Origin of the sequence: Cloacibacterium sp. Arc13 (assembly GCF_041431305.1) — a bacterium.
In the GTDB taxonomy this organism is placed as follows: Bacteria; Bacteroidota; Bacteroidia; order Flavobacteriales; family Weeksellaceae; genus Cloacibacterium; species Cloacibacterium caeni_B.
Window position 1 is genome coordinate 230,686 of record NZ_JASMRM010000002.1, and the last position, 57,671, is coordinate 288,356.

The window sequence follows — 57,671 nt, forward strand, 5'->3', positions numbered from 1 at the left end:
TCGGGAAAAATTCTATTTTTTGAACGAAAAAAAATAGATGAATGGTTGCTAAAAAACAGCCATAAATCCAATGATGAAATTCAACAAGAAGCATTAGAATTTTCTTTACGCAAAAAATAAAGCCTAACTGTGACGACAGTTAGGCTTAAAAGTTTGTTTTACTTGGAAATAAAGTACAAACATTAAAAAAATTGGTTTCCTTCCATAATTTAAAAAACGTATGAACGAAGAAAAATTCTTGTATCAATCTGATACACCTTCTAAAACCATTTATGATCGAGCGATGAAATATTTAGACGAAAAATACAACATTCGTTTCAATACCATTGCTTTGGAGTTGGAGATTCAGTTGAAAGAAAATATGGGAAATTGGTTTGTTCTTAACATCAATTCTTTATTGATAGAATTGGCACAATCTGGTATTGATATTAATATGAATAAATTGGAGATTCTGGTTAGAAGCCATTTGATTCAGCAATACAATCCAATTCGTGAATATTTTGAAAATTTAGAAACTTGGGATGGAGAAAATTACATCAAAAATCTCTGTCAATACCTTAAAACTAATGATGATGAGGCATTTTATTATCATTTTGAAAAATGGCTTACAAGAGCTGTTTTGTGTTCATTAACCAAAGGATATGTCAATAAACAATCATTGGTTTTGGCATCGCATCAAAACTCGGGAAAATCCTCTTTTTTACGGTTTTTAATTCCACCAAAATTAGAAAATTATTACACTGAAAATATCTCCATCGACAAAGATGGAATTATTTCCATTTGTAAAAATTTGATTTGCAACCTTGATGAATTGGCGGTTTTATCTAAATCTGATGTCAATACGTTGAAATCTTTCATTTCAAAAAGCAGTGCCAATATTAGACTTCCTTATGCAAGAAAAGCCGAGTTTTTAGAACGGATTTGCTCATTTGTAGGTTCTACCAATCGGACTGATTTTCTTACCGATGAAACTGGAAGTATAAGGTGGTTGATTTTTGAGGTTTATTCTTTTGATTTTGAATATTCCAAAGAAGTTGATATGGATAAAGTCTGGTCTCAAGCTTATTTCAATGCTTTTGAAAGAAAAAATTACAATCCCGAATTAACCGCAGCAGACATCGCTGAAAACGAAAAACGAAACGAGAAATATGCACAGGTTTCAATGGAGCAAGAACTTATTTCTGCACATTTTGAAAAATCAGAGAAAATGGAAGAATTTCTTACAGCAACCGATATTATGTTGGCGATGAACAATGCTTTAGGATTGCGATTGAATAATGTAAAAATCGGAAAAGCACTCACCAGTTTAAAATATCAAAGGATAAAACATCCCAAACTTCAAGTGTACGGATATCTCATCAAAAGAAAAACAGAGTAAAACCTACTTACCAAAGTTACCAAGTTACCTTAAAGGATTTAAACAATTATCAATCAATGATTTATTAAGGTAATTAAATTTTAAAAATAGTTACCTAAAGTTACCTTAATTAAAAATTTATGGTAAGTAGGTAAAAACAGGTAATTGAAAAAATTTGCCTTAAAGTATTGTTAATCAATGAAAAGGTAATTAGGTAAGAGGAATTAAAAAAACATAGAAAACAAATAGAAAAAAATGAACTGCAAACAATTTAACAGCATATCGTTGGAAGAAGTCCTCGTTTCTCTTGGACACCTTCCAACCAAACAAAATGAAAAAGAAGCGTGGTTTCTCAATCCTTTTTCCACAGAAAACCACGCCTCTTTTAAGCTAGATAAAAGAAATAATATTTGGTATCTCCATTCCGAAGGAATTGGAGGAAAAAATACTGATTTTATGATGAAATACCTGAAAGCTTCCGTAAAAGAAGTTTTAGAATGGGCGGAAAAACAGAATTTTTCTTCTTTTCAATATCAAAATAATTCTAATACGAAGCAAAAAGCCCTAGCTAATAATTATACAATAATTGAAGTCAAAGACATTCAGCATCAAGCTTTATTGGAATATTTAAAAAGCCGAAAAGTAGAAAACCAACTAGAATTTTTAAAAGAAATTCATTATCGAATGAATGACAAAAATTATTTCGGAATTGGTTTTAAAAACGATTCTGGAGGTTACGAAATTCGCAATAAATATTCCAAAATTTGTTTAGGAAAAAAAGATGTTTCAATGATTAAAAATGGTTCTGAAAATTTGAAAATCTTTGAAGGTTTTTTTGATTTTCTCTCCTTTAAAAATATAGAAAAATCTTTGAGCGATGAAAAGTCTGATTACATCATTTTAAATTCCGTTTCGATGATTTCAAAAATTAAAAACTTACTCAAAAATTATAAAAAAATAGAACTTTATTTTGACAATGATGAAGCAGGGAATAGAGCTGTAGAAACTCTTAAGAAGGAATTTGAAAATGTGGAAGATGACAGGATTTTGTACAAAGATTTCAAGGATTTGAATGATTGGGCAATATCTTCTCCAAACTTGGAAGAAAAACTCGGCGGTTCTTTAGTGCAAAAAGTACCCAAAGTTTACAATAAGCGTGGTCGCTGATTGTAAAATTGGGATTTTTGATTTCTTCCTATCGTCAGAAATATTTTTAAAAACACTTAATTACAAACAATGAAAAACGACTTTTTACAAGAATTTATCAACCAAGCTACCCAAGAAAACGAAGCCAAAATTGCTCAGGAAAAAAGAAAAAGACACTTCCGAGAATTGGGCAGAAAAGGAGGTTTGAAAACCAAAGAAAATAAAAAATTAGATAAAGTGATTTCGATAAGAATGACCCATTCTGAATATGAAACACTCATTCAAAAACAAGAAAAATATTCGCTAAAACTATCAACCTATATCCGCAATGTCTTGTTTGAAAAAGAGTTAAAAATCAATGAATTTCAAACCGATGATATTTTACTTCAATTTGGAAATAACTTCAAAAAAATAACCAATCTTTTGCGAAATCGAGAATGGACTGTTTTTGAAAATAAGAAAGAAATCATAGCAAAAATTGAAATAACGGTCGATTTGATCCATCAATATTTATACACGAAAGTTCATAAAAATGAATAATTCTGCAACCACAAGAACCATCACTAAAATAGCTTTAGAATACAACGGAAACGACAAAGGAACCGCCGAAATGGTAGCGTCGAATTATCTTTTAAGTTCAACAGCTGAAGGTCAATTTCAGGAAATGAAAACCGTCGCAGATAGAAATTCGAACGTGAAAAAATGGGCTTTAACGGGCTATATTTCTCAGCCAGACGAAATCGGAAGAAAATTGACAGATCAAGAATTTGTAGAAATTGCCACTAAAGCTTTAGAAAAAATTGGAGTAACAGATAAAAATCAATACCGACTAGATATTCATAACAGTACGAAGCAAAAACATATTCATTTTATCGTGAACAGGGTTGATATTTCAGGGAAATGTACGGTAAAATCACACGATATTGGACGAAGATTTGGAGAAGCAGTTCGAGCAGTTTGCAAAGAAAAAGGGTTGTTAACCGATGTAGAAATCGGAATTCAGAAAAAAGCTGAAAAGCTAAAAAACTTAAAAGAAACCCTAAAAAAAGTAAAAAACTTTGATGAACTTATTTTGAAAATGAAAGCAAAAGGTTTTGAGGTTCAATTATCTACGAATGTAAAAGACGGAGTTTCAGGAATGCGAATTGTGATGGAAAAAGATAAAAATCTCAACACAGAAAGGATTTATAAAGCAGGTTACAAACTTTCTGAAATTACCAGCAAATTGAAAATTGCAGACATCAAGGCGATTCTCAATGAAAATAAAGAGAAAAAATTGGATGATGAAACTATTTTTTCTGAAAACTCAAACCAAGTAAATAATGGGAATGAGCTAAAAAGCAATTCCGTAATCAGCGAAGTTGGAAAAGCAATTGAGCAATTTTTACAACCAACTTATGTCTTCAATTCAGACGACGAATTATTAAGGAAAAAGAAGAGAAAATCAAGATAACAATTAAAAAATCAAAAAATGGAAAATCAACAACAAAAAGATGAAACGAAAATCAATGGAATGGAACTGCTGGAAAATGTCATAAAATCGAATGAAAAAACGGTTGCTTCTAACATCGAAAATATAGAATCTAAAGCGAAATTGAGTGCAGATATTGAAGATTTAGTTTTGGCGATTGGTCAAAAACAATTAGATTTTGAAGTAGTGAAAGAAATTCATAAGGAAACATTAAGTTTTTATGAGCAGGAACAAATAAAAAGAGTTGAATTTCTTGCCAATATTCCTACCAAAACAGAAACAGTACTCTCTCAGGAAACCATTGATTTTTATGGCAACCTGGAAAGGAAAATAAAAAGGAATGGGAAATTTATTTGGGGAGGATTTGGAACTTTTATTTTGGGGATTTTCACTTTGATTTTTTCCATCTTTTTTGCAACTAATTGGTACAAAGAAAGCATCAAATCAAAAAGTGAACTTCGCCAAGATATTTTAAATGAAATTGCTGGTGAAGGAAAAAGAATAATTGATGAAAAAGAAATAAAAATCCTAAAAGAAAACACTGAAATTATGCAACTTTGGATGAAGAATAATCCTAAAAAAGCAGAAGATTTTTTGAGATTTAAAGAGGGTTTCGAAGCGAGTAAGAAATCAAGATAAATATCTTTTTGTCTTTAAATGTTTGTTATTTCATTCAAATGGAATGTATTTGTTTAAAATATCAAACAATTTTAATTTAAAATAATTTCCTAAAATAAGATGATGAAGTGTTTGGCAGAAAGTTACAGGACTTGGAATTGCTCTGCAAACAATTGCGACATCATCATTTATACTAATTACATTTTGGTAAGAATTTTTTGCCAAATTTTTTAATTTTTTGGATAAAAATAGTCAATTTACGTTTTCCCGTAATTTTCTTTCATTTGCTTTTTGTAATTTTGAAAGGAAACAAAAAAACAAATGGCAACCAATAAAAATGCACAACTTCGATATAAAGCTTTAGACCAATGTTTTTCCAATTTTTACAAGAAATTTTATATAGATAATTTAATAGAATTTTGCTCTAATGTACTTTCTGAACATTACGCAAAATCAATGTCCGTTTCTCGCCGACAGATTTTTGACGATATAGATTTTATGAAAAGTGAAGCTGGTTTTGATGCTCCTATAGAATCTTATAAAGACGGACGAAAAGTCTATTACCGTTATGAAAATCCCGAATTTTCTATTCTCAAAAAACCATTAACCTCTACAGAATTAAATACGTTAAACGAGGCATTAGAAACTTTGAATAGAATGAATTCTCTCCCTGGTTTTGATTGGGTAAACTCTATTCAAACCAAATTGAAATCAGGACTGGATTTGGATAAAACCAATCAACAAATCATCAGTTTTGAGGAAAACGAATTTTTAAAAGGAATTGAGTTTTTAAATTCCTTATATCAGTATATTATTCAAAAACAATGTATAGAAGTTTATTATAAAAGTTTTAAATCAGAGTCAGAAAGTACATTTGTTATTTCACCTTATTATTTAAAGCAATACAATAATCGTTGGTTTTTATTTGGTTGGAATCACCAGTTTGAAAATATTCAAAATTTAGCATTAGATCGAATTTTGAAAATAGAATATTCAATTGAAAAATACATCGTTAACGAAACTGATTTTAATGAATATTTTGAAGATATAATTGGGGTTACGAATGATAAATCTGCAGAAGTTCAAAATATTAAAATTCAACTTTCTGACAATATCATTCCCTATATCATTTCTAAACCGATACACGGCTCTCAAAAAATTTCAGGTAATATTTTGACTTTAGAACTTAAAATCAATTACGAGTTAGAAACCTTAATACTCTCTTATGGAGAAAATATGAAGGTAATAGAGCCTCCGATTTTGGTTGATAAAATCAAAAACAGGATAAACAAAACATCTAATTTTTATTAATGCACTTCTACTGCATTAATAAACTACATTTTTGAAAAAAAAATAAAAACATAACCATGGGATATTTTACAACTTTTCAAAGCAATTACACAGTAAACAAACATGATGTTAAATTATGGAAACATCCACTTTCTGATATTGAGTTCAAATCTTTAGTAGAAACTTTAAAATTTTCTAATGAATTAAATCTCGATCCAAGAGACGCTACACTATTCTATGCGGAATGGTGGAGAAGAAACTATAATGGAGGCAAACCAAGTAAAGAATTTATATTCAAATCAATTGGTGGTAACATACAGTTTAATCTTGATGCACAACGATTTTACAAAATTGCGAAAAAAGGTGCAGAAATGCTTGGCATAAATTGGATTTCTAAACAAAACACGTTGTATTTCCGCACACTTTTATTGCAGGGAGGGCTTCCTTTGAATCATATTTCTGCAAATAAAAGTAATTACAAAAATTTTTTGATTGCTGTTTTAGAAGAACAACCAGAAAAGATAGAAGATTTTATCTTCCAATCTAGTATTATTAATCTTTTACCACCATCAAGTCGGAATGAAATAATATTTGAAAATTGCTTTGAAATCGTTCAATCCATTTTGAAAGATGATAATTTTTATGATGAATTATTCAAATCAAATGAAACAATAAAAGAAATTACTGATGCTTTAAAGATTAAGAAAAAGGCATTAGAAAAAAAGGTAAGATTTTTCAAACCTGAAAATTTTTGGAAACTAAACACCGAAAAAAATAAAATTAGTTTACGATTAATATTTAATGAAAAATATAATTCTGACTCTTTATCACAAATTTTGGGTTTTGCTACAGTAAATAAAACTTATCAGTTTTATTTGAATGATAAACTAATTTGTACTTTTATAAAAATGCTAAATGGTGATTATAAAACAGATTGGCACAATCAATCGGAAGAAATTTGGAATGGTGAACCGATTCTTCCATTGGCTTATGTGATGACTAATGACGAAAAGATTGAAGTAAAAGATTTTATTCAAACGATACCTAATTTAGAAGCACCTACATTATGGTTCCCAATTTCTGATAATAACTGGAAATTAGTAAAAAGTAATGGCGTTTCATCTGAAAAAGCACTTCTTCTACATCCTGAAATTTGGATATCTGAAAAAGATTTCAAAACTTTAAAAATTAATAACAACAATATAAACTACAGCATTTTTGAAGGAGAAATTGAAATTGTAAATTGTAAAAATCACAAAAAAAGAATATACAAAACCAATGTTTCTTCTTTTGATTGGACTATAATTAGTCAAAAACCAAATTGGATATTGAATTCAAATATGCCAATAGTAAGAAATAAACCTGAAATTTTGTTGTACAATGAGAAAAATGAGAAAATTTCATCTAGTAATTATAAAGTTTTTGCAAAATATCATGATCCATTTCAAGAATGGCAAGACTTATCAAAAATGAACAATTTTCCTGTAGGATGTGTTGATTTAAAAATTGAAAAAGACGGAATTATTTCTTATGATTTTTGTTACAATATTGGTAAACTTGACGTTATTTTTGCCAATCAAACAATAAATTTTGCAAATGTAAATATTAGAAATAATCAGTTTAATTTCAGGTTAGAAGAAACTCCACTTCTAAATATTGAAAAGAATGAAAATGATTTTTCGCTCCAATTAAATCAAGAATTTTTCAAAATACCAAAAAGTATAAAAGCTAGCTTAAAAATTGGAACTTCAAAAAGTTTAGTTTTTGATTTAGAATCTCCTTTCAAAGGCATTGAACTACTGGATAATGAGGGGAAAATAATAAATGAAGATGAAAAGATAACTTTTAAAAACCTCCATGGAATTAGAATTTTAACTCCAACAAATGCAAAAGCATTAATCAAAATGCAAAATGAATTAAGAAGTGAAGTGGTGATAATAAAGGAATCTGAAATTAGTTTGCTCCCATTAATTTCCTTTAAAGATGAATTATTAAGGTTGTATTATTTGGCGGACGCAATGGATTATAAAAATAGAGTAAAAATAGAATTGTTATCAGGAAATAAAAGTAAAACTTACTATATTTCTAGGTTTACGCATACTTTAGATGTGGAAGAACAAATAGAAAAAAAAGTGAAACTTTACGATTCTATAGATGAATTGGAACTTTTTGCCGTTCCTTTAAATTGTAAACCAGAACAAATCAATTTGATTCCTTTATCTATTCTTGAGAATGGTTATAAAATCCCTGAATGCAATTTTACTAGCCAATTCATTATTATTTCTTCAAAAAACAATAAAATACAACTCATGCCTCGTTTTGTAAATACTAATAATGACTTTATTGGAGAAGACAAAAATGAAAGAATTGAAAATTATCATAAAAAATTAGAAAATTCGGACTTTCAATCAGATTTATGGAAAGAACTTTTAGCCTATTTTAATATTTGTATCAATCACAATTTACCTTTCTCTACTTTTGACCAAATAAGGGCAATTTCTAGAAGCTCAAAAGTTTTAGCAAAAGCATTTTTCTTTTTAGGAATTAATCAGTTGGACATCGATGATTATATGCAGAAAATAATTCCTGAATTAGAAAAAGATTTAGGAATTTGTTTCCATTGGATAAAAAAGGAAGATTGGAAACTTGCCCTTAATGAAATTTGCGAATTAATAAGATGGGATAATTTCCCATTAGTTTTTGACACTTTATCAAAATATTTTGCTAATAATAATTTGGAACAAATTCCACATTTTCTTAATGATACAAAACCAAATGTTTCACCTGTACTTAATCCTAATATTATTGAAGTAAGGTCTAAATTAAACTCCAAGGTTTTGAATGGATTGCCCAGAAGTATTCCAAGAGTAAATGATTATTACAAAATCCCAAAAGATGGCCATCAAAACATCTTTTTATTAATTAATTCACCAATTGCTGTTGCAGAATCAATACTCGGCATTAATACAAATTATCCAATTTGGGGCGGAGATGATTTCAGAGAGAAAATTAGAAGAAATATACAGTATTCACAATATTTAACGCCAGATTTCTACAATCACATTATTTTACACACCTTAAAAACACAAAACTAATACTTATGAATTTCGAAAAATTTTATACGAAAACCGAAAACCGATTAAAAGATGCAATCCTTTCACTTTGGGCAACTGGTGATAAAGAAATGCAAGACTATTTCAAATATCTCTTATCTGAACAGCCCATCATTGCTGATGCAGTTTTTCAGGGAACTTTCCCTTGGGAACAAGCCGATGTAAATTTTGAAAATACTAATTCGGTTTTCAACAAAGATTTTATTAATGCTTTGGATAAAATTAAGGATACTGAATTTCAATTTCCTAAATCTAGGCATCCTTATAAACATCAATTAAAAAGTTGGATAGCATTACTTAACGAAAAAAAATCAATTGCGGTAACTACAGGAACTGGCTCTGGAAAAACAGAATGTTTCATGCTTCCTGTTTTACATGATATTTATGAAAATTGTAATAATCAAGAAGGTGTAAATGCTATTTTTCTGTATCCATTAAACGCGCTTATTGCAAGTCAACAAAAAAGAATGGATGCTTGGTGCAAAGCATTAGGAGGAATTAATTATGCACTTCTAACAGGTTCTACTGAAAATTCCGCAAAAAATCCAGAAAAGATAAAAGCAATTCCTCAATTAATTTCTAGAGAACAAATAAGAGAAAACCCTCCGCAAATTTTATTTACCAATCCTACCATGTTGGAATATATGTTGGTAAGAAATGCCGATGTTCCTATTATTCAAAAATCTCAAGGGAAACTTCGATGGATTTTGTTAGATGAGGCTCATACACTTACTGGTTCTAAAGCCGCAGAAATGGCACTGTTGATTAGAAGAGTTATTTCTTCCTTTGGAGTAGAAATTAAAAATGTAAGATTTGCCATCACTTCTGCAACTGTAGGAAACGGTAATACAGATGTTCTTAAAAAATTTATGTCAAATTTGTGTGGAATTTCTACTGACCAAATTGAAGTGATACAAGGTAAAAGAGTTAATAATGCAATTGACAATAAGGATATTCCTGATTTTTCAACTACACTAACTTCAAAAAAAATAATTTCGCTTCGTAATAAATTATTAGAAAATACAGGATTTACACAAAAGGAAATTGGTGATATTTTAGGAATTAAGGATAAATATGAACAGTTAAAAGCTATTGATTTTATTGCAAATCAAAAAATAGGTAATGAAAATCTTTTACCAGTAAGAGGGCATTTTTTTACAAGAGGAATTGGTGGCGTTTATGTGTGCGCAAACCCAAATTGTGCAAAACATGAACATCATAAACCAACTAAAGCTCTTGGAACGATGACTACAATTGCAGAAAAAAACTGCGAATGCGGTTTTCCGATGATTGAATTGGTATCATGTAGAAGCTGTGGAAATATGATGTTAGAAGGAGAAAATGATCAAGGCAAGATTACACAAAAAGCGACTAAAGGATATGAAGCATTTCAAGTAGATTCTGATGATGAGAATGAAATTGAAAACAACCAACAAACTTCAGTTGTGCGATTTATTAAAAATAAACCTTATCAAAGACTTACAAATAAACAATATTACACTTGTTCTATAGAGCAAAACGGTACAATTGACAAGAATAAAGGTGAACATTTTATTATGATTGATGATGGTAAATGTCCATTTTGTGGAAGTGGAAATGATAATCCTATTCATTTCAGGATTTCATCTGCTTTTACCAACCGTATTTTATCTGATATTATTTTAGAACAAACGCAAGAAAAAAAAGAAAAATCTGCTCTTACTTTATTTGATGGTAAAAAATACATCTCGTTTACAGACAGCAGACAAGGAACAGCAAAAATTGCTGCTCAAATAAACATAGACGCAGAAAATGATTGGACTAGATTTCAGGTTTATCATTTTTTAATCAAAAAATATAAAGACAATAAACCAGATGCAACTATTGAGGAATTGCATGAAGCCAGAGTTCAGTTGCTTGAACAAATTGACAAAGCTTTACCTTTTATGAAAAAAGGTTACGAAACGCAGTTAGAAGAAATTGAAAGACAAATTGCTAATAACGGGATTTCAGATTTTTCCACTTTCAGAGTTACTTGGAAAGATGTAATAAATCATATAAAAACAAAACAAGACTTTAAAACCCTATTTCTAAAAGCAGCAAAAGGTAGAGATTTTGCCACACAGCAAGATTCTTATGCAAAAAGTTTGTTATATGACCAGTTTGCGAGAAGATTAAAAAGAGAACGTTCTTTGGAAAATTTAGGGTTAGTAAACCTTGTGTATCCATCTTTTGATACTTTAACATTACCAGATGAAGCCAAAGAATTAGGAATTAATTTAATGGAATGGAAAGATCTACTTAAAATTTCTGCAGATTATATTTTACGAGATCAATTTCATTTTGATTTTGATGAATCGCTGTATCTTTTTTCAACCAATTTTTATAGGCCACAACTCATTTATCCACACAATTCAGATATTGTAAACGCAGAAAAATGGACTCTATTCAATTCTAATTCTAAAACACAAAGCAGATTAATATTGCTTATATGTGCTGGTTTAGGTAAAGAATGGCATGATAAAGAAAATATTGACGCAAAAAAACAAGATCAATTAAATGATTTATTGCTGAAAATTTGGAATACTTTAAAATCTACCATTCTGAAAGAAGATAATGGTGGCTATAAAATAGATTTTATTGAAAAAACTTGTTTTGAATTGGCTGGTAAAGAATTTCTATGCCCTGTTTCTAAACGTTTGCTTGACAAAAATTTTAGAGGTTATACTCCATGGATAAAAGGAAATTTAACTTTTGAAAATCTTGAAAATTATTACATCAATCAAAATATTGAAATTCAATTTCCAGTATTTCCATATCCAGAACAATTAAATGAAAAGAATGACAAAGTGCCTCGTAATGTTATAGAAAATTGGTTAGATGAAAATAGTATCGAAGCAAGAGAAAAAGGATTATGGAACAATTTACATGAAAGAGTATTTGGTTATGAAAAACTATTTTTAGCGGGCGAACATTCTGCTCAACAAAAAAAAGGAAGACTTAAAGATTTAGAAAAACAATTTGAGGATGGTGAAATAAATATATTAAGCTGTTCTACCACAATGGAAATGGGAGTTGATATCGGCGGAATTTCTGCAGTAGTAATGAGCAATGTTCCACCAATGCCTGCAAACTATCTACAAAGAGCTGGTAGAGCGGGAAGGCGTAGCGAAAATAAATCTTTGGCATTAACTTTCTGCGCTCCAAATCCCATAGGATTGCGTACTATGAATAATCCAAAGTGGGCTCTAGAACACAAAATTGCACCTCCTATTTTAAAATTTGATAGCAATAATATTGTAGAAAGACATATCAATTCTTTGCTTTTCGGACTTTTTATTCAATCTAATCAAAATGCAGGATTGAATATCAAAGAAAAAATTCAAAATTTCTTTTTTGACGATGCTCCAAATATTGGCGAAAATTTCATGAATTGGATTTATAACGTAGATGTTAGATTATACCACCAACAAATAAAAGATTTGGTAAAAGGTACTGAATTTGAAAATACAGACCATTCCCAACTCAAAATGAAAGTATATGATAACTTTATGAAAGTAAAAAATAATGTTCAAAAACAAATGGAAGGTTTTGATAAAAAATTACTTGAAATAAAAGAAACGATGGGCGAAAATAGCCCAGCCTATAAAGCTGTTGCCTACAGAAAAAAGAACTTTTTAGAAAAATTTATTCTTAACTATTTAGCAGAGATTAATTTTCTTCCTAATGCCGGTTTACCTACAGGAATTGTAGAATTTGATCATACCAATTTTGAGGACATCAAAAGAAGATTGAAAAGTAATCTTTTTTTTGAAAATCCTTCTTACCCAATTACCAGTGCATTAACTGAATTTGCTCCTGGAAATTCAATTTTGATTGATGGTTTAAATTATAAATCTGCAGGTATCATTATGAAAAATGACTGGGGAGAAACTGGTGAAAAAAATATAGTACAAGGTTGTAATTCTTGTGGTTATCAATTTATACCACCTGTTGAAAACAATATAAATGATAGTTGCCCTCATTGTCATGAACAAGGTACACTAAAAGGAATAGATTTAGGTGATTATAGAGGTAGTTTTACCGAACTTATTGAACCTGTTGGTTTTGCAGTAGATTTATCTACCTCTCCGAAAAGAGTAATTTCCGAAAAATCTAAACCACAATATTTAGAACCACTATTGTTAGGTGTAAAACCTTGGGAGAAAAAGCAAAATACCATTTTAGATATTAGATCAAGTGGAGAAAATAGAGAGTCTGAAGTACTTTTTTACAATACAGGAGATGGCAAAGGTTATAGTGTTTGTTCGGATTGCGGAAGAGTGGAAACTTATCATGAAAAATTAGCATCTCATAAAAGATTGCGAGGTGGAAAAACTGAAAATGGCGAAAATATTTGTACCGGTTATCCAAATCATATAAAAAGCAATGTTATTTTAGGAGCAAGATTCAAAACTGATTTTACAGAATTACGAATTTTGAATATAGATGGAAATCCTATCAATGATAAAGTTTTAATGTATTCTTTAGGCGTGATTTTTTCAAAATCTTTAGCAGAATATTTAGCCATTGAAGAAGCTGAATTAGGTTTTGGTGTGAAACAATACAAAAATTATCAGACCATATTTATCTATGATACAGCAAAAGGTGGTGCTGGTTACTCTTCGCAATTTGGTTTGTATATTAACGAAATTTTGGAAAAATCCTATCAAATTTTACATCATTGTGATTGCGAAGTGGCTTGTACTAAATGCTTGATTGATAGAAATACACAATGGCATTTAGAAAATTTGGATAGAAATATTGCTTTAGATTGGCTATTGTTTGCAAAAACAAACCAACTGCCAGAAAATTTAAGTCATACAAATCATGATATCCATCCATTACTTGCCAATATTTCAAATGACATAAGAAGTTTGCAATATCATTCTGGTATTAAATCATTAAATATTCATATCAACAGCAAAATTTCAGATTGGGACATTGATGAATTGCAGTGGCTAGAGAATTTAAAACGTGAACTAATTGAAATAAATCTTATAATTGAAGGTAATCCTGAATTCAAAAATTTCAATGAAAAACTTAGTTTATATAAGTTAAACTTCAATTATAATTTAAAACAAGGAAATTCACAAAAAATTGATGATTATTTGGTTCATGTAAGTGCAATTCTAAATAATGGGAAAGTATATTCGTATATATCAAATCATTCATATCATAGTTTAAACGCAAATATCTTAACTAATTCTGAAGAAAAGTATTATAAAGTTAACATACATCAAATAGAAGATTATCCAGATTTTAACTTACCACAGTTAAATTCAACAATCGAAGAAGTAAAAATCACGAATTTGCCTTACGGTTTTTATAGTCATCAATTAGCAGAAACTGTATTGGAAAATCTAGAAAATAAAATAGAATTTATTAACCAAGTAAAAGAAAAATCTTTTAAAGTCAACTATTTTGACAAATACAACCTATCAGAATTTTCAATGAGGTTATTGCTTCAATTTGTAGACACATTTCAAAAATTATCAGAAGTAAATATTAATGAATTTAATATTCACTTAGCCGAAAATAATTTTAAACAATCAAATAATACTCCTTATTACATCATACATGAATATAAAAACATTGGAGATTATGAAGAAGATTTATCCAAAATTTCTAAAGATTTAGACTTTGAAGTAAATCTTATAAAAGAAAACCAATTGCCACATTACAGATATTTTGAATTTATTTCAGATTCTTTATCGTTTACCATTAGAATTGATGGAGGAATTGCCCATGGAATAAAGCCTGTAGAAAGACTAAAATCTACAGAAATGAGTTTTGAGAATGTAGAATTTAAAATTAGAAAAGACGTACTTCATGATATTATTTATACGATTAGTAAAAGTTAAATCTGATTAATGCGCTTCTACTGCATTAATCTATACTACTTTTCCAAAAAATAACTTAATTACAATGAATAAAAAGTCCCAATTATACCTCGTTCTTACCAAACAATGGTTCACGGAAATTTTAGAAGGCAGAAAAACTGAAGAATACAGAGATTTTACGGATTTTTATATTAATCGTTTATGTGAATTAAATGAAGAAGGAGAAATTATAGACACTAAAAAATATGATACAGTGAAATTTCAAATGGGTTATTCTAAAAACGCACCACAAATGATAGTAGAAATAAAAGATATTATTATAGAAACTGATGAAAATGTGGATTTAGAAAACGGAGATTTACTCACTACCGAAAACTGTAACTTCACAATTTTGCTGGGAAAAATTTTAGAAAAAAAATATGTTTGATTTTATTGGAGATATTCACGGATATGCTGATAGTTTAGAACTGCTTTTGCAAAAATTAGGATACATAAAAACAGAACAAGGATATAAGCATTCTCACCGAAAAGTTTTTTTTCTGGGCGATTTTATAGATAGAGGCCCGAAAATTAGAGAAACTTTGCACATTGTAAAAACTATGATTGACAACGGAAATGCATTAGCAATTATGGGAAACCACGAATACAATGCTATTGCTTATAATACTTTAGACCAAAATGGAGATTTTCTTCGGAAGCATTCTGCAAAAAATAGGGCGCAACACAGCGAAACCATCAATCAGTTTAAAGGATATGAAAATGAATACAATAGGTATATAGAATGGTTCAAAAGCCTTCCTTTATTTTTTGAAAACGAAAATTTCAGAGTGGTTCATGCATGTTGGGATCAAGAGAATATCAACTTTCTGAAAAAGAAACTGAAAGGAAATTGTTTGAAAGAAAACAATTTGAAGGATTTCTATAATCCCAATACAGAAGAGTACAACACGATTGAAGAAACATTAAAAGGCAAAGAATTAAAACTGCCAGATGAAATATTTTTTTTAGACAAAGACGGGCATCAAAGAAAAGAAATTAGAGTAAAATGGTGGGAAGATTCATCAAATCATAATTATAGAACTTTTGATGTTCATTTTGATGAAAACATTCCTGATCTACCTATTTCTACTGATTACAATTTCTATTCAGAAAAAGAAAAGCCTGTCTTTTTTGGACATTATTGGTTGCAAGGATTGCCAACCATATTAAAGGAAAACGTCTGTTGCCTAGACTACAGTGTTGCAAAGGGCGGAAAATTAGTAGCTTATAGATTTAATAATGAAAAAAAACTTTCTAATAATCAACTGGTTTATGTATAAATAAATGGCAAAACTTTAATGGATGCACTTCTACTGCACAGCTTTTATCCAATTTTGGCCTATTAATCATTTAGAAATCCAAACAGTATGAACACACTAAGAGAACATCTTGCCAATTTTCACATTGCAGGTTTCACGTATTATGATGCGCCAATTTGCTTTAGCAAACTGAAAATAGGTACGCATCTTCGCTTAAAACTAGAAAAAGATAATAAGTTTGATGCAAGAGCAGTTGCCATTTATTACAAAGATTTCAAATTAGGTTTTGTACCAAGAGCCGAAAACAGAATTTTCTACAAATTGCTTATTACTGGTCATAAAAAAAGCATAGATTGTATAATTCAGCAAGTAGATGCAACAGCACATCCCGAAAACCAAGTGAGAGCAATCGCGTATCTCAAAAATCTTGATTAATTTTTAAAAATGGACTACACAATCTATTTTTTGAAACTCAGTTTTATTTTACCATCTTAAAACCTTATTTTTGAACATAAATTTTTTTAAAATAATGTCTTTACAAGAACTTAAACCAAAAATAGACCAAGTCTGGAACGCTTTCTGGAGCGGCGGAATTTCTAATCCTCTTTCTGTAATAGAGCAAATTACCTATCTGCTTTTCATCAAAAGATTAGATGATTTACAAGATTTGCAAGAACAGCAAGCCCTACTTACAGGTAAGCCCGTAAACAACCCTATTTACACCACAGAAGAACAGCAACTAAGATGGAGTAATTTTAAAAACCTAGAAAGCGAAACCATGTTCCGATTATTCCAAAAAGAAAACGGAATTTTTGATTTTATGAAAAACTACGGCGGAAAAAGCGCTTCTTTTTCTAAATTTATGAAAAACGCTGCGTTTATGATTCCTACTCCCAGATTATTGGTGCAAGTAGTAGACATGCTCGATAAAATAGACATGAATGATACCGATACCAAAGGTGATGTCTATGAATACATGCTGAGTAAAATTGCAACTGCGGGAACTAACGGACAGTTCCGTACACCAAGACACATTATCAAAATGATGGTAGAATTGGTACAGCCCACACCAGAAGATATCATCTGTGATCCTTCTTCTGGAACTTGCGGATTTCTGGTGGCTAGTGCAGAATATATCAAGGAGAATTACGCTAAAGAACTGCTAAAACCACAAGCCCAAACCCATTTCCAAAACCAAATGTTTATGGGAATGGAGTTCGATCCTACCATGATTAGAATTGGTGCCATGAATCTTATTTTGCACGGTATAGAAAATCCACAGCTCAAAGATGTAGATTCTCTTTCCCAAGCCAATGCAGATTTTCAGGAAAAAGCCACGCTGATCTTGGCAAATCCACCTTTTAAAGGCAGTTTAGATAATGATTCTGTAGACGAAAAAGTTCTGGCAATGGTAGATTCTAAAAAAACAGAATTGCTATTTCTAGGATTAATGATTAAAGGAATGAAAATAGGCGGAAGATGTGCCGTAATTATTCCAGATGGTGTACTGTTTGGCAGCAGTAAAGCACACAAAAAAATCCGAAAAGAAATCGTAGAAAACCAAACCCTAGAAGCCGTGATTTCTATGCCTAGTGGAGTTTTTAAACCGTATGCTGGGGTAAGTACCGCTATTCTAATTTTTACAAAAACCAATGCAGGAGGTACAGAAAAGGTCTGGTTTTATGATATGAAAGCAGATGGTCTAAGTCTAGATGATAAACGCCAACCGGTAAAAGAAAATGATATCCCAGATATTATAGCAAAATTCCATAACCGTAAAAAAGGGGTTTCGGTAACTTCGACAGGCTCAGTTACCCAAACTACCGCTTCAGTTACCAGAAGCGCGGAGGCTGAGCTTGTCGAAGCCAGCAGCAGAACCGAGCAATCTTTCTTCGTTCCCAAAACCGAAATTGCAGAAAATGACTACGACCTAAGCATCAATCGCTACAAAGAAGTGGTCTATGAAGAAGTTCAATACGAAAAACCAATCACTTTAATTCAAGACATTAAAAATTTGCAAGCAGATAATGCCAAAAAGTTGTTGGACTTAGAAAAAATGTTAGGATAATGGAGAAAGTGAAATTGAAAGATATAGCTGAATTTATTAAAACAGGAAAAACTCCTCCAACGAGTCAAAGTCAATATTTTGATGGTCCAATTAATTGGTATACTCCAGGCGACTTTAATAATGGAAAAAAATTAAAAACTTCAAAAAGAACTTTATCACAAAAAGCTTTAGATGAAAAAAAAGCAATTACTTTTCCTAAAGACACTTTACTAATAACTTGTATTGGAGATATTGGGAAAACTGGAATTAGTCAAGAATATTGTTCCTCAAATCAACAAATCACAGCTATAAAGCCGAAAGATATAATTGATGTGAATTATTTATATTATTGGTTTTTGACTAATAAAAATGTTTTAGCGAATATTGCGAACAATGCTGTTGTTCCTATACTAAACAATAAAACTTTACAGGAAATTGATTTTAATTATCCACCGCTTGCCACCCAACAACGCATCGCCGCTATTCTAGACCAAGCCGATGCCATCATCCAAAACAACCGTGCCATTGTACAAAAATACGATGCGCTAACACAAAGTTTGTTTTTGGATATGTTTGGTGATCCTGTGAAGAATGAGAAGGGGTGGGAGAAAAGAAAATTGAATGATTTCTTAGAAGTATTAGTTGATGTAGGTTCTAATGGTGGGAATGATTGGGTTTCAGCCAATATTAAAATGAAAGATGAAGAAGATTATGCTTTAATGATTAGAACTGTCAACTTAAATAAAAATGACTTTGAAAATAATTTAAAATATGTTTCTGAAGAAACATACAATTTATTTAAAAAAACCAAAGTATATGGCGGTGAAATAATAATGAATAAAATTGGAAGCGCTGGTGAATTTTGGTTAATGCCATATTTAAATAGACCTGTTTCATTAGGATTAAATCAATTAATGATGACATTTAAAAATTTAGATAAATTTTATTTCTATTTCTATTTTTCAACAAATTATGGAAAAAAATTAATTAACTCTAAACTAAATGGTGCGACAACAAAATCTATTACTAAAACAGCATTAAGAGATTTAGATATTTTATACCCTCCAATGGAACTCCAAAACCAATTCGCAGAACGTGTAGCAATGATAGAAGCCCAAAAACAACAAGCCCAGTTAGAGTTGGCAAAAAGTGAGGAGTTGTTTGCTAGTTTGTTGCAAAGAGCGTTTAATGGGGAGCTGAATTAATGTGTAAATGAGAAAACTTACCAATGAGTCTATCAACATTTTGCCGTGAAATAACATAGTAAATGTTGATATAAATGTTGATATGTTAAAAGCTTAAAGGTGTAAATAAACTTAAAAATACATAAAATAAAGCTTATTTAATTATATTTTTACCAAATAAGCAGATTATAATCTATCTATTTTATTTATATTTGCATAAATAAGCAAAAAAATGAAAGCAAAAGCATTTATTCCGTCAGATAAAATTATCGAACGCTTGCAGTACGAAAACCCTTGGTGGAACACAAAAGAAATTCCATCAGGTTATAAAAACATGTCGAAACGCTTGTATTTTAACTTGTTTTATCCTTACGTGCAAGATACAGAGATTAAAAGAGCTTTGGTATTAATGGGGCCGCGTCGTGTGGGTAAAACCGTAATGATGTTTCATGCCATAGACCAATTGATTCAAGAAAATGTAGATCCACAAAAAATATTTTTTGTAGGTATAGATAATCCTATTTATATCAACCTGAGTTTAGAAGATTTGCTAAACCTTTGTAAAGAGGCCATAAAAGCAGCTTCATTAGAAGGCTGTTATGTGTTTTTTGATGAAATTCAGTACCTCAAAGATTGGGAAAGGCATTTAAAAGTATTGGTAGATTCGTTTCCCAATACAAAATTTATCGTTTCAGGTTCGGCTGCAGCGGCTTTAAAATGGCACAGCACCGAAAGTGGCGCAGGCAGATTCACCGATTTTATGTTGCCTCCGCTTACTTTTCAGGAGTTTATTCATCTGAAAGGAAAAACCCATATTATGTATGAAGGCACGATAACGTATGACAATAAGTTAATTCCCTATCATTTAGCAAAAGATATGGAAGAATTGAATAGAGAGTTTATTAATTATCTCAATTTTGGAGGATATCCCGAAGTAGTTTTATCAGAACGTATTCAGAGTGATATGGGCAGATATGTTAAAAATGATATTGTTGATAAAGTTTTACTTCGCGATTTACCCAGTTTATATGGCATTAAAGATGTTCAAGAGTTGAATCGTTTTTTTAGTTACATCGCTTATAATACGGGAAATGAATTCTCCTATGAAACGATGAGTAGAGACAGTGGTATTCAAAAAGATACCTTAAAAAAATATTTGGAATACTTAGAAGCAGCTTTTTTAATCAAGGTATTAAACAAATTAGACAGCAAAGCCAAACAACTAAAACGGATAACCAGTTTTAAAGTATATCTTACCAATTCATCATTGCGAACGGCTTTGTTTTCTCCGGTTTCAGAACTAGATAGCGACATGGGAAATATTGTAGAAACGGCTATTTTATCACAATGGATGCACAGAGAAAACCTTAATTTACATTATGCAAGATGGAAAGATAAAAAAGAAGGCGAAGTGGATTTAGTGCTTTTAGACGAAAAATTTTTTAAACCAGCATGGGCTGTAGAAATAAAATGGAGCAATCGTTATTTTGAAAAACCTAACGAATTACAAAGTCTTTTGCATTTTTGCGATAATAATAAACTATCAACAGCATTGGTTACAAGTATTAATAAAACAGGAAATGTAACGATGCAAAATATTGATTTGTGCTTTATTCCTGCAGCAATTTATGCGTACAATATTGGAGTAGGCACATTAAGAAGAAAAGGTGTTGAATAAAAAATCACAACTAAAAAAAAAATAAAAACCATGAACGAAATCATTTGTCCACATTGTCACAAAGCATTTAAAGTAGATGAAGCCGGTTATGCCGATATTCTAAAACAAGTTCGCGACCATCAGTTTGAAGAAGAACTGCAAAATAGATTAGCTTTAGCAGAAAAAGACAAGCAAAGTGCTATACAAATTGCAGAAGCTAAAGTCCGTGAAGCTTTACAAGAACAGTTAGCACAAAAGGAAACGGCATTAATCCAATTAAAATCTGAAAAAGAAGCAGAACTAGCGCAAAAGTTAGCACAGAAAGAAACAGAAGTAGCCAACTTAAAAGCAGAGAAAACCAACGAACTCACGCAATTAAAAGCACAGTTAGACAATGCAGAAGTAGCTAAAAAATTAGCCATTACAGAAGCCGTTCAAAAAATTGAAAAAGAACGAGATAACTTGTTGAATGAAGTAAAAACCAAAGAACTAGAAAAACAAAATCTAGAAAGTACATTGGTGCAAGAATACACCGCCAAGTTACAGAGCAAAGAAGAAATCATAAAATATAAAGAAGAAGAAATCGCTCGTGTAAAAGACATGAAGGCGAAATTGTCTACCAAAATGATTGGCGAAACCTTAGAGCAACACTGCGAAACGGAGTTCAATAAATTAAGAGCTACCGCTTTCCAAAATGCCTATTTCGAAAAAGACAACGATGCACGTTCTGGTAGTAAAGGAGATTTCATTTACAAAGAAACAGACGAAGCAGGAAACGAGATTATTTCCATCATGTTTGAAATGAAAAACGAAGGCGATGAAACCGCAACCAAAAAGAAAAACGAAGATTTCTTTAAAGAACTAGATAAAGATCGTAACGAGAAAAAGTGCGAATATGCCGTTCTCGTAACCATGTTAGAAGCAGATAGCGAGTATTACAATACTGGTATTGTAGATGTGTCTCACAAGTATCCAAAAATGTATGTGGTGCGTCCACAGTTTTTTATTCCAATTATTACCTTATTGCGAAACGCAGCCATGAACTCGTTAAAATACAAAGCAGAACTCGCTTTGGTAAGAAATCAAAACATCGATATTACCAACTTTGAAGAGAAAATCAATCAATTCAAAGAAGGTTTTGCCAGAAATTACGATTTAGCCAGCAGAAAATTCCAAACGGCCATTGATGAAATAGATAAAACAATCATCCATTTACAAAAAACGAAAGAAGCATTATTATCATCAGACAATAACCTTCGTTTAGCCAATCAAAAAGCAGAAGATTTAACCATTAAAAAGTTAACACATGGTAATCCAACGATGAAAGCTAAGTTTGATGAGTTGAAATAATAAGAATCTAATGCAATAATTAGAAGACACTATCCCACGAAGTGTGTAAGTTAAAAAGTTAAGGCTTGGATTTATAATCTGAGCCTTTTTTCAAAAAAATACGTAAATTAGTCCAGCAAAAACAAAATCCATGAGTAACTTTACTTCTGTACCTTATCCATTTATAGAAATAGTAAAACCAGCTATAGAAGCAGAAAATTTTGTGTATGATAATACAGAGGTGGCTGGTCTATTCTTAAGAAAAGGTCTAGAAGCATGGGTGCATTTTATCTACCAAAATGAACCAGAGCTTACCTTACCGTATGATACCACCATTTCATCACTTATAAAGGAACCCACTTTTATAGAAATTGTGAATAATGCAGGTGTTTTACAACAGATGAACGCCATCAGATTATTAGGAAATAAAGCTGTACATAATTCTGGTAATAAATTAAAAATCAGCACTCAAGAAATTATTCATCACCTGCATTTATTGCATGGTATTTCTTATTATTTCATTAATCTCTATGGAGAAGAATACATAAAACCACCCCAATTTTCTGATGAAAACATTCCATTGGCTCAGAAAATTCAACAAAATATTCTGAACCAAGAGATTCTAAAACTGAAAGAACAACTCACCCAAAAAGCTGAATTAGAAAAAGAAAACGCCCAACTACAAGCGCAAATGCTGGCCAATCGTTTGGCGACACAGGCTACAGTTCTCCCACCTAAAGATCCAAATGAAGCACTCACCAGAACTTATCTGATTGATAATCTTTTGCAAGAAGCAGGCTGGGATTTGTCTCTTCCTAACGTTAAAGAATTTCGAATAGAAGGCATGCCTAATAATAATGAAGAAGGTTTTGCAGATTATGTTCTCTGGGGAAAAAATGGAAAACCTCTTGCTGTAGTTGAAGCCAAGCGTACCAGTAGAGATCCGCAAGTAGGAAGACATCAGGCAGAATTATACGCCAAAAATTTGGAGATTAAGTATGGCCAAAAACCAAACATTTTCTTAACCAATGGTTACGAAATTCATTTCTATGACTGGAATTATCCTATTCGTCAATTACAAGGTTTTTATACCCAAGACGAACTAGAACTCAATATACAGCGTAGAAATTCTAAAATACCACTGCATCAAATAGATGTTAATGCCAATATTACAGATAGATATTACCAGATAGAAGCCATAAAAGCAGTGGCCAATCGTATGGAAGCCCATTTTAGAGGAGCACTTTTGGTAATGGCTACTGGAACAGGTAAAACCAGAACTGCAGCATCTTTAGTAGATGTTTTTACCAAAGCTAATTGGGCAAAAAGAATATTATTTTTGGCAGATAGAACAGCACTCGTAAAACAAGCCAAAGACAATTTAAATGATTATCTACCACATATTCCTTCTGTAAATCTCCTACAAGAAAAAGAAGACCAAACCAGCAGATTGGTGTTTTCTACATATCAAACCATGATTAACTTAATTGATAAAGAAGTAGATGGAAACCAAAGAAAATATGGAGTTGGTCATTTTGATGTAGTGATTTTTGATGAAATTCACCGTTCGGTTTACAACAAATATAAGGCGGTTTTTAATTACTTTGATGCTTATAAAATTGGGCTTACTGCTACTCCTAAAGATACTACAGATAAGAATACCTACGAACTTTTTGACTTATCCGAAGGAAATCCTACCTACAACTATGATCTAGATAAAGCCGTAGAAGACGGTTATTTGGTTCCTTATAAATCTTACAGTGTGAGTACACACTTCCAAAGAAATGGAATAAAATACCACGAACTTTCAGACGAAGAAAAAAGAGAATACGAAGAAAAATTTGGCGACTCAGAAACTGGTGAAATTCTAGATGAAATAGATGCATCTGCATTAGACTCTTGGATTTACAATACCGATACGGCAGATAAAATCTTAGATACCTTACTAAAATACGGGATTCGTATAGAAAATGGAGAAAAATTAGGAAAAACCATCATTTTTGCGAAGAAACATGATCACGCAGAATTCATCAGAAAAAGATTCAATGCAAATTATCCACATTATAAAGACCAGTTCCTGAAGGTAATAGATTATCAGGCAGAATATAAACACGACTTGTTGAGTGATTTTAAATTACCCAATAAAATGCCTCAGATTGCATGTTCTGTTGACATGTTAGATACTGGGATAGATGTTCCCGAAGTAGTGAATTTAGTCTTTCTAAGACCTGTAAAATCGAATGTGAAATTTTGGCAAATGATCGGTAGAGGAACCCGATTATGTAAAAATTTGTTTGGTTATCAAGACCACAAAAAAGAATTTTTAATTTTAGATTTTTGTCAGAATTTTGAGTTTTTTAGCGAAAATCCTAAAGGAACAGAAACAGAAAGACCTCAAACGCTCAATGAAAAATTATTTAATTTTAAGTTGAGGTTGAGCCAGATTCTTTTAGAACAAAAAGAGGAGGAAGAAAAAAAATTAGGAATAGAGTTTTTAGACCAATTGCATCAGCAAGTTGTTTTGTTATATACACAAGAAAAGAATAGTTTCATCGTTCGCCAACATTTAAAACTCATAGAGAAATTTCAAGATAAAAACGCTTGGAATAACCTCTCTCAATCAGAAAAACATGAACTTATTACCTATATTGCTCCTTTAGTTTTTGATACGGATACGGATAGTGCTGCCAAATCATTTGACTTACTCATGTTTGATCTTATTCTGAGTAGATTAACAGGAACCAGCAGACAAAAAAACCTAACAGAAAAAGTTGTTAAAACGGGTAAAAATCTTAGCAAACAAACCAGAATTCCTCAAGTAGCCGCAAAAATTCAAGTGGTTTCTAAAATGTACGATAATCTATTTTGGCAAGATATTACTTCAAAAAAAATAGACCATCTGAGATTAGAAGTAAGAGAATTAATTAAATTCTTAGAAACGGATAAAAGAGAATTTGCAGTAACACATTTCGAAGACCAAATTACCAAAGTAGAAGAGTCTCCAGCTATATACGAAGCCCTATCTTTTGATAAAGAAGCTTATAAAGAGAAAATTCAACAGTATGTGATGGAGCATAAAACAGATTTAACTATTGATAAAATAAGAAAAAATATAAAAGTTACTCCTGCTGATATCCAATACTTGGAAAAAATGCTTTTTGAACAGGGAGAATTTGGCAATAAAGAGACTTTTACAAAAGCCTTTGAAAAATATGATGAAGATGGTAATAAAATTCAAGCACCAAGTCTAGGGGAGTTTATCCGTTCTGTAGTAGGATTAGACAAAACGGAAGCAAAAAATGCTTTTGCCAAAATTGCAGATGAAGCCAACTTCAATCATAAACAAATGCAATTCGTAAACCTAATCATAGATTATTTCTCAGAAAATGGTGTGGTAGAAATTAAACAATTAATGGAATACCCTTTTAAAGATATTGATACTCGTGGTATTATTCATCTTTTTGGAAATGAAAAAGCCCAACAAATAGTTGATATAGTAAACGAAATCAACCGAAACTGTAGAGTAGAGGTGATGTAAAAAACTAATAACTTATGAAGAGTGCAGATACGCTGCATAGATACGTATTTATTTTGCTCTTGTAAACTAATAAAAGTTCTTTGATAAGCCTGTTTTTAAGATTTTGATTTTGCCTGCTGTTGGATCTTTCCAAAAATCGGCAGGTGTTCTGAAAGGTAGCTTTCAGAATAAAGGTTATGGATTTATTGAGTTATATTTAATTTATTATAATTTTAATATTATTTTAATTTATAATGATCAACTCATCTCCTTAATAACCCTCACTTTTGTTGAATTTTATAATTGAATAGATAAAGAAAACAAAAAAACAGGCATCAAAGAATGTTTAATAAAAGAAACATGAGAATCCAAGAAATAACTCAAGAACAAAAACAAACAATAGAGAAAGCATTTTCTTTATTGCGTGATACAAAAGACTTTTGTATCCTTTTGAATTATTGTCAAGGGTTAATATATTCTGAAATTCATGTAAATTTTAATGAGTATCGTTTAAGAACTTTGGCACACCCAAATTCTATTAATCGTTATAAAACATTTAAAGTAAGAAAGAAAAAAGGAGGTTTCAGAACAATACACGCTCCAAAACCAGAACTGAAAATTCTTTTAAGATGTATTAATCTTATTTTACAAGCCATTTATCCTGTTCATGAAAACGCATATGGATTTGTAGAAGGGAAATCTGTAGTAGATAATGCTCAGCTGCATTGCAACCAGAATTACGTATTCAATATAGATTTGAAAGATTTTTTTCCTAGTATAGAAATAGGAAGAATATTAAATAGATTAAGTTTTCCACCCTTTAACCTTAATAAAGGAAATAGAAGAGAAGAAATTGGCAATTATATTGCTTGGTTGGCTTGCGAAAATATTTTAGTAGAAAGAGAAATTGATGGGAAACTTATAAAAACGGTAAGAAGAGTTCTTCCTCAAGGTTCACCAGTTTCACCTATATTAACTAATATTATTTGTGAGAGATTAGATCGCAGATTAACTGGGCTTGCAAAACGATTTGGGGTCAGATACAGCCGTTATGCGGATGATATTACCTTTAGTTCCATGCATAATGTCTATCAAAAAAATGGAGAGTTTCGTATTGAAATGGAGCGTATAATTACAGAGCAAAATTTCTCGATAAACCAAAATAAAGTGCGCTTACAAAAAAACAATGTAAGGCAAGAGGTTACGGGAATCACGGTTAATAAAAAGACTAATGTTTCTCAAAAATACATTAAACAATTAAGAATGTGGCTCTATTATTGGGAAACGTATGGGGTTAATAAAGCATTGTCTTTGTTTTTACAATCTTATATCAAAGATAAATCGCATGTAAAGAATGCAATCCCTTCTCCTGAATTTATGGAAGCTGTAATCCGTGGGAAACTCAATTATCTTTCTATGGTAAAAGGAAGAGAGAATACTACATATCTAAAATTGAAAGATAGATTTGAAAAACTATCTACTCAATACTTGGATATTGAAAAAATACTTAATGTTTGGGAAACAGAAGGAATAGAAAATGCTATAAATATTTACGAAAAAATTGTATAAAATGGCAAAAGATAAATACGATTTTATTCAGGAATTATTGGAAAATAAAAAACTGCAACCCACTCAAAAAGAGCGGGTATTATTGCTTGCCAAAGAGGAGATAAAGAAAGATGGTGCTTTGGGAAAAGAATTGGAAGAAAGAGTGAAAAAGTTGGAGGAGATGATGAACAATTCAAATGATGACTTGCCTAGTACTACTTTAAAACCAATTGAAGAAGCATCAACAGAAGAACAGTCATTAGTTTTACCTAAATACATTCCTTCTAAAAATTTATGGAAGTTTTTAAAAGATTATAATCAAGATTTGATTCTAAAAACTACTTGCCACGAAATTGATAGTGATGAATTAAAAAATATTTTAACGTTTTGTGAAATTGAAGAATATGATTTTCTAAAACATAAAGAAAAAGTTCAGGAACAATATAAATCACTTTTTTTTAATAATAAAAGGTATTTTGTTGACCATAAAATAAAGAATTTGATTCTATTTTATCTAACAGGAAAATCATTTTCAGGGAAAAGTGAAGGTTGGACAGATGAAAACATAAAATATAATTGGGAATCAGAAGAACTGAAAAACTGGTATAAAAACAACGCCAACAAAATTCCTCATCCTAACGAAGGTTTAGCCGGTGTTCAAAAAAATGATGGGTTAGAATTAGAAAATCCTATTAAATTAAATTTAATCAAAAATAACCAGCAAATAAGATATTTTTCTGAACTGGTTTTACATTTTAAACATCTATTCCACGTGAGAAGTGATAATTCATTAAAAAATATTATTGAAAATTGCAACAATTCAGAGGATTGGGAAAATAAAGTAGATTTTAAAATAAGTAAAAATTTCCCCTCAACTATTGAATTTTTTACGAATGTAGAAAAATTAGTGCAGGCATATAGAATTTTAATCAATCTAATAATTGAGGTTACACATAATAATCATTTAGAAAATCCAATTGTTGAATTAAAATTAAAAGAAACTGAAAATGGTGTTGAATTTTCAATTCATCACATAAATACTGTGTTTCAAAAAACCATACAAAACACTAAAGATAGAAAAGGTTCAACATTTACAAATCTTATTAGGAATCAACTTAATGGTATGTGTGATTTTTATGTAAAAGCATGTTTTGAAGATGGGAAATATGCCCTAATTAATATTTGGGATGGAAAAAATTCAGATGTAATTCCCTCAGATCCAGATTTTTTTGAAGGGTTTGAAGGCGTTGAATATATTTTAAAATTTAATAAAAAGTAAAATGATATTTTTAATAGATGATAAAAAAGACAGACAATCAAAAGATTATGATTGGACATTAAGAAGGTTAGATTGTTTTAAAGATCATATAAAACCTATTTATTCTTTGAAACAGATTAATGAAGAAAATCTAAGGAATGATATTTTTAAAGAGGGAAGTATAGTTTTACTACATGAGTCATTTTTTGATAATGTTGTAAATAGACAAGATAATGATTCTCTTAAAATCCGTAGTGAATTGGATAAATATATCTTAAGTAAAAATGGTTATGTAGTTTATTTTAGCGGTAGCAAGAGTTCAAGAACCAATTCAGGGAGAATTGCACACATCCCTGTATCAATTTTATATCAAAATTTAGAAGTCTTTATTAAAAAAAAATCAGAAGGTGAAATTAATTTAGATTATATTTTGTTTGGTGAAAACCCTAAGATTGAAGAAGAATTAATCACCAAGTTAGTACAAGCAAATAATGATTTTGATGCAAATGTAATCACTGCTAATTCTTCTAATGTTGTTTTTGAAACAGAAGGACGACAAAATGTTCCAGTGAAGGTTTTAAATTCTAATAAGAAGAAACTGTTTATTGTTGACGGATATGAAAATCAAGTTTCTGATTCCTTTTTAAATTTTATCATTTCTGCAAATTTATCTGAAACTAAATACGACAATATATTTATACCCCTTTGTTTTGGTCCAACACTTTCAGATTATAATGGGTTACGTTTGGCTACATTGATTCGTTGTACTAATACTATCAATCAACTAAGTAATATTTTCATATACGGTTTTGTTGGTGTGGACTATTTTTATGATAATAAGTATTTTAATATTCTAAAAACAAAAAACATTCAATTAATAGACTACAAAAGACAGGCATTTAAAGAAGCTTTAGAAAAAGAAATAGAACTACTCACAATTGAAGAATTGCCAAGAGAAATAAGTAAATTAACATTTGAAGTGCCAGATAATTATGAAGATAACCATTCAATTGCAAACGAATTTGGAATTTACCAATTAGCATATAATGCTGGAATTAATATCAATGAAATTACAGATTTCGATAAGGAAAAATTAAATTCAATTTATTTTAAATGGCTCATTGCTAAGAATGGACTTTATGAAGATTTACCGGAAAAAGATTACAAAGAGAATGAAATATTTAGAACCGAAAGTCAGAACATAGGATTGAATATTGTTGGAAAAATTGATTTATCTAAAATTCCTAAAAAATGAAAATTTTAATAATTGATGATAAGGCAAATTATGGTTGGAAACAATTAATCACAAAAATGTTTCCATTCCAAGGAATATCCATTGATACGGCTTTAGATTATGATTCAGCTTTGAATCAAATTGAAAACAAATATGATATAATTTTCTTAGATGTAAGACTATCTGCTGAAGATCATGATAATAAAAATGTCGTTGAGTTTTCAGGTTTTAAAATTTTAAAAGTAATTAGAAAAGAGTTTACTGCTATTAATTTTTCAACCCCCATTATTTTACTAACGGCTACCAATAAAATTTGGAACATAGATGCTTTTCGAAATTATGGAGTAGATGCTTATTATATAAAAGAACATCCAAATTATATTTTTGATAAAGAAACGTCGAAACAGAATTATCTTAACTTAAAAGAAAATTTTAATAGACTTTTAGAGGAGGGAAATAGAAGAAATGAAATATGGTATTTATCCAAAAATATCATTAATAAAGTCTCGTCGCATTATTATTTTAAGGGAGATAAAAAATATGAAAATGTAAAAAATAGAATAATTGATAAAATTAAATTGGGCTTTGTTTATTTATTCAAAGAACAAACACAAATAGAAAAAGACTTACTTAAGACGAATAATGAGGCTTTGGCATTTATTATTTATTGGTCAATTTTAGAAGAGATTATAAAAGGATATACTGAATACAATACTTGGGATAATATGGGTAATTTCTTAGGTTCTTGGAAATTTAGAAATAAAGAGTATTTTGTTGAAAAATTAAATAACGGAAATTTAAAAGTAAACATTTCAAAAAATGAAGGGAAACATTTTGTTAAGAATTATATTGAATATAAGCAAAATGATAACAATTTTAAAAAGTACGAAGATGGTTATATTAATTTGAGCGAGCAAGTTTATTCTTTGTTAGCAGCATATTCTAAAAATATTCAAGATTTTAATCAAAAGTCTAGAGAGTTTGGAGAAATTAATTCATTTAGAAATAATGTTGATTTTATTCATAGCAACATAAGAAACATTTATGAAAAAGAATTAATAAACGCTCAAGATCTTAAAGAGCATTATGATTACTGTAAAAAAAATCTAAAATTTATTAAAAGTATTTTAGATTTAATTTAATTAATGCACATATATTGCATACCAATTTTTCATCTTTGCTCAAAGCAATATAGATAAACATTTGAATACTAAAAAACAGAAATATATGTCTTACTTTGAACTTAACATTATTCGTCCATTATATGGGCAAAGGAAAAAGATATCTGCTTCAACTCTTAAATTTGGAGACCGCTTTTTTTTAGAAGATGATAAGTCTCTTTGGTTTAAATTAGATGTGGAGCCAACTAATAATCAGTATTTATGCTCAAACGATAGAGGAGAAACTAAATTACTAGATGGCAATATTAAAGTAACAAGAATAAATGGAATTAGAGATTCTCTTTATTCACAAGCAAAACAGATTGTTGAAAAATATCTAGAAAATTAATTTTAAAAAAATGAACATTAAGTCCTTTTTTCAAATCACCCTAAACCCAGACCAGGAAAAAGTTATTCTAAACTTAGAAAGTTTTTTGGAGAGTAAGGATTCTGTTTTTATTTTAAAAGGTTATGCAGGAACGGGTAAAACAACACTTATAAAAGGACTGGTAGAAGCTTTGGATAATGAAAAAAAGAATTTTTTAGTATGTGCACCAACAGGTAGAGCATCGAAAATATTAAGAAATAAGACGGGATATGGAAAAACAATTCATTCTACAATATATGATTTTGATAATCTTATAACAATCAATTCAGAAAATGAAGATTTTGCTGAACATTCTTTTCAATTTTCTTTTCCTATTATTAAGCTTCAAGAAAATACAATCATTATTGTAGATGAAGCCTCTATGATCTCTTCTAAAGAAAGTAAAAATGAACTTTTCAATTTTGGAACCAACATTTTACTCAATGATTTGCTCACTTTTGCTCAGCTTCATAACAGTCATAATAAAATGATTATTATTGGAGATCCCGCACAGTTGCCTCCAGTTGGAGATAACAATTCTTGGGCATTAGAAAAATCATTTTTTGATGATAAAAAGATTTTGGCGAGAGAGGTTTTTCTTACTCAAGTGATGAGGCAAAATAATAATTTGATTTTAGAAAATGCAATGTCAATAAGAAAATGTATAGAGAATCCAAATCATAAAGAACTAAAATTTCAATTTGATGAAGATTCTTGTATTAATTTCAACAATAAAAATGTTGTTACTAAATATTGTGAACTATTTCCTTATCCTGATTTTGAAAACGGCATCATTATTAATTTTTCTAATGCTCAAAATTATTGGTATAACAAAGAAATTAGAGAAAATTATTTTCCAAACTCATCGAATATCGCTGTTGGTGATATTGTACAGATCATAAGTAATAACTACCATAAGTATAAAACAGAAATTTATAACGGAGAGTTTGCCAAAGTTTTGGCTGTTGGAGAAACGATTTCTCAATCTGCTCCAGTCTATGTAGAGGTTAATGGAGAAAGAAAAAAGAAAACTATTACCCTGCTTTACAGAAAAGTCACTTTAAGATTGCCTGATTTTGATGATGATATTGAAGCTTATATTAATGATTCATTACTAGAGTCTACGGCAAGAGATTTAACGATTGATGAGATGAAAGCGGTATACATCAATACCGTAATGCGTTTCAAAGAAAGTCATCCCCATTCTAAAATAAAGTCAGAAGAATTTAAAAATTTTTTAAAATCTGACGATTTTTATAATGCAATTAGAGTTAAATACGGCTATTCTATAACTGGACATAAATCACAAGGCGGGGAGTGGAAAAGTGTTTTTGTAGATTACTTTGGTAGAGTAAGTTTAAGAAAAGATCCTTTAAGATGGGCTTATACTGTTACAACTCGTGCCTCAGAAAATTTGTATGCAATAAATTTTCCTGAATTTGGACAATTCTATAAATTAAAATTTTCAAATATTGGAAATATTGCTCATTTACCAAATGATGCTTTTAATTTTGATAAAGTTCCAACATCTCCTCTGCATAAAAATAACGAGCACAAATGCAAGAGTTGGCTGTTCTGGAATATATTAAGTAAAATAGAAGATTCTGAATTTAACATAGAGTACATTAAATCAGAAGAGTATCTAGAAAAATATACTTTTAGATATTTTGACGAATTAATTATAGTTCATTTTCATCATAAACAGTCTGGATTTTTCGAAAAAGATTTTGAAATTACTTCTAATAAAACTTCAGCAACTGAAAGATTAGAAACGCTATTATCAAAAAGAAATGAGGTAATATTTCCTTTTGAATATAAAGCTACATTGCCTTTTTTAGAAGGTTTATATAATATCGTTTCGGCTTCTTGTAATGACTTAGATATTAGAATTTTTAATATTTCTGAAAATATTGATAAGTATTATATAAACTATTATTTTGAAACGAGCAATAAGATTTCTTACATACAATTCTTTTTTAATAAAAATGGAGAATTTTCTACCGCAATGCCAAAAACATTTGGCGATATAAATGATGAAAAACTATTTAATCTAATCGAAAAAATTAAGGAATATGCTACAATCCCAACAAATTAAAGAACTTCGCCAATCGGGCAAATTAGATGAAGCATTAAATCTTGCTTGGAAAGATCTAGAACAAAATATTGATAATGTTTTTGCTAAAAGAAATTTAAGTTGGGTTTATTTTGAGTATATTAAAAAATATACTACTGAAAGTAACATCAGTGGCTTTAGTGAATACTTGGAAAAAATACAAGGGTTAGAATTACCAGAAGATGAAACAATGTTAAATGATTCTATCGCTTGGAAAGTTGGAGTTTTATTTTTTCATTTAATGAAGATGCCTAATTTTCCTTATTCAGAAGTTTACAAAATAATAGACATAATTAGAAATTTTCAGTATACAAAGCCTTCAGAATCTTATAGTTTTTTACTTAAAGCCATACATAAAGTACTTAAGCCTAATAAAGAAAAGTATATTTCATTTATAGATTGGTGGAACTTGGATAATTTAAGAAAAGAAGATTTTGAGAAAGAACTTTTGCCTAATGGTAAATCTGTAATGTCTATTGCAGAACAAGTATTTACGGCATATTACAAGTCATTAATTCCTTCAGTTGAAAATCCTATAGAAAGAGAGGTTGTTTTTGAAAACGTGAAAAAAATAGATGAAATTCTTAAAAAACATCCAGATTTTGTTTATTTGGTTTATTTTAAAGTTCAGATGTTATTGGCAATTGGAGAAAAGGAAGAGTTGAAAAAAAGTTATTTGCCTTTTGCTCAAAAAAAATTCTCTGAATTTTGGGTTTGGGATTTAATGAGCCAAATCGTTGAAACAGATGAAGAAAAGTTGACTTGTTTATGTCAAGCTTGTAAATCTGGAAAAGGAGTAGAACAAATGAAAACTGGAGTCTATTTAAAAATGGCAAAGTATTTTTTATCGAATGGAATGTTATCAGAAGCCAAATCTGAACTCTTGAAAATAAAAAAAATTAAAGAAAAATTCCTGCAAAAAATCCCTTCTGAAGTCATTAATTTATTGTCATCTGAAAAAATAGAAAATACAAAAGAAACTTTATCTAATAATGAATTTTATAATAACAATACACAGAATGTAGATGCAATATTATTTTCAAACTTTCCTGCTCAAAATATTTTTGTTAATAATGTGAATCAAGAGAAAAAGATGATTAGCTTCATTACAGATGATGAAAAAATAGGTTATTTTAAACATGATAGAGTTAATCCAAACCTTAAAATTTATGTTGGAGATGTTTTAAGTGTGAGGTTTAAACAGATTTCAGAAGAATTTCCTTCAAAATTATTGACATTAAAAAAAACAGAAGACATAAGTTTGAGAAATAGAAATATAAAAGAAGTTTTTGGGAAACTAAAAATATCTCAGAAAGGGTTTGGTTTTGTAGATGATGTTTTTATTCCGAGTTCAATTATAGAAAAAAATAAATTCATTGATTTCGAATCGTTAAAAGTAGTTGCTGTTAGAAAATATGATAAACAGAAAACTCAACTTTCTTGGAATTATTTAAAACACAAATAGATGCCTACAAAAAAACAACTCATAATCAAAGCTTTCGAGAACCTTGATGCAGACATGTTAGAGGTATTACTTAATGATGGACAAGCGTATCAAGATGTTCCTAAAGATATTTTTGTAGAAGAGTTGAGACGCTATTTCACAAAAATAAAAACCTATGAAGGTGTAGATCTTAATTTTAAAGCATGCAAAGGTCATTGCGGATCATGCAATAAAGAAAAAACAGGTTATTCTTTCATAAACTCAGAAAATGTATCTATGATGAGTTTGATTTTTGATGAAACTGAAGACGACTATACAGACATATACAAGTGTGGCTCTTTCTCCCCCATAGATAAAGAAATTGAAACCGAGTGGTCTAGTATTTCTTTTTATGAAGAAGATAAGGTCAACTATCTGCCAACCGTTAAAAATTTTCAAGACGAACGATTATCTACCAAAGCAGTAAAAGAGATAGAAACGGAAATAGATAATGAGGGAATTTTGTCTGCCGATTTTTGTGTAGAGTGGTATCAAAATTATGAAAAACTTCAAAATTGGTCCGAGATCTTTAACGGTAAAACTTACCGTTATAAAAAAGAAGTTATAGATTACATTTCTAAATTAAGTTTTGTAGTCTCCATGATGAAAGCCGAAAAACTAGCATATAAATATTGGCAAGAATTTATAAATATACCTGTAATTTCAGAAGAATCCATTAAAGATTGGCTCATCAGATGTGATCATGATTTGCATTATTTTATTTATGGATTCCCTTACCAGTCAAATTTTAAGTTGAAGTATTTTGAGGAACAAAATATAAAATTTGATTTAGAAAGTGTTTATTACATCCAAAATTTGTCTGAAATTCTCAATAAATATTTTGATTGGATTCCTATTCCCAATCCTATTACAGAAAAGGAGCAAGAAAACATTACTTTTGAAAAAGATAGTGATTATCCTTTTTAAAAATACAATTTATGACTATACTCAAAAAAAATGCAGATACAGTAACGGTAAAACTACCTTTTATAGATTGGCAAATTTTTTAGTAAATGTTTCATGTATTTAACGCGTGAAAAATAATTCATTAAACATAAGATAACCTATTATTGAATTATTTTTCATACATTAGCAGAATAGAAATGATAAAGTAATTTATGCATTGTTTTTCATTCATTAATTAGTAAAAGTATAGGTTATGAGCGATATTTCATACATAAGTAATCTAAGCGACAAAGCAATTTTGGTGGAAATTGGTAATTTTATCCAACAAAAACGCATCAAACTAAACCTTACGCAGCAAGAATTGGCAAAGCAAGTTTCAATTAGTCGATCCACACTTAGTTTGATTGAACGTGGAGAAAACATCGCACTCATCAACTTAATAAAAATTTTACGAATTTTAGACGCTTTATATGTTTTAGAGAATTTTAAATTAGGTGAAGAACTAAGTCCAATGCAATTGGCAAAAGGCGAAACCCAAAAAAGAAAACGGGCTTCTAATCGGTCTAGTAATCCAAATAAAGAAGATTTAGGATGGTAACAACAGCATATATCAATATTTGGGGAAAACGGGTGGGTGCAGTTGCTTGGAATCCTGCTACAGAATTAGCAAGTTTTGAATATGATCCCAAATTTCCTTTGCAACAATTTCCTATAGCCCCCATCAAAATGCCTTCTAAAAAAGGGATATATAGTTTTCCTGAACTTAGAGGAAGTGCTACTTTCAAAGGCTTACCCGGACTTTTAGCAGATGCTTTGCCAGATCGCTATGGTAAAGAGCTTATCAACTCTTGGTTGGCAAGACAAGGGCGACCAGATAATTCTTTAAATCCTGTAGAACTGCTTTGTTTTATAGGGAAACGAGGAATGGGTGCGTTGGAATTTGAACCCATTTTACAAAAAGAATCGGGTTCTTATGATGTAGAGATTGGTGATTTAATTGAAGTTACCAAAGCATTATTAGAAAAAAAAGAAAACATCCAAATCAAAACATCTCACAATATGGAAGATGTGATGATGGATATTCTGAAAATGGGAACTTCTGCAGGAGGTGCTCGTCCGAAAGCCATTATTGCCTTCAACGAAAAAACTGGACAAATAAAATCTGGGCAAAGTACTTTAGAAAAAGGATTTGAGCATTGGCTGATAAAATTTGATGAAGTGAGCGATATACAATTTGGTGCTTCTAAAGGATATGGAAAAATAGAGATGGCGTATTACCAAATGGCTACAGATTTTGGCATTGAAATGATGGAATCTCGTCTTATTGAAGAAAATAGGCGAGTTCATTTCATGACCAAACGTTTTGACCGTAAAAATGGCGAAAAAATTCACACCCAAACATTATGCGCCATTCAACACTATGATTTTGCGAATATTACGTCTTACAGTTACGAACAGCTATTTCAGACCATGCGTCAGCTCAAACTAACCTATGCAGAAGCCGAGCAAATGTATAAGAGAATGGTTTTCAATGTGATTTCCAGAAATTGTGATGATCACACGAAGAATTTTGCATTTTTGATGGATCAATCTGGTAAATGGAAATTAGCTCCTGCTTATGATATTTGTTTTGCTTATAGACCAGAAAGTGAATGGGTGAGCCAACATAATTTAAGCATAAACGGAAAAAGAAAAGATTTTACTCGTGAAGATTTATTAAAAGTAGCTGAACAAAATTCTGTACGAAATCCTGGAAAATGGATAGATGAGTGCATTGCTTTAGTTAGAAATTGGCGTGATTATTCCACAAAATACTCTGTAGATGAAGAAAAAGCTAAAGCAATAGATTTGCTTTTAATAAAAGAACTTAAATAAAAATTTTTATATTTTTAAAGTCCTAAAAAGTAATCTTTTTTACCTCTGATTACTATTTTTATTGAATTGATGTAGATGTTCACGATCTTTTATCTGTACCTTATTTGTACCATAGAATTATAACTAATTGATTTTCATATATTGTTATTTTTGAGCAATTAAATCTGAATTAGAAAGACATCATTTATTTCCAAAAGCTTGGTTGATGCGTAATGGAGTTACCGAACAAAGAAATTATAATCAAATTGCCAATTTTGCTTTAGTAAAATGGAATGATAATATTGTAATTAGCTATAAATAACCCAAAGTTTACTTGCCAATTTATGCAAAAAGATTCGATGATAACGAATTAGAAAAGATGCGTTTTTGGCATGCTTTACCTGAAAATTGGCAAGAAATGAATTATCGTGATTTTCTTCCTGAAAGGAGAAAGTTAATTTCTAAAGTTGTTGAAGAGGCCTATAAAAAATTATAAAACATCTAAGATGGATAACAATATTAAAATTTCTCGAAAAGAACTTTATGATAAGGTTTGGGCTACTCCAATGACTCAATTAGCTAAAGAGTTTAACTTATCAGATAATGGTCTGCGAAAAATTTGTATTAAATATGTTATTCCTTTACCGCCAGTTGGTTACTGGCAAAAACTTCAATACGGTAAAAAAGTTGTTAAACCAGACCTGCCTGAAGTAGAGGAAGAAAATGAGATTAATATTCACGTTGATTCTCTAAAAGAAAATATTTATTCTGAGAATTCAATTAGAAGAATTGTTACCGCAGAAATAAGAAGTAATTCAGCTCTGATTTTGAAAGTAAATGATAGTTTAAGTAATTCTGATGATATTGTAATTAAAACACAATCTAACCTTGAAAAGAAAAAATTATCAGAATCCTATGAAAGAGTAAAAGGAACCATTAGTACAGATCGAGGATTACCTAGCATTGTAGTTTCTCCAAAAAATGTATCGCGTTCATTGAGAATTTTGAATAATCTTATTAAGAATTTTAAAGTTTTAGGTTATAAAATTTTCTTGAATGATGAGGGCTTAAATGTTGTTGCTTATGATGACGATAAAATGCTAATCTACATTCGGGAAAAAAGCAAAGTTTTGTTAACTCCAAATCGATGGGGAGGAAACGACAGAGATTTAATTGCTAATGGTAAATTAGCAGTAAAAGTTGGACGGTTTGGTACTTTTGAGTTTGTTGATACAGATAAGAATCTAATAGAAGACCAAATCGAAAAAATCCTTATCAAAGTTGAAACTGAGTTTCGCGAAATGGATGAAAGAAGAAAACTTTGGAAGGCTGAGCATGAGAGACAAGAAAAGTGTAGAAAGATAGAGGAAGCCAAACAAGAGTTGAAAGATAATGAGCTTAAAAAATTCATTGGATTTTTTAATGATGCTCATCGTTGGAAGAAGTTTACCGTTCTTAAAGAGTATTTTGAGCATGTGAAGAATATAAATCCTGACGATTTGGAGTGGATCCAATGGGCAGAAAAGAAATTAGATTGGTATAATCCCGCTAAAAATGAATTTGATGATTTGTTAGATCATGTGGATAAGGATACTTTAGAGGATACTTCTAAGAAGAAATGGAAATGGTAATTATCCATACTCACTAAATTTGGTGCAAATTTAGTGAGTATGGAGTGAAAATACAAATGATGAGTATTTTGTCGCAAATATTTACTAAATTTGCGACAAAATAAATAAACATATTGAATGGAAAGTATTGACAGTAAAATACTTGAAAAAATAAAAAAAGCGAAGAGGGGTTCGCTTTTTTATACTGAAGATTTCTTATCATTTGGTAATTATAAAGCAGTATCTAAAGCATTAGAACGTTTGGTGAATACCAATGAAATTTCAAGAGTTTCCAGAGGAATTTTTGCGGTTTTGGAAAAAGATCCAATTATTGGTGAAGTGTATCCTAGTACAGAAGAAATAGCAGAATCTATTCGAAAAAGAGATAAAGCAAGGTTAATTCCTACAGGAGTTTTAGCACTTAATGCTTTAGGGCTTTCAACTCAGATTCCTATGAATTTAGTTTATTTAACAGATGGTTCAGCAAGAACAATTAAATTAGGAAAACGAAGTGTTGTATTTAAAAAGGCGAGTCCAAAAAATTTAGCTGTTATTGGGAGCATCAGCGGTCTTGCTATACAGGCACTTAAGGAAATAGGAAAGGATAACATAACAGAACAAGAGTTAGAAATCATTATTAAACATCTTAAAAAAGAAGAGCCTTATCGTTTAGAGCACGACATAAAACTGGCTCCAGAATGGATACGAATTATCATGAGAAAAGCATTGCCTGAGAAAAATGAAAAATAAATTTCTAGAACTTCCAAAAGAAACCCGAATTAACATCTTCAACAGAGTTGCTGATCAATTGGGAATTACTCCTTTTGCAGCCGAAAAAGATTGGTGGGTTACAAGAACCTTATCGATCATTTTTGAAATGGAAAATGTTGCCCCTCACTTAGTATTTAAAGGAGGTACATCATTAAGTAAGGCTTGGAATTTAATAGAGAGATTTTCAGAAGATGTTGATTTGGCTATTGATAGGGCATATTTAGGATTTGATGAAATCCCGAAACGAAAAACCAATTTGCGTAAAAAATCTGGAAAATTCATTTCAGAAGAGTTCTTTCCCGATTTAAAAGAACGATTTTTATCAAAGGGGATAGGAGAAAATGTGAATTTTACATTAGAACCAGCTCAATCATCCGATCAGGATCCAAGGATTATCAATATATTTTATCCCAATATTATTGAGCTTACAGGATATATAAATCCTCGAGTTCAGATTGAAATTGGTTGTAGATCTTTGATTGAACCCTATTCTGATAGCTTAATTTCCTCATTGGTAGATACTCAATTTAGAGAAGCTGATTTTATTGAAAAACCATTTTTTGTTCCTTCAGTAAATCCAGAACGAACATTTTTAGAAAAAATATTTCTTTTGCATGAAGAATTTCAGAAATCTCAGGAGAAAATTAGAGTAGATCGTTTGAGCAGACATTTATATGACTTGTATATGCTTTACAATTCTGAATTTAAAGATAAAGCCCTAAATGATGAAGCCTTGTACCGTGAAATAGTACAACATAGGTTAGAATTTAATAGAATTGCAGATGTTGATTATTCATTACACAGTTCTCAAACCATAAATCCAATTCCACCAGACACAATAATTAAAAAGTGGGAACAAGATTATGAAACCATGAGATTGGAAATGCTTTACAGCGAAAATCGTCCTACTTTTTCTGAAATTATCGAGATATTACAAAAATTAAAATCAGAAATCAATAATTTAAATTGGACAATTGAAGTTTAAAAATGTACTACTTTTGTACACCTCAATACACTTTAAAGCACCATCAATAAAAGAAAGTTAAGATTCTGTATCGGGAAGTAGGTTATATAGTTATGAAGTGATGAGGTTATGAAGGGATAGAGTGAAAATTTGCTTGTTTTGATTAAATGAAATGAAATGTCAAAGATTGCAACTCCTCGACATCTGACATCTTAGACCAAATATCATATTCTAGTTAAATAACAAATACGAAGATAAAAATGATAGACTTTATTTTTGGCTTTTTCGGATTATTTATCAGACTTGCTTTTGTGTATAAGTTTGATTTAAAAAAAATGAATGCAAATAACTATCCTGAAGAAAGTCATATAAACACAATAGCAGGATTACTTTTGATACCTATCGTAATTATTATAGGAGTTATCCTGTTTTTTATAGAAAAATAAAGAATAGCTCTCTGAATATTTAACATCATTTGAGATAAATAAAAAGCCATTTTTAGACAGTCCCAAAAATTTAAAATTTTTTTTAATATTTTCATCCTATATTTTTAGTGGTTTTAAAATTCATTTTGAATAAATTTATAGAAAATCATAGTGTTTTTTGATATTATATTTAATCTATTTGTTTTAAATTTTACTTCAGAAAATTTTGTTAAAATAGCATTACTACCATTAATCTATAACTTTAAGCAGATTTGAAGTTTTTTCTGTCAACATTTTTATATCCTATTTCACGGTAAAGCTCAATTTTTACTTTTCTTTTAATTAAAATTGTTTTGATTACAGTTTAAAAATAATCTCTTTTTGTTTTTTTATTACTGATAGTCAGTCATTTAATTTTTAAATTACAATTGTATAGTAAATGTATATATAGCTAAATTTTATCCATATCTTATTTAAATATTAAATTTAGGATAAGAAAAATTGAAGAATATTTTCAATTCAGATTAAGGTAAAATAAGCTATTTACTATGAAAAAAATTGCATTAGTTTTTATTTGTTTGATGACACAACTCTTGTATTCCCAAAGTGCGAATGTAAAAATTGAAAATCAAGCGGATGGTCAAAAACTTTTAGTTGACGGAAAACCATTGATGATTAATGGTATGAATTGGGATTATTATCCTATAGGAACCAACTATAACTATTCGCTGTGGAATCAAAAAGATGATTTCATTAAAACAGCACTCGACAGTCAAATGTCACTTCTCAAAAACATGGGTGTAAATGCCATCAGAGTTTACACTGGCATTCCTGCCAAATGGATTACCTACATTTATGAAAATTACGGAATCTATACCATGCTTAATCATTCTTTTGGCAGATATGGACTTACCGTAAATGGAACTTGGATTCCGAATACAGATTACGCCAATCCCGCAACCAGAGCGTTACTCCTCAAAGAAGTAAAACAACTTAGTCAACAATACAAAAACACACCAGGATTACTTCTTTATCTTTTAGGAAATGAGAATAACTATGGTTTGTTTTGGGATGGTGCAGAAACAGAAAATATTCCTGTAGCCGAAAGAAAATCTACGCATAGAGCAGAAGCCATGTATAAAATCTTTAACGAAGCTGCTCTAGAAATGAAATCAGTAGACCAAAACCATCCTATAGCCATGTGTAATGGTGATTTATTATTTCTAGACATTATTGCTAAAGAATGTAAAGATATAGACATCTTCGGAACCAATATGTACAGAGGCGTTTCTTTCGGAGATGCATTTTTACGTGTTAAAAATGAATACGGAAAACCATTACTATTTACAGAATTTGGAGCCGATGCCTTCAATGAACTTACAGGTAAAGAAGATCAAGAAGCCCAAACTTATTATTTACTAGGAAACTGGCAAGAAATTTATGAAAATGCTTCAGGAATGGGAAAAGCTGGTAACAGTATTGGTGGTTTTACTTTTCAGTTCAGTGATGGATGGTGGAAATACAAACAAAATGAAAATTTAGAAGTTCATGATGCTAATGCTTCTTGGAGTAACGGTGGTTACATAAAAGATTATGCAAAAGGCGAGAATAACATGAACGAAGAATGGTTTGGTATCAGTGCAAAAGGAACTCCAGATGCTAATGGATTGTATCAAGAGTTTCCACGTTCTGCATATTACGCTTTGAAACAAGCTCATCAATTTAATCCTTATGACAGCTCATCATTGGTGAATTCTAACACCGTTAAAAATCACTTTAACCAAATTAATATTGCAGATGCGCAACTTAGAGCAAGAGGCGACCAAGCTGCCTTAAAAGCAGAAAGCAGTGACAAACTAAAAATAAGCAATTTAAGAGCTGATTTTAACACGTATAACACAGGTGGTAGTCTTATCACGACTCCCAAAGATAAAACAGATGGGTATAATTCTTACCCAACTCAACAAGGATTTGACCATACTCAATCGTATTACATTGGTGTAGAAGCGAATCCTACTTCTAATATGAGAGCCAATGTGAATGTAAATATTTTAGGAAATGTAGCCGAAAATCCTATTGACCAAATCTTTTATGAAAACAGAGGTAGAAGCGTAGAAGTTCTAAATGCAGATGGTACAACTACTCAAATGAAAGATCTGAACCGCGTACAAATTTACAGTGCGAGTTATCATTGGAATCATAAATGGTTTGACTTAGACGGATTCTACAGAACAGGACATTATCATTGGAGTTATGAAGGTGATATTTTTGGATTGTATCCAGAAGCCAATTACGGACCTAATATTGATATTTATAACGGCGAAGCACCTTTCGGATTTGAATTTGCAGGTAAAAAAGCCATCAATGGATTAAAAATCGCTTTCGGTCCAGAATTATGGTGGGGCGCAAACCCAGCTGTTTTGGTTAAATATTCCAAAAAAGTAGGAAAATTTGATCTAACGGGAGTTTTCCATGAAGATTTAGACCAAAGAGGCACTACTCAGAGTTCATTTGCCATTCCGCAACCACAAACGAGAAGAGCAACGCTTGCCGTTCAAAGAAAATTTGGAAAATTGGGCATTGATTTAGGCGGAATTTGGGCTGGTCAACCTTTAAACGGTAGAACCTTCCAGGTTTACAGAGATGGAAATGTTTATCAAGACCAAATCAATAACCAAGACAATTGGGGAGGAAAAGTAAAATTCACTTATGCAGGCGGAAGATTTAATTGGTATGCACAAGGTGCAGCAATGGGATTGGTTGCTAATGGTGGAGCAGATAATACTCAAACTTTTACTGGTTGGAGATTAAAAGACAGTGGAAGTGGTAACCAATATAATTTCTTGACTGGTTTTACTTTCAATATCGGAAATTTACAGATTGCGCCTAATTTCTTATGGCAAAAACCTATCGAAGGACCCGTTCCTTTTGGCTCTCCAGCTCCAGGAAGACCTAGAAATATTTTAGAAGATCCATTTGTAGTAAGAGCCAACAGAGAACAAACTGCAGGAGAAATTTTATTCACGTACGATCCTACACCAGCTACTTGGATGTACAGTTGGGACAGTGATAAAACCGAAGATGCCAAATTTGCCATCAGTGCAGGATTTGTTTACAGACATTTACCAACCACACAAGATGCTGCCATCGGAATTTTACCAGACGGAAGAACTACTTTTGCTTTCCCTGGTGCTGCTCCAGCAAAAGATCTTTGGGAAGTAAACACGAGAATCGTTTCTAAACTGAATAATGATTTTGGAATTATTGCCAATATTTATGGAGGAACTGCTCAAGCCAATGGTAGCGATACTAGAACTGTAGAAAGAGTAGGACTAGACCTAAGAACAATTTATAAAAAGGTGAAATTTATTTCTGCTGTTAAATTCAATGATTGGGGACCTTATGATTATCATAGAGATTACAACTTAACTTTCCCAATGCAATTAATCGGTGATTTATCTTTTGAAATCGGAAAACCAGAATGGTGGATTTTACCGGGAACTAGAATTGGTGTTCGTGGAACTTACAGAACTTTAGACCAATATTCTCCTAGATATGCACCAACTTATACAATAGATGCAGCTGGAGATTGGGTAGCAGATCCTACCGCAATAGGCTTCCCGAATGGAAACGAGTGGGAAATCAGAACGTATATTCAAATCAACATAGGCAAATAATTTTATCAATATGAAAAATATATTTACACATACATTCATTAAACCATTTTTAGGAATTTCTTTGCTTCTTGCATTGGGCTGTCAAAGAGATCTAAATGACCTAGAACCTGCTACTTATTCTAAAAATCCAGATGTTTTCTTAGACACTTTTAGTGCAGGACTTAACTATGCCGCATTTGGTGGTTCAGATGTAAAAGCTTTCGATGTAGATACTCAAGTGAAATATTCTGGAACTACTTCTATGAAAATTGCCGTTCCTGATTATGGAAGTCCAGAAGGAGCTTATGCTGGTGGAACTTTTTTTACTTCTGTAGGAAGAGATTTATCCGATTACAATGCCTTAACATTTTGGGTTAAAGCAACTCAATCTGCCAATATAGACGTTTTAGGTTTTGGCAATGATTTAGGCGAAAATAAATATCAAGTTTCACTTACTGGAGTTGCCGTGAATACAAATTGGAAGAAAATTATCATTCCAATTCCAGATGCTGCGAAACTAAAAATGGAAAGAGGAATGTTCTTCTATTCTGAAGGACCAGAAAATAATAAAGGTTACACTTTTTGGATTGACGAAGTAAAGTTTGAAAAAATAGGAACTATTTCTTATCAATCTGCAACAGTTTTAAATGGAGAAAACAAAACGGTGACTTCATTTGTAGGTGTAAAAAATGTGTTAGATGGTTTAACTGCTCAGTTTAGTCTGCCCAATGGTACTTCACAAGCAGTTAACCTTACGCCTTATTATTTCAATTTTACGACTTCTAATCCTAGTGTAGCCACTGTAGATGGAGTAGGTAATGTGAATACCATAGCAGCAGGAAGCTCTACTATTACCGCATCTTTGGGAAATAATGTTGCCAAAGGAAGTCTTATCATTAATTCTAGTGGTGCCTATACTCATGCTCCAACTCCAACCCAAGATGCTTCTAAAGTTATTTCTTTGTTTAGTGACAAATATTCTAATGTTCCTGTAGATTATTATAATGGTTATTGGGCACCATATCAAACAACTCTCTCTTCAGATTTTGAAGTAGAAGGTGACCATGTATTAAATTATACTAATTTCAACTTTGTAGGCATTCAAATGAGTTCACCACCGGTGAATGCAACCTTTATGTCACATTTGCATTTAGATATTTATTTACCAAATGCAATGCCAGCTGGATCTAATTTTAAAATACAAGTTTTAGATTTCGGTGCCAATGGAGTTTATGGAGGAAATGATGACAAAACAGGCGAAACAACTATTACAGCTCCTACTTTACAAGGTCAAAAATGGGTGAGCCTAAATATTCCAATAACTGCGTTTGCTGGACTTACTTCTAAAGCACATATTGGTCAAGTAATTTTTGTAGGAACGAATATTTCTGGATTCTATGCAGATAATATTTATTTTTACAATGACGGAAGTATCATTACCCCAACTCCTACAGTAGCAGCACCAACACCTACTCATGCTGCTAATACTGTATTGTCAATTTTTAGTGATGCTTATACCAATGTTACAGGCACAAATTTTAATCCTAATTGGGGACAAGCTACCCAAGTGTCACAAGTATCAGTCTCTGGTAATAATACTCTAAAATACGCCGGACTCAACTATCAAGGAACACAGTTTGGTAGTAATCTTAATGTATCTTCTTATGGGTATTTACACATTGATTATTATTCTTCTAATTCTACTGCCCTTAATTTTTATTTAATCAGTTCAGGACCTGTAGAAAAAGCGTATTCTCTGTCTGTTCCTACAAGTTTGGGAACTAATAATAATGGTTGGAAAAGCATTGATATTCCATTGTCATCCTTTTCACCTGTAGCGCTTAATAATCTTATTCAGTTTAAAGTAGATGGAAACGGAGATATTTTCTTTGACAATATTTATTTCCACAATTAAAATGATTCCTAATTTTTAAATTAAAGTTTATGAAATTTTTCGAAACCAAAAATATTCAAAAAGTAATTCTTACCACTAGTTTAGGACTTTTTTTATTGCCACTGATGAGTTGTGAAGAAGAAGCTGTACAAAATTTACCTACCCGAAATTGGGAACTTGTATGGAGCGACGAATTCGAAGGTAATGCAGGAACTTTACCAGACGCAAGTAAATGGACTTATGACATCGGAACAGGTACGAATGGTTGGGGAAACCAAGAATTAGAATATTACACCAAAAGAACTGATAATGTAAAACTTGATGGCACAGGAAATCTAGTCATTACCGCCAAAAAAGAAAATTATTCTGGTTCTGCTTTTACTTCTGCAAGAATTAAAACTCAAGGTTTATTTTCTCAGACTTATGGTAAAATAGAAGCCAGAATTAAAACACCTTATGGACCTGGAATTTGGCCAGCATTTTGGATGCTCGGAGATGACATAGGCACTGTTGGTTGGCCACAATCTGGAGAAATAGACATCATGGAACTTAAAGGTAATATTCCAAATGTGGTCTACGGAACTTTACATGGTCCTGGCTATTCTGGTGGCGCTGCCAAAACCAAATCTTATGGTTTGCAAAATTCTAGATTTGACCAAGATTTTCATGTATTCGGTATTGAATGGAAAGAAAACCAAATCGACTTTTTTGTAGATGGATTTCTTTATCAAAGGGTTACACCAAAAGATGTTACAGGAGAATGGGTCTATAATCATCCTTTTTTCTTAATTCTCAATGTAGCAGTAGGAGGGAATTTCGTGGGTTTTCCAACCGATGGAACTTCTTTTCCACAGAATATGTACATTGATTATGTACGTGTATACAAGGCTAAGTAAATTTTAATAATAACCAAAAATTTTTAATTATGAAAAAAATATCTATTTTTTTGATGTTTATGCTATCAGTGTTGGCTTTTTCACAACCAAGCACTAATGCTCCAACTCCCACTCATGCATCTACAGATGTTATTTCTATTTTTAGTGATAGCTATACTAATGTAGCCACTAATTATAATCCATACTGGGGGCAATCGGGCACAGTTAATACCAATTTTGAGGCAGTTTCCGGTTCTGGAAATAAAATTTTAGTTTACTCTAATTTTAATTATCAAGGGACCGACGTTTCAACCCAAAATGCTTCTGCAATGGAATATTTGCATATAGATGTTTGGACCAATAATGCAACCGTTCTTAAAGTTTCTCCTATTAATAATGGAACAGGAACAAATGAGAACTTAGTAGAGGTAACACTTGTTAATGGAGGATGGAGTAGCGTAGATATTCCTAAAAGTTCTTTTACAGGAATGACATGGGATTCAGTATTTCAATTCAAATTTGATGCACAATCAGGAACTACACCATGTACTGTATATTTAGACAATATTTATTTCTGGAAAACAGGCACTACGGCTTCTGCGGATGCTACTTTGAGTGATCTAAAAATAGATGGTGCTACCATTACAGGATTTAATGGAAGTGCAACCACTTATAACTATGGTGTTCCGGGAGGAAATCCTATTCCGCAGATTACAGCAGCTACAACTACTAATTCATCAGCTACAATAACTAGTATAACTCAAGCAAGTGCTATACCAGGAAATGCTGCTGTATTGGTAACTGCAGCAGATGGGACAACAACCAAAACATATACGATTTCTTATTTTTATAATTCGCCAGCTACTGCAGCTCCTACACCAAGTCATTCTAATGTGATGTCTTTATATAGCGGAGCCTACTCCAATATAAATGTTGACACATGGAATACTGGATGGAGCCAAGCATCTTATTCTGAAGTCAATATTGCTGGTAATGCCACAAAAAAATATACAAGTCTAGGATTTAATGGAGTAGAAACTACAAGTAATCCAATAAATGCAGGAGGAATGTCTTATTTACATATGGATGTTTGGACTCCAAATATTACCACCCTTGGCTTGAAACTTGTAAGTTTCTTAGGAGATGGATATGGAGGTGCTAATGGTGATTCTGAAGGTAATGTAAACGTAAACCTAACTAGTGGTGAGTGGAATCAATTGCATATACCATTATCAACTTTTACTTCTGCAGGCTTAAGTAGTTTAAATGATATTGAACAATTTATTTTTACCAGTACACCTTTTGGTAGTGGAACTTTATTTGTAGACAATGTATATTTTACAGCAGAAACATTAGGAGTTAAAGATATTAAAGCTAAAGAAAACTTCAAGATTTATCCTAATCCTGTTCGTTCTGGTGAAATGACTAACGCTAATATAAATGTAAAAAGTTTAGAGATATATAATTTAGTGGGGCAGAAGGTTAAAACCGTTACAGGTAAAACAATTAGTACTGAAGGCTTATCTAAAGGAATTTATCTTATAAAAGCAACGAAAGATAACGGCGAAGTTTTAACTTCTAAACTTATCGTTAACTAAAGTTTTATTTCATGATGTATTTTAGCGCTCGTTTTTATTAACGAGCGTTTTTTTTATAAAAAGTCGTATATTTGAAATACTTCATGTACAAGAGATACTTCACATATTTTTTATTTCTTATTTCTATTTTTTCTGGGGGACAAGTCATCGCAGAAAAAGGGATTCCTTTTATTAAAAATTATCTTCCTGAAGATTATGGAAACCATGGTAAAATCTGGGAAATAAAGTCCGCACAGAATGGTCTCGTTTACATGGCTTCTGAAAACGGTTTATTAGAATTTGACGGTAAAAAATGGAACCGTTTCCGAGATTACAAAGGATACACTCGTTCGCTTTTTTTAGCCAATGATTCTACTATTTATACCGGTGCAGACATGGATTTTGGGATTTGGAGAAAAAATAAATTCCAAAAATTTGATTATCAATCGCTTTATCCTTACAACAGAAAAATCGGTGGCGTAAATGAAGAGTTCTGGGGAACTTACTCTTATCAAAATCAAATTGTTTTTGTTTCTCATCAGAACTTATATCAATATTCCAACAAGAAAATCACCAAAATTCCTGCTCCTGTTCGTTTTTTTGAAAGTTTTCAAGTAAAAGGCAGAATATTTTTAGCCGATGAGAAAAAAGGTCTTTATGAATATGTGAATAACCAATTGGAGCTCTTGTTTTCTTATCCAAATGATAAAAATTTAGAAATTTCAGGGATTTATATTGATCAAAACGGTACCATTATTATCGTGACGAGAAGTTCTGGAATTTACACCTTCCAAAACGGAAAATTACAACCCGTTACTCTAGAAATCAGTTCAGAAATTATCAAAAATAAGGTTTTTAGTTTCACTTATTTTGACGAAAAATATTGGGCTTTTGGCACGATTCTCAATGGTTTATACATTACAGACCATCAAGGAAAAATCATTCAGCATCTCAATAAAAATAAAGGAATGCCCAATAATACCATTCTAAGTTTGCATTATCAAAAAAATGGAAAAATATGGATGGGATTAGATTATGGCTTATCTTGTTCAGATATTAAAAATAATGTGACTTATTTTTATAACACCAATACTAATTTCGGAACTGGTTACACCGCTGCTTTAGAAGGGGATTCTTTTTATTTAGGAACTAATCAAGGACTGTATAACGCTTCTTGGAACGCAATGGACAACAACATAGATATCAATCCTTTCCGCATCATCAATGGAGCAGAAGGACAAGTTTGGACTTTGCAAAAAGTAGGCAATACCATTCTCTGCGGACATGACAGTGGTTTATTTGAAATAGAAAATGGTCAACTGAATAAAATCTACAATGAACCAGGCGTTATGAGCATTTTGTCTTATAGCGATGACATTTTACTTACCGGAAATTACAACGGAATTTCTATTTTCAAAAAAGAAGGCAACTCATGGAAATTCGTCAAAAAAATGAAGGTAATTCTTGGCGCCATTAACCAAATTGTGAAAGAAAACAATCGTACACTTTGGGTGAATATTCCTAATTATGGTTTTATACGATTTGTGATGGATGCCCAATTTAATCCTATCAGCAAAACCATTATTAATCCTAAAATATTTAAAGGATATTTTCCTTATCTTTTTAAAGATCATTTGGGAATTCAAATTCTCACCAATAAATCAGAGTATCTATTTAACAATACCACTCATCAGTTTGATTTAATAAAAGAACAAGTTCATCTAAAAAATATTAACAATAGATTTACAGGATTTTATCTTCCAGTCGCTATAAATTCTGATTACGGTTTTTACTCCATTCATAATGGTTTTGCCCTTGAAAAGACCATAAAACAAAAACAGAATTATCCTTTTTATTCAGAGTTGCTTTTCAGAAAAAGTCAAGCATTTAACAATCAAGAAATGATTGATTTATATAGAGGTTCAAAAATTCCATATCGTTTTAATAATGTGAAATTTTCTTTTGTACATCCTCATGAAGCGGCCGTGCAATATCAGTATTATTTAAAGGGGTTTTCTGATGATTGGAGCAATTTTAGCGAACAAAATGAAATTGAGTTTTTAGGATTGAGAGAAGGAAATTATATTTTATTTGTAAAAGCTAAAAAAGGTGAGCAAATTTCTTCTGTAAAAAGCTTTTCGTTTACCATCAATGCACCTTGGTACAGAACCTACTGGAGTTATCTTTTCTATTTTCTTTTATTCTATGCCACTTATGTTATTTTGAAAAAAATTCACTTAAAAAGATTGGCAAAACAGAAAAAAATATTTTTAGAAAAAGAGAGAAAAGCATTAGAAGAACAAGCGGAAAAACACCGTCAAGAACTGCTTCTAGAAAAACAAAAGCAACTAGAATTAGAGCAAAATAAACTTAGAGAAGAGATTAAAAATAAAACGATTGAACTCGCTTCCAAAGCAAAAGATGATGATGACAAAAATAGAATTCTGCAGACCATTAATGAAAAAATAAGTGAAGCAGAAAGTAATCCTAATATTCTTAAATTAAAATTAGGAGAAATCCGAAGAATGGTTCAAAGTTATTTAGAAACCGAAGACCATACCTTCGAAATTCAGATGGATGAATTGCATCAAGAGTTTTTCAAGGCCATGAAGAAAAGATTTCCCAATCTTTCTATATATGACCTAAGATTGTGTGCATATCTTAAAATAGGCCTTAATTCTAAGGAAATGGCAGATATTTTTCAGGTTCTTCCATCGAGTATTAATGTGAGTCGCTCTAGATTAAGAAAAAAACTGAACTTATCACCAGACGAAGATTTATATGAATTTTTGAATTCTATAGAATAATTTTAGAAAAGTTCACTGGATTTTCCTTACCTTTAATAGAAAAAAATGAAAGCCTTTTTATCTTTTGTAGTTATCATTTCATTTTTGGTTTCTTGCCAAAATAAATCCTCTGAAAAAGTATCAGAACGAATTAAAACAGATACTATTCTCCAAAAAAATGGTCAGGTTTTGAGTTATACCGTTTTTGATAAACAACTCTTTAAAATGAAGCGTGATCGCACTGTTTATAGTGATCCTTACCAAAAAAGAATTGCTAAACTCGTAGAATACTATCTGGATAAAAATAACCAAACTGGTGTACAATTTCAACTTAAAAATCCTGAAGCGAAGCTGGGCTATTCTGTAGAAGAAACCGATTGGGAGGGCGTACTTTATACTCAAATTGGCCTTTTTACAATGGGAAAAACCAATATGAAAACATTTCAATGGTTATTTTATAATGCAAAAACCCAAGAACTCTATGAGTTTGATGTTCCAAAAAACACCCCCATATTATTTTTTTATTATTAATTCATTAAAAACATTAAAATACTATCAAAAAAATGTTTAAATTAGAGGTATAAAATCAAATATTATGAACACTATTATTAAACTTGTTATTACCGCAGTTGTGGCTTATTTATTGCCCAATGTTCTCAGTGGAGTACACGTTACTACTTTCTCAGCAGCGATTATTTTTGCCATTGTATTAGGGCTTTTGAATTTATTTGTAAAACCTATTTTACATTTATTTTCTTTTCCGATTACGCTTTTAACTTTAGGATTATTTGCTTTGGTCATCAATGCGATTATAATATTATTGGCAGACCATTTTACAGACGGCATCCAGATTGATGGATTTTGGTGGGCCCTTATTTTCAGTATTGTCTTGTCTATTATTACTTCTGTTTTAGAAAGCATTTTTATCAACAAAGAATAAATTTATTTCACTTAGATATCATCCAAGCCTCAAGAAATTGAGGTTTTTTTGTCTAAAAATTTTGAAAATCCTCTTCAAAATTCTGTAAAACATTTTATCTCTGGCTTTTACATCTTTACAAAAATTAAAAACAATCTATTAACCCTTTTAAAATGTAAAGCCATGAACAGAATATTTTTTATTTTATTATTTCTTATTTTCGGAAAATTGAGTGCTACCAATCCTGATGATCTTTTGGGAACTTGGATGAGCACAGATAATAGTGTAAAAGTAGAAGTATATAAAGTCAATAATCAATTTAAAGCCAAAGTTCTTTGGTTTAATCATCTATTGAGCGAGAGCAAAACGCCTATGCATTTGTCTTTAGATACGAATAATCCAAATCCTGCTTTGAGAAATAGAAAAATTCTAGGCATGGAAATTTTAGATGGATTGCGCTATGATGCTCAGAAAAAAGAATGGGTTAATGGGAAAATTTATGACGCTTCTAGTGGTAGATATTGGAGTTCTTGTGCCAAGTTGCTTCAAAATGGAATCTTAAAAGTTCGCGGTTTCTGGAAGGTAGAATGGATAGGAAAATCTATATCTTTTAAAAAAGTAGCCTAAAAAAAGACCTCCTAAAATGGGAGGTCTTTTTTGATTTATGCTCTGTCGTATAATTTTTCGTAAAGGTTAAAGAATTTTTCTTTTACCGCTTTACGTTTTAATTTCATCGTTGGAGTAAGCAATCCATCTTCAATCGTCCAAAGCGTAGGAGTAAGCTCTATTTTCTTAATTTGCTCCCATTTTCCTAAAGTAGCATTAAGCAAATTAATATCTTTCATAATTCTTGCTTTTAGCTCAGGAGAATTCGCCATTTCTTCTGGAGTTTTGCCTATTTTAAGATGTTTTCTCTCTGCCCAAAGCTTTGCAAATGCATAGTCGGGTTGTACTAAAGCACACGGCATTTTTTCGCCGTCACCTACTACCATAATTTGTTCAATAAATTTAGAACCTTTTGCTAAATTTTCTAAAACCTGAGGCGCAACATATTTACCTCCAGAAGTTTTGAACATTTCTTTTTTACGGTCTGTAATGTGTAAGAAACCTTCTTCGTCTATATGACCAATGTCTCCCGTCATGAAGTAACCATCTTCTGTAAATGCTTCTTTGGTTTTTTCGTCGTCTTTATAATATCCTTGGAAAACAGAAGGTCCTTTTACGGTGATTTCTCCATCTGCTTGGATTTTTACATCTAAGTTGTCTAAAACATGACCTACAGTTCCTATTTTCACTCTTTCGAAAGAATTTACCGCAATTACTGGTGAAGTTTCTGTAAGCCCGTAACCTTCTAAAATAGGAATTCCAGCACCGTGGAAACTTCTGTTCAGTTTGGTAGATAGGGCAGCAGAACCACTTACTAAAGTAATCATATTGCCTCCTAAACCTTCTCTCCATTTAGAGAATACCAATTTATCTGCAATTCTGTGTTTTAGAGATTTAGGCTTCTTCATATCATAATTTTCAAGCAATGACAATGCCCAATAGAAAATTTTGGTTTTTAAACCACCAGCTGCAGCTCCTTTGTCTACAATTTTATCATATACTTTTTCTACCAATCTTGGTACTACCGTCATGTAATGAGGTTTCACTTCTTTTACGTTATCCCCAATTTTTTCGATACTTTCTGCAAAGTGAATAGAAAAACCGTTGTATATAAATAGATAAGAAATCATTCTTTCAAAAATATGACAAATAGGTAAAAAACTCATTACTTTAATATCTGTATATTCTAATTTCCAATTTCTAGGAATTCTATGGTCAGAAGCCAACACATTTGCTACAATATTTCTATGGGTAAGCATTACACCTTTTGGTCTACCTGTAGTTCCAGAAGTGTAAATTAAAGTTGCTAAATCATCTGGTTGAATGGTTTTAGCAATGTCTTCTACTTCTTGTTGATTGTCATCATTTTCTCCCAAATCGAGTACTTCCTTCCAGTTTGCAGCTCCTAGAATTTCGTCAAAGGTGAAAATTCCTTTCAAACTTTCTACTTGAGGTTTTACTTGAAGTAATTTTTCGTACAAATCTTTATCTGAAACAAAAACGTATTTTATTTCCGCATTATTAAAGATGTAAATATAATCTTCAATAGAAATAGTAGGATATACCGGAACGTCTATTGCACCAATTTGCAAAATTCCCAAATCCATAATGTGCCATTCTGTGCGGTTATTCGTAGAAATTAACCCGATTTTATCACCCGGTTTAATCCCTAATTTTAACAGTCCTCTGGAAATTTTATTTCCTTGATTCACATATTCTTTTGTAGAAGTTTTTGTCCAAACTCCATTATATTTGGTCACCAAAGCATCCTCTTTCGGGAATTTGTATAGCGCATGATGAGCAAAGTCAAACAATCTTGTAACTGACATACTTTACGGTTTTTGATTTTTGTAAAAATAATACTTTTTCTTAATTAACAAATAGTTAATATCAATTTTCATTGAAATACCTAAAAAATGTATATTTACGGCAATTAATTTTAATACAAAAAATGGATTTTAATTTAACAGAAGAACAACTGATGATTCAGCAAGCAGCGAGAGATTTCGCGCAGACTGAACTTTTGCCTGGCGTAATAGAAAGAGACGAACACCAGAAGTTTCCTTATGAACAAGTAAAGAAAATGGGAGAACTAGGATTCCTAGGAATGATGGTAGACCCAAAATACGGTGGAGCAGGAATGGATAGTATTTCTTATGTTTTGGCAATGGAAGAAATTGCAAAAGTAGACGCTTCTGCAGCTGTAGTAATGTCAGTAAACAATTCTTTGGTTTGTGCTGGTCTAGAAAAATTCGCTTCTGAAGAACAAAAACAAAAGTATTTAGTTCCTTTAGCAAAAGGTGAAGTCATCGGTGCATTTGCACTTTCTGAGCCAGAAGCTGGTTCTGATGCTACTTCTCAAAAAACCACTGCCATAGATATGGGAGACCATTATCTATTAAACGGTACTAAAAACTGGATTACCAATGGTGGAAACGCTCAATATTACATTGTGATTGCACAAACTGATGTGGAGAAAAAACACAAAGGAATCAATGCTTTCATCGTAGAAAAAGGTTGGGAAGGTTTTGTAATTGGTAAAAAAGAAGAAAAATTAGGAATCAGAGGTTCTGATACACATTCATTAATGTTTACCGACGTAAAAGTTCCTAAGGAAAACAGAATTGGTGAAGATGGATTCGGTTTCAATTTCGCCATGGCGGTTCTAAATGGTGGTAGAATTGGTATCGCTTCTCAAGCTTTAGGTATTGCTTCTGGAGCTTATGAATTAGCACTTAAATACGCTAAAGAAAGAAAAGCTTTCGGTACAGAAATCATCAATCACCAAGCAATTGCTTTCAAATTAGCAGATATGCACGTAAATATTATGGCGGCAAGAATGCTTTGTTATAAAGCTGCTGCTGAAAAAGATGCAGGTCTAGATATTTCAGAATCTGGAGCAATGGCAAAACTCTACGCTTCTCAAGTTGCGATGGACACTACCGTTGAAGCTGTTCAAATTCACGGTGGTTACGGTTATGTAAAAGAATATCACGTAGAAAGAATGATGCGTGATGCTAAAATCACTCAGATTTACGAAGGAACTTCAGAAATCCAGAAAATTGTAATTTCTAGAAGTATTGCTAAGAAATAATTGGCAAATTCTTTTCAAAATATGAAAGTCGGATAAGCAATTGTTCGACTTTTTGTTTTCATATTTATCAAATTTTCATACATTTATTCAATGAAAAAATTAAGTCTTTTTGTCGTATTGTTTTCTTTAAATTTTTCAGCGCAAGTTCCTACTCTTACTGATGAAATCGCATTTCAATTATCTGAAAAACCGGTGCATTGCATCAATCAAGAATACCCCAATAAAACCGCACATGTTATCAATAATGAAATAGATGTAAAACTGACTCCCAAAGAATTACACCCTAGTTTTTATGGCTGTTTTGACTGGCATTCATCAGTTCATGGACATTGGATGCTCGTAAAACTACTCAAAGACAAACCTTTTCTCAAAAATAAAGAAGAAATTGTAAAAATTTTGGAAGGTTCTTTTCAAGCCGATAAAATAAAAGCCGAAGCAGAATATTTCAGTAAATATCAAGTAGCTAAAGGTTTTGAGAGAACTTACGGTTGGGCTTGGTTGCTTCAATTAGATGCAGAATTGGCGAGTTGGGAAAATCCACAAGCGAAAATTTGGCATCAAAATTTAAAACCTCTCACTGATGAAATCGTAAAATTGTGGAAAGAATATTTACCGAAACAAACGTATCCCAATAGAACAGGAGTTCATCCCAACACTGCATTTGCACTAAGTTTTGCCATAGA

The 57,671-nt window shown here is 31.1% G+C and carries 42 protein-coding genes (2 of these 42 only partly in view); 41 read left to right on the forward strand and 1 reads right to left on the reverse strand.

Going from position 1 to position 57,671, the window contains the following annotated elements:
- From QO190_RS02990 to QO190_RS03180, 39 genes are all read left to right on the forward strand, one after another.
- On the forward strand, positions 1 to 120 hold the end of the coding sequence (locus tag QO190_RS02990; RefSeq protein WP_213196007.1) for an AlpA family transcriptional regulator. It extends 165 nt beyond the left edge of the window; the window shows 120 of its 285 coding nt (coding positions 166-285); its start codon lies off the left edge, out of view; it ends in the stop codon at positions 118 to 120.
- 100 nt (positions 121 to 220) lie between these two features.
- A complete protein-coding gene (locus QO190_RS02995; RefSeq protein WP_371461205.1) occupies positions 221 to 1,378 on the forward strand; it encodes a VapE domain-containing protein in 1,158 nt (385 codons plus the stop codon).
- A gap of 234 nt (positions 1,379 to 1,612) precedes the next feature.
- Positions 1,613 to 2,524, forward strand: a complete 912-nt coding sequence (locus QO190_RS03000) for a toprim domain-containing protein (RefSeq protein WP_371461204.1) — start codon at positions 1,613 to 1,615, stop codon at positions 2,522 to 2,524.
- Positions 2,525 to 2,593: 69 nt separating this feature from the next.
- Entirely contained in the window at positions 2,594 to 3,043 is a 450-nt protein-coding gene (locus tag QO190_RS03005) for a special sigma factor (RefSeq protein ID WP_371461202.1), read from the forward strand.
- On the forward strand, positions 3,036 to 3,956 hold the full coding sequence (locus QO190_RS03010) for a relaxase/mobilization nuclease domain-containing protein (protein WP_371461201.1): 921 nt from the start codon (positions 3,036 to 3,038) through the stop codon (positions 3,954 to 3,956). Before QO190_RS03005 ends, QO190_RS03010 begins: the two co-directional genes overlap by 8 nt.
- Positions 3,957 to 3,974: 18 nt before the next feature.
- Positions 3,975 to 4,613, forward strand: a complete 639-nt coding sequence (locus tag QO190_RS03015; RefSeq protein WP_371461200.1) for a hypothetical protein — start codon at positions 3,975 to 3,977, stop codon at positions 4,611 to 4,613.
- Between the two features lie 300 nt (positions 4,614 to 4,913).
- Positions 4,914 to 5,903: a helix-turn-helix transcriptional regulator gene (locus QO190_RS03020; protein WP_371461199.1), complete on the forward strand. Its 990-nt coding sequence runs from the start codon at positions 4,914 to 4,916 to the stop codon at positions 5,901 to 5,903.
- A 56-nt stretch (positions 5,904 to 5,959) separates the two neighbouring features.
- Positions 5,960 to 8,977, forward strand: coding sequence for a hypothetical protein (locus tag QO190_RS03025; protein ID WP_371461197.1), 3,018 nt, complete (start codon positions 5,960 to 5,962; stop codon positions 8,975 to 8,977).
- A 5-nt stretch (positions 8,978 to 8,982) separates the two neighbouring features.
- Entirely contained in the window at positions 8,983 to 14,877 is a 5,895-nt protein-coding gene (locus QO190_RS03030; protein WP_371461196.1) for a DEAD/DEAH box helicase, read from the forward strand.
- 64 nt (positions 14,878 to 14,941) lie between these two features.
- Entirely contained in the window at positions 14,942 to 15,283 is a 342-nt protein-coding gene (locus QO190_RS03035; protein WP_371461195.1) for a hypothetical protein, read from the forward strand.
- The gene (locus QO190_RS03040) at positions 15,276 to 16,175 is read left to right on the forward strand and encodes a metallophosphoesterase (protein WP_371461193.1); all 900 of its coding nucleotides are present in this window, start codon (positions 15,276 to 15,278) and stop codon (positions 16,173 to 16,175) included. The genes QO190_RS03035 and QO190_RS03040 overlap by 8 nt, the downstream gene beginning before the upstream one ends.
- Positions 16,176 to 16,262: 87 nt before the next feature.
- Entirely contained in the window at positions 16,263 to 16,589 is a 327-nt protein-coding gene (locus QO190_RS03045) for an HIRAN domain-containing protein (RefSeq protein ID WP_371461192.1), read from the forward strand.
- 94 nt (positions 16,590 to 16,683) lie between these two features.
- Positions 16,684 to 18,222, forward strand: coding sequence for an N-6 DNA methylase (locus QO190_RS03050; protein ID WP_371461191.1), 1,539 nt, complete (start codon positions 16,684 to 16,686; stop codon positions 18,220 to 18,222).
- A complete protein-coding gene (locus tag QO190_RS03055) occupies positions 18,222 to 19,406 on the forward strand; it encodes a restriction endonuclease subunit S (protein ID WP_371461190.1) in 1,185 nt (394 codons plus the stop codon). The genes QO190_RS03050 and QO190_RS03055 overlap by 1 nt, the downstream gene beginning before the upstream one ends.
- A 211-nt stretch (positions 19,407 to 19,617) precedes the next feature.
- Positions 19,618 to 21,063: an ATP-binding protein gene (locus QO190_RS03060; protein ID WP_371461188.1), complete on the forward strand. Its 1,446-nt coding sequence runs from the start codon at positions 19,618 to 19,620 to the stop codon at positions 21,061 to 21,063.
- Positions 21,064 to 21,093: 30 nt separating this feature from the next.
- The gene (locus tag QO190_RS03065) at positions 21,094 to 22,392 is read left to right on the forward strand and encodes a DUF2130 domain-containing protein (protein WP_371461186.1); all 1,299 of its coding nucleotides are present in this window, start codon (positions 21,094 to 21,096) and stop codon (positions 22,390 to 22,392) included.
- 130 nt (positions 22,393 to 22,522) lie between these two features.
- Positions 22,523 to 25,909 (forward strand): DEAD/DEAH box helicase family protein, encoded by a 3,387-nt coding sequence (locus tag QO190_RS03070; RefSeq protein WP_371461184.1) that lies wholly within the window; start codon positions 22,523 to 22,525, stop codon positions 25,907 to 25,909.
- Between the two features lie 321 nt (positions 25,910 to 26,230).
- Positions 26,231 to 27,457 carry a reverse transcriptase family protein gene (locus tag QO190_RS03075; RefSeq protein WP_371481247.1) on the forward strand — a complete coding sequence of 409 codons (1,227 nt, stop codon included), beginning with the start codon at positions 26,231 to 26,233 and terminating at the stop codon, positions 27,455 to 27,457.
- 1 nt (position 27,458) lies between these two features.
- Positions 27,459 to 28,715, forward strand: coding sequence for a hypothetical protein (locus QO190_RS03080; RefSeq protein WP_371461181.1), 1,257 nt, complete (start codon positions 27,459 to 27,461; stop codon positions 28,713 to 28,715).
- A gap of 1 nt (position 28,716) precedes the next feature.
- Complete coding sequence (locus QO190_RS03085) at positions 28,717 to 29,949, forward strand: hypothetical protein (protein WP_371461179.1); 1,233 nt, start codon at positions 28,717 to 28,719, stop codon at positions 29,947 to 29,949.
- Positions 29,946 to 31,070 (forward strand): hypothetical protein, encoded by a 1,125-nt coding sequence (locus tag QO190_RS03090; protein WP_371461178.1) that lies wholly within the window; start codon positions 29,946 to 29,948, stop codon positions 31,068 to 31,070. The genes QO190_RS03085 and QO190_RS03090 overlap by 4 nt, the downstream gene beginning before the upstream one ends.
- A gap of 85 nt (positions 31,071 to 31,155) precedes the next feature.
- Positions 31,156 to 31,437 (forward strand): hypothetical protein, encoded by a 282-nt coding sequence (locus QO190_RS03095; protein WP_371461176.1) that lies wholly within the window; start codon positions 31,156 to 31,158, stop codon positions 31,435 to 31,437.
- Between the two features lie 10 nt (positions 31,438 to 31,447).
- Positions 31,448 to 33,550: an ATP-dependent RecD-like DNA helicase gene (locus QO190_RS03100; protein WP_371461175.1), complete on the forward strand. Its 2,103-nt coding sequence runs from the start codon at positions 31,448 to 31,450 to the stop codon at positions 33,548 to 33,550.
- Positions 33,528 to 35,033, forward strand: coding sequence for a hypothetical protein (locus QO190_RS03105; protein WP_371461174.1), 1,506 nt, complete (start codon positions 33,528 to 33,530; stop codon positions 35,031 to 35,033). The genes QO190_RS03100 and QO190_RS03105 overlap by 23 nt, the downstream gene beginning before the upstream one ends.
- The gene (locus QO190_RS03110) at positions 35,034 to 35,978 is read left to right on the forward strand and encodes a hypothetical protein (RefSeq protein ID WP_371461173.1); all 945 of its coding nucleotides are present in this window, start codon (positions 35,034 to 35,036) and stop codon (positions 35,976 to 35,978) included.
- A 232-nt stretch (positions 35,979 to 36,210) separates the two neighbouring features.
- A complete protein-coding gene (locus QO190_RS03115; RefSeq protein ID WP_371461171.1) occupies positions 36,211 to 36,555 on the forward strand; it encodes a helix-turn-helix transcriptional regulator in 345 nt (114 codons plus the stop codon).
- Complete coding sequence (locus QO190_RS03120; protein ID WP_371461170.1) at positions 36,549 to 37,832, forward strand: type II toxin-antitoxin system HipA family toxin; 1,284 nt, start codon at positions 36,549 to 36,551, stop codon at positions 37,830 to 37,832. The genes QO190_RS03115 and QO190_RS03120 overlap by 7 nt, the downstream gene beginning before the upstream one ends.
- A gap of 485 nt (positions 37,833 to 38,317) precedes the next feature.
- On the forward strand, positions 38,318 to 39,442 hold the full coding sequence (locus QO190_RS03125) for a hypothetical protein (protein ID WP_371461168.1): 1,125 nt from the start codon (positions 38,318 to 38,320) through the stop codon (positions 39,440 to 39,442).
- 117 nt (positions 39,443 to 39,559) lie between these two features.
- Positions 39,560 to 40,171, forward strand: coding sequence for a DUF6088 family protein (locus tag QO190_RS03130; protein WP_371461167.1), 612 nt, complete (start codon positions 39,560 to 39,562; stop codon positions 40,169 to 40,171).
- Positions 40,161 to 41,177, forward strand: a complete 1,017-nt coding sequence (locus QO190_RS03135) for a nucleotidyl transferase AbiEii/AbiGii toxin family protein (protein ID WP_371461166.1) — start codon at positions 40,161 to 40,163, stop codon at positions 41,175 to 41,177. The genes QO190_RS03130 and QO190_RS03135 overlap by 11 nt, the downstream gene beginning before the upstream one ends.
- Positions 41,178 to 41,416: 239 nt before the next feature.
- Positions 41,417 to 41,602, forward strand: a complete 186-nt coding sequence (locus QO190_RS03140) for a hypothetical protein (RefSeq protein ID WP_371461165.1) — start codon at positions 41,417 to 41,419, stop codon at positions 41,600 to 41,602.
- A gap of 527 nt (positions 41,603 to 42,129) precedes the next feature.
- Entirely contained in the window at positions 42,130 to 45,258 is a 3,129-nt protein-coding gene (locus tag QO190_RS03145) for a glycoside hydrolase family 2 TIM barrel-domain containing protein (RefSeq protein WP_371461164.1), read from the forward strand.
- 10 nt (positions 45,259 to 45,268) lie between these two features.
- Positions 45,269 to 47,152: an Ig-like domain-containing protein gene (locus QO190_RS03150; RefSeq protein ID WP_371461163.1), complete on the forward strand. Its 1,884-nt coding sequence runs from the start codon at positions 45,269 to 45,271 to the stop codon at positions 47,150 to 47,152.
- A gap of 29 nt (positions 47,153 to 47,181) precedes the next feature.
- Positions 47,182 to 48,027, forward strand: coding sequence for a family 16 glycosylhydrolase (locus QO190_RS03155; RefSeq protein ID WP_371461162.1), 846 nt, complete (start codon positions 47,182 to 47,184; stop codon positions 48,025 to 48,027).
- 308 nt (positions 48,028 to 48,335) lie between these two features.
- Complete coding sequence (locus tag QO190_RS03160) at positions 48,336 to 49,604, forward strand: T9SS type A sorting domain-containing protein (protein WP_371461160.1); 1,269 nt, start codon at positions 48,336 to 48,338, stop codon at positions 49,602 to 49,604.
- A 71-nt stretch (positions 49,605 to 49,675) separates the two neighbouring features.
- Positions 49,676 to 52,390, forward strand: coding sequence for a triple tyrosine motif-containing protein (locus QO190_RS03165; RefSeq protein WP_371461159.1), 2,715 nt, complete (start codon positions 49,676 to 49,678; stop codon positions 52,388 to 52,390).
- Between the two features lie 45 nt (positions 52,391 to 52,435).
- Complete coding sequence (locus QO190_RS03170; RefSeq protein WP_371461158.1) at positions 52,436 to 52,900, forward strand: hypothetical protein; 465 nt, start codon at positions 52,436 to 52,438, stop codon at positions 52,898 to 52,900.
- A 64-nt stretch (positions 52,901 to 52,964) separates the two neighbouring features.
- Positions 52,965 to 53,309 carry a phage holin family protein gene (locus QO190_RS03175; RefSeq protein WP_371461156.1) on the forward strand — a complete coding sequence of 115 codons (345 nt, stop codon included), beginning with the start codon at positions 52,965 to 52,967 and terminating at the stop codon, positions 53,307 to 53,309.
- 162 nt (positions 53,310 to 53,471) lie between these two features.
- On the forward strand, positions 53,472 to 53,915 hold the full coding sequence (locus tag QO190_RS03180; protein WP_371461155.1) for a DUF2147 domain-containing protein: 444 nt from the start codon (positions 53,472 to 53,474) through the stop codon (positions 53,913 to 53,915).
- A 35-nt stretch (positions 53,916 to 53,950) separates the two neighbouring features.
- Here QO190_RS03180 and QO190_RS03185 read toward each other — a convergent pair whose 3' ends face one another.
- Positions 53,951 to 55,723, reverse strand: a complete 1,773-nt coding sequence (locus QO190_RS03185) for a long-chain fatty acid--CoA ligase (RefSeq protein ID WP_371461154.1) — start codon at positions 55,721 to 55,723, stop codon at positions 53,951 to 53,953.
- A gap of 122 nt (positions 55,724 to 55,845) precedes the next feature.
- Here QO190_RS03185 and QO190_RS03190 point away from each other — a divergent pair, with 122 nt between their 5' ends.
- Both QO190_RS03190 and QO190_RS03195 read left to right on the forward strand, forming a co-directional pair.
- Positions 55,846 to 56,988 (forward strand): acyl-CoA dehydrogenase, encoded by a 1,143-nt coding sequence (locus QO190_RS03190; RefSeq protein WP_371461152.1) that lies wholly within the window; start codon positions 55,846 to 55,848, stop codon positions 56,986 to 56,988.
- 90 nt (positions 56,989 to 57,078) lie between these two features.
- Positions 57,079 to 57,671, forward strand: partial view of a DUF2891 domain-containing protein gene (locus QO190_RS03195; protein WP_371461150.1) — the 5' portion only. The gene runs 472 nt beyond the window's last position; the window shows 593 of its 1,065 coding nt (coding positions 1-593); its start codon is at positions 57,079 to 57,081; the stop codon falls past the right edge of the window.

Bases quoted from the DNA above. Each gene is read 5' to 3' on its own strand.
- QO190_RS02995 (WP_371461205.1), top strand. From the start codon at position 221: ATGAACGAAGAAAAATTCTTGTATCAATCTGATACACCTTCTAAAACC.
- QO190_RS03000 (WP_371461204.1), top strand. From the start codon at position 1,613: ATGAACTGCAAACAATTTAACAGCATATCGTTGGAAGAAGTCCTCGTT.
- QO190_RS03005 (WP_371461202.1), top strand. From the start codon at position 2,594: ATGAAAAACGACTTTTTACAAGAATTTATCAACCAAGCTACCCAAGAA.
- QO190_RS03010 (WP_371461201.1), top strand. From the start codon at position 3,036: ATGAATAATTCTGCAACCACAAGAACCATCACTAAAATAGCTTTAGAA.
- QO190_RS03015 (WP_371461200.1), top strand. From the start codon at position 3,975: ATGGAAAATCAACAACAAAAAGATGAAACGAAAATCAATGGAATGGAA.
- QO190_RS03020 (WP_371461199.1), top strand. From the start codon at position 4,914: ATGGCAACCAATAAAAATGCACAACTTCGATATAAAGCTTTAGACCAA.
- QO190_RS03025 (WP_371461197.1), top strand. From the start codon at position 5,960: ATGGGATATTTTACAACTTTTCAAAGCAATTACACAGTAAACAAACAT.
- QO190_RS03030 (WP_371461196.1), top strand. From the start codon at position 8,983: ATGAATTTCGAAAAATTTTATACGAAAACCGAAAACCGATTAAAAGAT.
- QO190_RS03035 (WP_371461195.1), top strand. From the start codon at position 14,942: ATGAATAAAAAGTCCCAATTATACCTCGTTCTTACCAAACAATGGTTC.
- QO190_RS03040 (WP_371461193.1), top strand. From the start codon at position 15,276: ATGTTTGATTTTATTGGAGATATTCACGGATATGCTGATAGTTTAGAA.
- QO190_RS03045 (WP_371461192.1), top strand. From the start codon at position 16,263: ATGAACACACTAAGAGAACATCTTGCCAATTTTCACATTGCAGGTTTC.
- QO190_RS03050 (WP_371461191.1), top strand. From the start codon at position 16,684: ATGTCTTTACAAGAACTTAAACCAAAAATAGACCAAGTCTGGAACGCT.
- QO190_RS03055 (WP_371461190.1), top strand. From the start codon at position 18,222: ATGGAGAAAGTGAAATTGAAAGATATAGCTGAATTTATTAAAACAGGA.
- QO190_RS03060 (WP_371461188.1), top strand. From the start codon at position 19,618: ATGAAAGCAAAAGCATTTATTCCGTCAGATAAAATTATCGAACGCTTG.
- QO190_RS03065 (WP_371461186.1), top strand. From the start codon at position 21,094: ATGAACGAAATCATTTGTCCACATTGTCACAAAGCATTTAAAGTAGAT.
- QO190_RS03070 (WP_371461184.1), top strand. From the start codon at position 22,523: ATGAGTAACTTTACTTCTGTACCTTATCCATTTATAGAAATAGTAAAA.
- QO190_RS03075 (WP_371481247.1), top strand. From the start codon at position 26,231: ATGTTTAATAAAAGAAACATGAGAATCCAAGAAATAACTCAAGAACAA.
- QO190_RS03080 (WP_371461181.1), top strand. From the start codon at position 27,459: ATGGCAAAAGATAAATACGATTTTATTCAGGAATTATTGGAAAATAAA.
- QO190_RS03085 (WP_371461179.1), top strand. From the start codon at position 28,717: ATGATATTTTTAATAGATGATAAAAAAGACAGACAATCAAAAGATTAT.
- QO190_RS03090 (WP_371461178.1), top strand. From the start codon at position 29,946: ATGAAAATTTTAATAATTGATGATAAGGCAAATTATGGTTGGAAACAA.
- QO190_RS03095 (WP_371461176.1), top strand. From the start codon at position 31,156: ATGTCTTACTTTGAACTTAACATTATTCGTCCATTATATGGGCAAAGG.
- QO190_RS03100 (WP_371461175.1), top strand. From the start codon at position 31,448: ATGAACATTAAGTCCTTTTTTCAAATCACCCTAAACCCAGACCAGGAA.
- QO190_RS03105 (WP_371461174.1), top strand. From the start codon at position 33,528: ATGCTACAATCCCAACAAATTAAAGAACTTCGCCAATCGGGCAAATTA.
- QO190_RS03110 (WP_371461173.1), top strand. From the start codon at position 35,034: ATGCCTACAAAAAAACAACTCATAATCAAAGCTTTCGAGAACCTTGAT.
- QO190_RS03115 (WP_371461171.1), top strand. From the start codon at position 36,211: ATGAGCGATATTTCATACATAAGTAATCTAAGCGACAAAGCAATTTTG.
- QO190_RS03120 (WP_371461170.1), top strand. From the start codon at position 36,549: ATGGTAACAACAGCATATATCAATATTTGGGGAAAACGGGTGGGTGCA.
- QO190_RS03125 (WP_371461168.1), top strand. From the start codon at position 38,318: ATGGATAACAATATTAAAATTTCTCGAAAAGAACTTTATGATAAGGTT.
- QO190_RS03130 (WP_371461167.1), top strand. From the start codon at position 39,560: ATGGAAAGTATTGACAGTAAAATACTTGAAAAAATAAAAAAAGCGAAG.
- QO190_RS03135 (WP_371461166.1), top strand. From the start codon at position 40,161: ATGAAAAATAAATTTCTAGAACTTCCAAAAGAAACCCGAATTAACATC.
- QO190_RS03140 (WP_371461165.1), top strand. From the start codon at position 41,417: ATGATAGACTTTATTTTTGGCTTTTTCGGATTATTTATCAGACTTGCT.
- QO190_RS03145 (WP_371461164.1), top strand. From the start codon at position 42,130: ATGAAAAAAATTGCATTAGTTTTTATTTGTTTGATGACACAACTCTTG.
- QO190_RS03150 (WP_371461163.1), top strand. From the start codon at position 45,269: ATGAAAAATATATTTACACATACATTCATTAAACCATTTTTAGGAATT.
- QO190_RS03155 (WP_371461162.1), top strand. From the start codon at position 47,182: ATGAAATTTTTCGAAACCAAAAATATTCAAAAAGTAATTCTTACCACT.
- QO190_RS03160 (WP_371461160.1), top strand. From the start codon at position 48,336: ATGGAATATTTGCATATAGATGTTTGGACCAATAATGCAACCGTTCTT.
- QO190_RS03170 (WP_371461158.1), top strand. From the start codon at position 52,436: ATGAAAGCCTTTTTATCTTTTGTAGTTATCATTTCATTTTTGGTTTCT.
- QO190_RS03175 (WP_371461156.1), top strand. From the start codon at position 52,965: ATGAACACTATTATTAAACTTGTTATTACCGCAGTTGTGGCTTATTTA.
- QO190_RS03180 (WP_371461155.1), top strand. From the start codon at position 53,472: ATGAACAGAATATTTTTTATTTTATTATTTCTTATTTTCGGAAAATTG.
- QO190_RS03185 (WP_371461154.1), bottom strand. From the start codon at position 55,723: ATGTCAGTTACAAGATTGTTTGACTTTGCTCATCATGCGCTATACAAA.
- QO190_RS03190 (WP_371461152.1), top strand. From the start codon at position 55,846: ATGGATTTTAATTTAACAGAAGAACAACTGATGATTCAGCAAGCAGCG.